Source organism: Pseudoalteromonas sp. BMB (assembly GCF_001709235.1).
Classification (GTDB): domain Bacteria; phylum Pseudomonadota; class Gammaproteobacteria; order Enterobacterales; family Alteromonadaceae; genus Pseudoalteromonas; species Pseudoalteromonas maricaloris.
In genome coordinates, this window is the sequence record NZ_MBQA01000057.1 from 115,344 (window position 1) to 173,014 (window position 57,671).

The 57,671-nt window shown below is 44.2% G+C and carries 47 protein-coding genes (2 of these 47 cut by a window edge); 36 read left to right on the forward strand and 11 right to left on the reverse strand.

The genetic code is table 11. The features are described from left to right. The 8 genes from BB427_RS04465 to BB427_RS04500 form a co-directional block, all read left to right on the forward strand. Positions 1 to 2,036, forward strand: partial view of an NAD-glutamate dehydrogenase gene (locus BB427_RS04465; protein ID WP_039495730.1) — the end only. Its footprint begins 2,803 nt before the window's first position; only the last 2,036 of its 4,839 coding nucleotides appear in the window; the start codon falls outside the window, past its left edge; it ends in the stop codon at positions 2,034 to 2,036. A gap of 137 nt (positions 2,037 to 2,173) precedes the next feature. Further along, positions 2,174 to 3,184, forward strand: coding sequence for a quinone-dependent dihydroorotate dehydrogenase (gene pyrD / locus BB427_RS04470; protein WP_069019078.1), 1,011 nt, complete (start codon positions 2,174 to 2,176; stop codon positions 3,182 to 3,184). 121 nt (positions 3,185 to 3,305) lie between these two features. Beyond that, positions 3,306 to 3,833: a cell division protein ZapC domain-containing protein gene (locus BB427_RS04475; protein ID WP_081489945.1), complete on the forward strand. Its 528-nt coding sequence runs from the start codon at positions 3,306 to 3,308 to the stop codon at positions 3,831 to 3,833. Positions 3,834 to 3,923: 90 nt separating this feature from the next. Continuing rightward, positions 3,924 to 4,307: a zf-TFIIB domain-containing protein gene (locus BB427_RS04480; RefSeq protein ID WP_069019079.1), complete on the forward strand. Its 384-nt coding sequence runs from the start codon at positions 3,924 to 3,926 to the stop codon at positions 4,305 to 4,307. Positions 4,308 to 4,399: 92 nt separating this feature from the next. Then, on the forward strand, positions 4,400 to 6,511 hold the full coding sequence (rlmKL, locus tag BB427_RS04485; RefSeq protein ID WP_069019080.1) for a bifunctional 23S rRNA (guanine(2069)-N(7))-methyltransferase RlmK/23S rRNA (guanine(2445)-N(2))-methyltransferase RlmL: 2,112 nt from the start codon (positions 4,400 to 4,402) through the stop codon (positions 6,509 to 6,511). Beyond that, positions 6,504 to 6,734: a glutaredoxin family protein gene (locus tag BB427_RS04490; protein WP_045989052.1), complete on the forward strand. Its 231-nt coding sequence runs from the start codon at positions 6,504 to 6,506 to the stop codon at positions 6,732 to 6,734. Before rlmKL ends, BB427_RS04490 begins: the two co-directional genes overlap by 8 nt. Before the next feature lies 1 nt (position 6,735). After that, complete coding sequence (gene uup, locus BB427_RS04495; protein WP_069019081.1) at positions 6,736 to 8,652, forward strand: ATP-binding cassette ATPase Uup; 1,917 nt, start codon at positions 6,736 to 6,738, stop codon at positions 8,650 to 8,652. Positions 8,653 to 8,660: 8 nt separating this feature from the next. Further along, the gene (locus BB427_RS04500; RefSeq protein ID WP_069019082.1) at positions 8,661 to 10,385 is read left to right on the forward strand and encodes a DUF3466 family protein; all 1,725 of its coding nucleotides are present in this window, start codon (positions 8,661 to 8,663) and stop codon (positions 10,383 to 10,385) included. A 116-nt stretch (positions 10,386 to 10,501) separates the two neighbouring features. Here the strand turns inward: BB427_RS04500 and BB427_RS04505 are convergent, their stop codons facing one another. Beyond that, positions 10,502 to 11,011, reverse strand: a complete 510-nt coding sequence (locus BB427_RS04505) for a DUF2062 domain-containing protein (RefSeq protein WP_010371507.1) — start codon at positions 11,009 to 11,011, stop codon at positions 10,502 to 10,504. Here BB427_RS04505 and BB427_RS04510 point away from each other — a divergent pair, their 5' ends adjacent. The 7 genes from BB427_RS04510 to tcdA all read left to right on the forward strand — a co-directional run bounded on the left by BB427_RS04510 (position 11,012) and on the right by tcdA (position 18,410). After that, positions 11,012 to 13,237 carry a DNA internalization-related competence protein ComEC/Rec2 gene (locus tag BB427_RS04510; RefSeq protein WP_254663584.1) on the forward strand — a complete coding sequence of 742 codons (2,226 nt, stop codon included), beginning with the start codon at positions 11,012 to 11,014 and terminating at the stop codon, positions 13,235 to 13,237. A 62-nt stretch (positions 13,238 to 13,299) separates the two neighbouring features. Next, entirely contained in the window at positions 13,300 to 15,039 is a 1,740-nt protein-coding gene (gene msbA, locus BB427_RS04515) for a lipid A export permease/ATP-binding protein MsbA (protein WP_010371498.1), read from the forward strand. Further along, positions 15,040 to 16,023 (forward strand): tetraacyldisaccharide 4'-kinase, encoded by a 984-nt coding sequence (gene lpxK / locus BB427_RS04520; protein WP_069019084.1) that lies wholly within the window; start codon positions 15,040 to 15,042, stop codon positions 16,021 to 16,023. Then, the gene (locus BB427_RS04525; RefSeq protein ID WP_010371492.1) at positions 16,013 to 16,210 is read left to right on the forward strand and encodes a Trm112 family protein; all 198 of its coding nucleotides are present in this window, start codon (positions 16,013 to 16,015) and stop codon (positions 16,208 to 16,210) included. Before lpxK ends, BB427_RS04525 begins: the two co-directional genes overlap by 11 nt. Continuing rightward, on the forward strand, positions 16,198 to 16,959 hold the full coding sequence (gene kdsB / locus BB427_RS04530) for a 3-deoxy-manno-octulosonate cytidylyltransferase (RefSeq protein ID WP_069019085.1): 762 nt from the start codon (positions 16,198 to 16,200) through the stop codon (positions 16,957 to 16,959). Before BB427_RS04525 ends, kdsB begins: the two co-directional genes overlap by 13 nt. Next, positions 16,946 to 17,611 carry a TIGR01621 family pseudouridine synthase gene (locus BB427_RS04535; protein WP_069019086.1) on the forward strand — a complete coding sequence of 222 codons (666 nt, stop codon included), beginning with the start codon at positions 16,946 to 16,948 and terminating at the stop codon, positions 17,609 to 17,611. The genes kdsB and BB427_RS04535 overlap by 14 nt, the downstream gene beginning before the upstream one ends. 1 nt (position 17,612) lies before the next feature. Further along, on the forward strand, positions 17,613 to 18,410 hold the full coding sequence (gene tcdA / locus BB427_RS04540) for a tRNA cyclic N6-threonylcarbamoyladenosine(37) synthase TcdA (protein ID WP_069019087.1): 798 nt from the start codon (positions 17,613 to 17,615) through the stop codon (positions 18,408 to 18,410). A 29-nt stretch (positions 18,411 to 18,439) separates the two neighbouring features. Here the strand turns inward: tcdA and BB427_RS04545 are convergent, their stop codons facing one another. The 3 genes from BB427_RS04545 to BB427_RS04555 form a co-directional block, all read right to left on the reverse strand. Then, entirely contained in the window at positions 18,440 to 18,847 is a 408-nt protein-coding gene (locus BB427_RS04545; RefSeq protein ID WP_069019088.1) for a SufE family protein, read from the reverse strand. Between the two features lie 4 nt (positions 18,848 to 18,851). Continuing rightward, a complete protein-coding gene (locus tag BB427_RS04550) occupies positions 18,852 to 20,063 on the reverse strand; it encodes an aminotransferase class V-fold PLP-dependent enzyme (protein ID WP_069019089.1) in 1,212 nt (403 codons plus the stop codon). A 102-nt stretch (positions 20,064 to 20,165) separates the two neighbouring features. Further along, positions 20,166 to 21,452 (reverse strand): citrate synthase, encoded by a 1,287-nt coding sequence (locus BB427_RS04555; protein WP_010371472.1) that lies wholly within the window; start codon positions 21,450 to 21,452, stop codon positions 20,166 to 20,168. A gap of 416 nt (positions 21,453 to 21,868) precedes the next feature. Here BB427_RS04555 and sdhC point away from each other — a divergent pair, with 416 nt between their 5' ends. The 9 genes from sdhC to BB427_RS04600 all read left to right on the forward strand — a co-directional run bounded on the left by sdhC (position 21,869) and on the right by BB427_RS04600 (position 32,360). After that, positions 21,869 to 22,246 carry a succinate dehydrogenase, cytochrome b556 subunit gene (sdhC, locus tag BB427_RS04560; protein ID WP_125252744.1) on the forward strand — a complete coding sequence of 126 codons (378 nt, stop codon included), beginning with the start codon at positions 21,869 to 21,871 and terminating at the stop codon, positions 22,244 to 22,246. After that, entirely contained in the window at positions 22,237 to 22,584 is a 348-nt protein-coding gene (gene sdhD / locus BB427_RS04565; protein WP_010371467.1) for a succinate dehydrogenase, hydrophobic membrane anchor protein, read from the forward strand. Before sdhC ends, sdhD begins: the two co-directional genes overlap by 10 nt. Beyond that, positions 22,585 to 24,357 (forward strand): succinate dehydrogenase flavoprotein subunit, encoded by a 1,773-nt coding sequence (gene sdhA / locus BB427_RS04570; protein ID WP_010371464.1) that lies wholly within the window; start codon positions 22,585 to 22,587, stop codon positions 24,355 to 24,357. A 10-nt stretch (positions 24,358 to 24,367) separates the two neighbouring features. Beyond that, positions 24,368 to 25,087 carry a succinate dehydrogenase iron-sulfur subunit gene (locus BB427_RS04575; RefSeq protein WP_010371461.1) on the forward strand — a complete coding sequence of 240 codons (720 nt, stop codon included), beginning with the start codon at positions 24,368 to 24,370 and terminating at the stop codon, positions 25,085 to 25,087. Positions 25,088 to 25,171: 84 nt separating this feature from the next. Beyond that, the gene (gene sucA / locus BB427_RS04580; RefSeq protein ID WP_010371459.1) at positions 25,172 to 27,985 is read left to right on the forward strand and encodes a 2-oxoglutarate dehydrogenase E1 component; all 2,814 of its coding nucleotides are present in this window, start codon (positions 25,172 to 25,174) and stop codon (positions 27,983 to 27,985) included. A gap of 10 nt (positions 27,986 to 27,995) precedes the next feature. Further along, on the forward strand, positions 27,996 to 29,489 hold the full coding sequence (odhB, locus tag BB427_RS04585) for a 2-oxoglutarate dehydrogenase complex dihydrolipoyllysine-residue succinyltransferase (protein WP_045989062.1): 1,494 nt from the start codon (positions 27,996 to 27,998) through the stop codon (positions 29,487 to 29,489). Positions 29,490 to 29,662: 173 nt separating this feature from the next. Next, positions 29,663 to 30,829, forward strand: a complete 1,167-nt coding sequence (sucC, locus tag BB427_RS04590; RefSeq protein WP_010371452.1) for an ADP-forming succinate--CoA ligase subunit beta — start codon at positions 29,663 to 29,665, stop codon at positions 30,827 to 30,829. Further along, complete coding sequence (sucD, locus tag BB427_RS04595; protein ID WP_010371451.1) at positions 30,829 to 31,701, forward strand: succinate--CoA ligase subunit alpha; 873 nt, start codon at positions 30,829 to 30,831, stop codon at positions 31,699 to 31,701. The genes sucC and sucD overlap by 1 nt, the downstream gene beginning before the upstream one ends. Positions 31,702 to 31,742: 41 nt before the next feature. Continuing rightward, on the forward strand, positions 31,743 to 32,360 hold the full coding sequence (locus BB427_RS04600) for a Crp/Fnr family transcriptional regulator (protein ID WP_254663581.1): 618 nt from the start codon (positions 31,743 to 31,745) through the stop codon (positions 32,358 to 32,360). A gap of 1 nt (position 32,361) precedes the next feature. Here BB427_RS04600 and BB427_RS04605 read toward each other — a convergent pair whose 3' ends face one another. The 3 genes from BB427_RS04605 to BB427_RS04615 all read right to left on the reverse strand — a co-directional run bounded on the left by BB427_RS04605 (position 32,362) and on the right by BB427_RS04615 (position 35,255). Further along, positions 32,362 to 32,673: an antibiotic biosynthesis monooxygenase family protein gene (locus BB427_RS04605; protein WP_010604654.1), complete on the reverse strand. Its 312-nt coding sequence runs from the start codon at positions 32,671 to 32,673 to the stop codon at positions 32,362 to 32,364. Between the two features lie 119 nt (positions 32,674 to 32,792). Beyond that, positions 32,793 to 34,004, reverse strand: coding sequence for a M24 family metallopeptidase (locus BB427_RS04610; protein ID WP_069019090.1), 1,212 nt, complete (start codon positions 34,002 to 34,004; stop codon positions 32,793 to 32,795). 15 nt (positions 34,005 to 34,019) lie between these two features. Further along, positions 34,020 to 35,255, reverse strand: a complete 1,236-nt coding sequence (locus tag BB427_RS04615) for an NAD(P)/FAD-dependent oxidoreductase (protein ID WP_069019091.1) — start codon at positions 35,253 to 35,255, stop codon at positions 34,020 to 34,022. A 228-nt stretch (positions 35,256 to 35,483) separates the two neighbouring features. Here BB427_RS04615 and BB427_RS04620 point away from each other — a divergent pair, with 228 nt between their 5' ends. The 12 genes from BB427_RS04620 (at position 35,484) to BB427_RS04675 (ending at position 50,599) form a co-directional block, all read left to right on the forward strand. Further along, a complete protein-coding gene (locus BB427_RS04620; protein ID WP_069019092.1) occupies positions 35,484 to 36,398 on the forward strand; it encodes a dihydrodipicolinate synthase family protein in 915 nt (304 codons plus the stop codon). Between the two features lie 4 nt (positions 36,399 to 36,402). Then, the gene (locus BB427_RS04625; RefSeq protein WP_069019093.1) at positions 36,403 to 37,404 is read left to right on the forward strand and encodes a 4-hydroxyproline epimerase; all 1,002 of its coding nucleotides are present in this window, start codon (positions 36,403 to 36,405) and stop codon (positions 37,402 to 37,404) included. 84 nt (positions 37,405 to 37,488) lie between these two features. Beyond that, positions 37,489 to 38,985, forward strand: a complete 1,497-nt coding sequence (locus BB427_RS04630) for an aldehyde dehydrogenase (NADP(+)) (protein ID WP_069019094.1) — start codon at positions 37,489 to 37,491, stop codon at positions 38,983 to 38,985. 139 nt (positions 38,986 to 39,124) lie between these two features. Continuing rightward, the gene (locus BB427_RS04635; RefSeq protein WP_039495756.1) at positions 39,125 to 39,790 is read left to right on the forward strand and encodes a GntR family transcriptional regulator; all 666 of its coding nucleotides are present in this window, start codon (positions 39,125 to 39,127) and stop codon (positions 39,788 to 39,790) included. A 273-nt stretch (positions 39,791 to 40,063) separates the two neighbouring features. After that, the gene (locus tag BB427_RS04640; protein ID WP_069019095.1) at positions 40,064 to 41,959 is read left to right on the forward strand and encodes a propionyl-CoA synthetase; all 1,896 of its coding nucleotides are present in this window, start codon (positions 40,064 to 40,066) and stop codon (positions 41,957 to 41,959) included. A 458-nt stretch (positions 41,960 to 42,417) separates the two neighbouring features. After that, a complete protein-coding gene (locus tag BB427_RS04645) occupies positions 42,418 to 43,686 on the forward strand; it encodes an efflux RND transporter periplasmic adaptor subunit (RefSeq protein WP_069019096.1) in 1,269 nt (422 codons plus the stop codon). A gap of 41 nt (positions 43,687 to 43,727) precedes the next feature. After that, positions 43,728 to 44,423, forward strand: a complete 696-nt coding sequence (locus BB427_RS04650) for an ABC transporter ATP-binding protein (RefSeq protein WP_010604884.1) — start codon at positions 43,728 to 43,730, stop codon at positions 44,421 to 44,423. Between the two features lie 9 nt (positions 44,424 to 44,432). Next, positions 44,433 to 45,794 carry an ABC transporter permease gene (locus BB427_RS04655; RefSeq protein WP_069019097.1) on the forward strand — a complete coding sequence of 454 codons (1,362 nt, stop codon included), beginning with the start codon at positions 44,433 to 44,435 and terminating at the stop codon, positions 45,792 to 45,794. A gap of 2 nt (positions 45,795 to 45,796) precedes the next feature. Beyond that, positions 45,797 to 47,017, forward strand: a complete 1,221-nt coding sequence (locus BB427_RS04660) for an ABC transporter permease (RefSeq protein ID WP_069019098.1) — start codon at positions 45,797 to 45,799, stop codon at positions 47,015 to 47,017. A gap of 60 nt (positions 47,018 to 47,077) precedes the next feature. After that, positions 47,078 to 48,397 carry a sigma-54-dependent transcriptional regulator gene (locus tag BB427_RS04665; protein WP_069019099.1) on the forward strand — a complete coding sequence of 440 codons (1,320 nt, stop codon included), beginning with the start codon at positions 47,078 to 47,080 and terminating at the stop codon, positions 48,395 to 48,397. Beyond that, the gene (locus BB427_RS04670) at positions 48,394 to 49,731 is read left to right on the forward strand and encodes a sensor histidine kinase (protein ID WP_069019100.1); all 1,338 of its coding nucleotides are present in this window, start codon (positions 48,394 to 48,396) and stop codon (positions 49,729 to 49,731) included. The genes BB427_RS04665 and BB427_RS04670 overlap by 4 nt, the downstream gene beginning before the upstream one ends. Before the next feature lie 421 nt (positions 49,732 to 50,152). After that, positions 50,153 to 50,599 carry a hypothetical protein gene (locus tag BB427_RS04675; protein ID WP_069019101.1) on the forward strand — a complete coding sequence of 149 codons (447 nt, stop codon included), beginning with the start codon at positions 50,153 to 50,155 and terminating at the stop codon, positions 50,597 to 50,599. Between the two features lie 58 nt (positions 50,600 to 50,657). On the opposite strand, the gene BB427_RS04680 is transcribed toward BB427_RS04675, so the two are convergent. The 4 genes from BB427_RS04680 to BB427_RS04695 all read right to left on the reverse strand — a co-directional run. Continuing rightward, entirely contained in the window at positions 50,658 to 52,100 is a 1,443-nt protein-coding gene (locus tag BB427_RS04680) for a catalase (protein ID WP_069019102.1), read from the reverse strand. A 219-nt stretch (positions 52,101 to 52,319) separates the two neighbouring features. Then, the gene (locus BB427_RS04685) at positions 52,320 to 54,251 is read right to left on the reverse strand and encodes a S41 family peptidase (RefSeq protein ID WP_069019103.1); all 1,932 of its coding nucleotides are present in this window, start codon (positions 54,249 to 54,251) and stop codon (positions 52,320 to 52,322) included. Between the two features lie 234 nt (positions 54,252 to 54,485). Beyond that, entirely contained in the window at positions 54,486 to 56,195 is a 1,710-nt protein-coding gene (locus BB427_RS04690) for an AMP-binding protein (RefSeq protein ID WP_069019104.1), read from the reverse strand. A 227-nt stretch (positions 56,196 to 56,422) separates the two neighbouring features. Beyond that, positions 56,423 to 57,671: the end of an efflux RND transporter permease subunit gene (locus tag BB427_RS04695; RefSeq protein ID WP_069019105.1), read on the reverse strand. The gene runs 1,925 nt beyond the window's last position; the window shows 1,249 of its 3,174 coding nt (coding positions 1,926–3,174); its start codon lies off the right edge, out of view — the gene reads right to left on this strand; the stop codon is at positions 56,423 to 56,425.

A 57,671-nucleotide genomic window follows, 5' to 3' on the forward strand; every position in this document is an offset into this window, starting at 1 on the left:
TCGCGTCAGGTGGTTCAGTTGGTTACGACCACAAGAAGATGGGTATTACTGCTAAAGGCGGTTGGGAATCGGTTAAGCGTCACTTCCGTGAAATGGACGTTGACTGTCAAACAACTGATTTCACAGCGGTTGGTATCGGTGACATGGGTGGTGACGTATTTGGTAACGGGATGCTGCTATCTAAGCACATTCGTTTACAAGCGGCATTTAACCACATGCACATCTTTATCGATCCAAACCCAGATGCGGCAAGCTCGTATGTAGAGCGTGAGCGTCTATTTAATCTGCCACGTTCAAGCTGGGAAGATTATAATAAGGATCTAATTTCTGAGGGCGGTGGTATTTTCTCTCGTGCAGCGAAAGCAATTACGCTAAGCGCTGAAATGAAGAAGATGATAGGCACTAAGAAATCGAGCATGACACCAAACGAGTTGATCAAAGCATTGTTGAAGATGCCAGTTGATTTACTGTGGAATGGTGGTATCGGTACTTACATCAAGTCTAAATCTGAAACTGACGCTGAAGTAGGCGACCGTGCAAACGACGCGCTACGTATCAACGGTGGTGAGCTTGGTGCGAAGATCTTTGGTGAAGGTGGTAACTTAGGTGCTACTCAGCTGGGTCGTATCGAATTTGCATCAAACGGCGGTCGTATCAACACTGACTTTATCGACAACGTAGGTGGTGTTGCCTGTTCGGATAATGAAGTTAATATCAAGATCCTACTTAACGGCCTAGTTGCTGAAGGTGAATTGACGAATAAGCAGCGTAACGAATTACTGTATTCAATGACTGATGAAGTATCAGAATTGGTACTGAAAGATTGTTACCGTCAAACGCACACGCTTTCGGTTACTAAGTCTAAAGGTCCAGCGACGCTGAAAGAGAAAGTACGCTTTATCCATGCACTTGAAAAAGACGGCAAGCTAAATCGTGCAATCGAATTCTTACCAACTGATGAAGAGCTAGCAGAGCGTGCGGCGGCAGGTAAAGACCTAACGCGTCCTGAGCTATCTGTATTGGTTTCTTACTCTAAAATGGTATTAAAAGAGACATTGGTTGTTGATGAGATCTCAGAAAATCCATACTACCGTCAGTTGCTAGTGAACTCATTCCCAGCACCGCTGCGCGAGCGCTTCAATGCTGCGATGGATAATCACCCGCTCCGTAAAGAGATCATTGCAACGAAACTTGCAAACAATATCGTTAACGACATGGGTCTAAACTTCATGGTTCGTATGCACGAAGAGACAGGTGCAACGGATGCAGAAATTGCGGTTTGCTACTCAATTGCAAGTGCAATTTTTGAAATGAAGGAAACGTGGTCAGCGATTTCTGCGCTAGATAATAAGATCCCAGCGGCAGTTCAAACGGAAATGCTATATCAATTACGTCGTACGGTTCGCCGTGCAACGCGTTGGTTCTTGCGTCACCGTGACAAGTCTCAAACTATCGAGCAAACCATCGCGTTCTTTGCACCTACATTTAAAGATTTAAGTGCAAATCTACACAACTACATGGTTGCAAATGAAAGCGAGCAGATCGTTGATAAAGCACGTGACCTTGAATCTCAAGGTGTACCAGCTGAGATTGCACTGCGTATCGTGTCACTTTCAAGCTTGTTCTCGGTTATGGACTTAGCGGAAGTTGCACATAGCTCAGGTCGTAAGATCGGTGTTGTGTCTAATACTTACTTCACGCTTGGTGCAAACATGGGTCTACATTGGTTCCTTGACCAAATCACGGCTCAACCTGTTGCAAATCATTGGCAGGCGCTTGCTCGTGCTTCATATCGTGAAGAGCTGGATTGGCAACAGCGTTCGTTGTCAGAGGTTGTGTTAAACAGCTTTGCTGGTGATGACAGTGATATCAATGAACAGATTGAACAGTGGATGGATAAGCAAGCAGGCTTACTACACCGTTGGCAGCAAATGCTAACTGAGTTTAAGACGTCGCAAAGCCATGACTTTGCTAAGTTCTCAGTTGCACTTCGTGAGCTAATGTTACTAAGCCATAACTGCGATACTTCCAAATAATCTAGAAATCGCTACAATACCCCAGCTTTGACTGGGGTATTTTTTTGTCTAAAGCCATTGGCATAATCCATTTAGCTAAAGTTACGCTTGGGTAATTTTAGCTAAGTTGATTACGTTACCAATACTGAGGAGCTACCATGTTTTACGATCTTGCGCGTCGTTTTATGTTTAATAAAGATGCGGAGTGGGCACACGATTTTGCCCTAAACAACCTGCGCCGCTTTGCGAATACGCCAATGAGCCTTGCATGGTCTCAATCAGTTCAAGACAAACCGGTTAATTTTCTAGGGTTAGAGTTTAAAAATCCAGTTGGGTTGGCTGCCGGTCTTGATAAAAATGCCGAGTGTATCGAAGCATTTGCACAAATGGGTTTTGGTTTTATTGAAGTAGGGACTGTCACGCCAAGACCACAAGCGGGTAACGACAAGCCTCGGATCTTTCGTCTACCTGAAGCAAATGCGATTATTAATCGCATGGGATTCAATAACAAGGGCGTTGATTACCTAGTCAACAACGTAAAAGCAGCAAAATACGATGGGATCCTTGGGATCAACATTGGTAAAAATAAAGATACACCGAATGAGCAAGGTAAAGATGACTACATTCACTGTATGAGAAAAGTATTTGAGCATGCCTCATATATCACCGTGAATATCTCTTCACCAAATACACCGGGTCTGAGAGATCTACAATATGGCGAGGCGCTAGATGATCTATTGCAAAGCCTGAAAAATGAACAGATGGATCTGATCGCCAAGCATAACAAGTCAGTGCCTATGTTGGTAAAGATCGCACCAGATGTTGATGGCGTTCAGTTAACCCAGATCGCAGAATCGTTAGTTAATAATCGTATCGATGGTGTTATTGCAACTAATACAACATTAGCCCGTAATGCGGTAGAAAACCTAGAGCACGGTAATGAAGCAGGCGGTTTGTCTGGAAGGCCTGTTCGTGAAAAATCGACGCATGTTGTCAGCGAATTGAAGCGTATTACCGACGGTAAGCTACCAATCATCGGTGTAGGTGGTATTGACAGTGCGGAATCTGCAAAAGAGAAACTTTCAGCTGGTGCAGATTTAGTACAAGTCTACACAGGCTTTATTTATGAAGGGCCAGCGCTTGTTAAAAAGATCGTTTCGTCCTTATAAGGATCGGTCATATAACCAAATGATCCAAAACAAAACGTTATTATAAAAAATTTCATCATTGCGTTTTTCGCGTTATACTCCCACTTACTAGTTGAGCTAATTGGTTGGTGGGAGAGAAGTTTTGCAAGCTTCAAAAGAGTGGCAATGGATCCGCTGCACAGAAAGGAACAGGTTGTTAATTGATTTGGGTGACGAGCTTCAGCTTTGCACGCCTTTTCGTTTGCGCCACCTTACTGAAGACTCAACCGCTAATCCCAATTTTAGTCTCAGCGAAGCTGAATTTTATCAGAGTGTATTTTCCTACCTTTGCGGTTTTGGTGTTTGGAATGAGCCCAGATGCTGCCAAATCGCTTTAAATGCAACTGCGGCAAAATTTCACTTACAACCGATGCAAGCAAAGAGCTGGTTTTTTAAGCCATACTTTGGTGGTGAACCTGTGAGTGAGGCGGTTGTGTGTTTAAATTCCAAGTTAAGCCGCGGCGAGTTTCTAATTATCGAGCATGATGGTCAATCAAGTCTTTGTTTAAGCCTGAACGAGCAATTTATTCTTGATGAGGGAATAGAGCTTGAACAATTTCAAGCGATAAAAGTACTGAACGATCGGTTAGCACCTCTTGTGTTAACACACCGAGTTCATCAAAGCGCATAGCCAAGTTCATCCTATCGTTTTATTGACCAGCAATTATTTCCTATATTAATCTGTACCTAATTTGAGTTGTTTGCTGATCTAGGGAACAGAATGCGCTGCCTCTGCGATAAAACATTAAAACTAACTTATGCCGACGCTGAAGGACATTGCGGTTATCAATGTCAGTCATGCGGTGCCATTTGGCTGCCGCGCAAATTTATTGATTCCATTAAACATACTTATCACTTTAGTTATATCGATTTTATTGCAAAGCGGTCGTTGGTTGAGCGTGACGTTTTACAATTATGCCCTGATGATGGTCATACACTTAAAGACTATACGCTCTTTGAAGCTAGTTTTAGTGAGTGCGGGTGCTGTGGTGGCGTGTGGTTTGAAAAAGGGGAGCTCCATAACTTACTGCAAAATTACCAAAGCAGGAACTCGAACATTAGCGCGCTAGATAAGTTAGATTTTCTGAACTTGCTAAATTTTTAACGTAATTTATCCCCATACAACCAAGCTCAACTAATAACTAACGATAACTTGTGTGTTATACTGCGCCCAGTTGAAATTTAAGGGTATTCAAATTGCAATTTATCGCATTGACATCTATTGGTGTAGAGCAGTTACTGGTTGAAGAATTAACCGAGTTTGGTTTTGAAATAAACAAGCAAACCGTTGGTTCAGTTAAGTTCACAGGCGCTAATCTAGACGTGCAAAAGTTCTGTATGATGACACGATTTGCAACGCGCGTGATGTTGCTTATCGATGACAAACCAGAAGTGAATGACAAAGATTCTCTCTACAAGTTTGTTCGTTTTCAGGCATGGCAAGATTGGTTTAGTCCAAAGCAGACCTTTGCAGTAGAGTTTAATGGTACGAATAATGCGCTTAAAAATACGCAATTCTCTGGTCTGGTGGTTAAGGATGGGATCGTTGACTATTTCAATGACCTGTTTGAACAACGTCCAGATGTTGACAAACAGACACCTGATATTCGCATCATAGCGAAATTATCTAAGCAAGGCTGTGCGCTATATATCGATTTTTCGGGACCTCGCTTATCTGATAGAGGTTATCGTGACAAACAAGGTAAAGCGCCAATTCGTGAACATTTAGCGGCAGCGCTGGTTAAACGTAGCGGCTGGCTTGAAGATACCAATAAGCCGCTTTTTGACCCTTGCTGTGGTTCTGGCACGTTATTGATTGAAGCGGCTTCTATGGCGCTTGGTTTACCGACTAACCTTAATAAAGATTTTGCCTTTAAACGCCTGCCGAGTTTTCGTGAAAGTAAGTTCACCGAGCTTAAAGCACAATTAAATGTACAACCAGAACAAAAGAGCTTATGGCTGATCGGTAGTGATATCGATGAACGTGTGCTGTCAATTGCCGAGCGTAATGCCAAGCGCGCAGGCGTTGAGTCACATATTAAGTTCAAGTTTGAAGATGCCAATCAGCTTAGCCTTGCTGCTAAACGTCCCGGTACTGTGCTGAGCAACTTGCCTTATGGTGAACGTCTAGGTGGTATGGCTGAAATTATTACGCTATATCGCAATATGGGGATCGCCTTTAAAAAGCACTATAAAGACTGGAATTTGGCGTTACTTGCAAGTGAAGAAAGCCTATTAAAAGTGCTAAAACTAGCGCGTAAAAAATCTTATAAATTCAAAAATGGCCCGCTCGACGTGCTGCTTAACTTGTATGAAATGAATGAAATGCAGGTACAGCAAAATAAACAGAGCAGTGGGCTTAATTTTGAAGGCTCGACTGCATTTGGCAACCGTTTGAAGAAAAACCTGCAAGGCTTAAAATCTTGGCTGAAAAAAGAGGACGTTAACGCGTATCGTGTTTATGACGCGGATATTCCTGAGTACAATGTTGCGGTTGATGTATATAACGACAACGCAGTCATCTTTGAATACAAAGCGCCAAAAGAAATTGACGATAGCGTTGCGCAAAAACGTTTGCAAGACGTGATCACACTGACCGCCGAGCAGCTGAATATCGACCCGCTAAACATCGCGGTAAAAGTAAGAAAGCGCCAAAAAGGTCAAGAGCAATACAAGGCCCTGGACAAGCAAAACCGCACTGAGGTAGTAGAAGAGTACGGTGCTAAGTTCAAGGTTAACCTATTTGATTATCTTGATACAGGTCTATTCCTAGACCACCGCTTAGCCCGCAAGTTTATTCAGCAACATTCGAAAGATAAGCGGGTGTTGAATCTATTTGCATACACAGGTAGTGCTTCTGTGCACGCCGCAGTTGGCGGTGCTAAATCTGTTACCACGGTAGATATGTCAAAGACCTATCTAAAATGGGCTGAAGAAAACTTTGAGCTAAATGGTTTGAAGAATCCACGTTTCAGATTTGAGCAAGCGGATTGCTTAAAATGGCTTGAAAGAGCAGTTGGCCAATATGATTTGATATTCTTAGACCCACCAACATTCTCTAACTCTAAACGTATGTCTGACGCATTTGACGTACAAAGAGATCATTTAAAACTATTTGGTTGGGTAAAGAAGATATTAGCTCCGAATGGTGTACTGCTGTTTTCTAACAACAAACGCGGATTTAAAATCGATGAAATAGGACTTGCGGCACTTGGCCTAACCGCTGAGGAATACTCATCACAAACTTTGTCTTTGGATTTTAAGCGTAACAAGCAAATTCACAACAGCTGGTTGATCCGTCATGATTAAATGTACCTTATTCCACACCGATGGTTGTCATCTTTGTGAAGAAGCGTTGGCGATGTTAATTCAATTTTTGCCTGAAGCCGAAATTGAACTAGTCGATATCGTCGATAGTGAAGAGACGATGACGGAATATCAATATAGAATTCCAGTGATTAAAAAAGGCGAGACAGGTCAGGAACTTGGCTGGCCTTTTACTCAACAACAACTACAAGAATTTATAGACTAATATGGATCTCATTCGAATTGCTAAAGCCCAACTGGCTTTTGGTTCACACCCTATACTTGACCAAGCTGATGCCGTTATTGAATCAGGCGAGCGCGTTTGTATTGTGGGCCGAAATGGAGCCGGTAAATCAACGTTACTGAAAGTACTTGATGATCAAGTTCAACTTGATGATGGTGAAATCAACCGTGTTGGTGGATTAAAAGTTTCAAGGCTAGAACAAGACCCACCAAAGGGCGCAAATGGGTCGGTCTTTGATTATGTTGCGAACGGTTTACCTGATGTTGCTGAGCTGCTCATTGAATTTCATGAAGTGAGTGAAAAACTACAAACCAGCCAGTCAGATAAACTGATGACCTCGCTTGAGCGCTTGACTCAGCGATTGGAAAGCGAAGATGCGTGGCGTTTTGAGTCAAGGATCAAGCAAGTGCTTAGCCAGTTGCAATTAGATGCGAATATGCGCCTAGAAGAACTCTCAGGTGGCTGGCTACGCAAAGTCGCGCTGGCCAAGGCGTTGGTGAGCGATCCAGACTTGTTGCTACTCGACGAGCCGACTAACCACCTTGATATGCAAAGTGTTATATGGCTTGAGCAATTTCTGAAAGAGTTTAAAGGGGGGATCGTGTTTATCTCTCACGACCGTGCCTTTATTCGCGCAATGGCGACTCGAATTTTAGATTTAGACCGTGGCAAGTTGGTTTCATACCCTGGAGATTATGCGCAATATCAAGAACAAAAAGCCCATGATTTAAAAGTGGAAGAGCAACAGAATGCCTTGTTTGATAAAAAGCTTGCCGAAGAAGAAACCTGGATAAGACAAGGGATCAAGGCCCGGCGAACCCGTAACGAAGGGCGTGTGCGAGCACTAAAAGCGCTTCGTGTTGAGCGCAAGCAACGCATCGAGCAACAAGGTAAGACAGATTTCAACATCGAGACGGCGGATCGTTCCGGTAAGCTGGTCTTTGAAGCGAAACATTTAGACAAAGCATTCCAAGATAAATGCATTGTGAAGGACTTTTCAACGCTGGTGATGCGTGGTGACCGTATTGGCTTGGTCGGTCCTAATGGAGCAGGTAAAACTACGCTGTTAAAAATGCTTTTTGGTGATATTAAACCTGACGCAGGCAGCGTAAAACAAGGCGTGAATTTGGAAGTTGCGTACTTCGACCAATACCGTGAAAAATTGGATGAAGAAGCAACCGTGCAGGATAATGTCGCAGAAGGTAAGCAAGAAGTGATGATGGGCGGCCGCTCGCGTCATGTGCTTGGCTATCTGCAAGACTTTTTATTTCCGCCAGCGAGAGCTCGAACCCCTGTAAAGGCATTATCAGGCGGTGAAAAAAACCGCTTATTGCTAGCAAAGCTCTTCCTTAAGCCTTCAAATATTATTGTGCTGGACGAGCCGACCAATGACTTGGATATTGAGACGCTTGAGTTACTTGAAGAAATCTTAAACCAATACCAAGGCACGGTGCTAGTCGTCAGCCACGACCGAGAGTTTATCGATAATACCTGTGGCAGTGTTTGGGCATTCGAAGGCGAAGGCCTAGTGACGGAAATTGTTGGCGGCTATAGTGACTTTGAGCTGTATCAGCAAAGACGAGAGCAGCAAAAGAAAGAAGCACAAAAGGTTCATCAAGAAAAGCAGCAACAGGCCGAGACTAAAAAGGCAGCTGCGCCTGCTCGTTCAAATAAGCTGAGTTACAAATTAAAACTTGAATTAGAGTCGTTGCCCAGTAAAGTAGAGGAACTTGAAGAGGCAGTGAACAAACAACAAACACTGGTCAGCGATCCAGACTTCTTTAAACAAGATCAAGAAACGACCCACAAGGCATTGAACCATTTGACTGAGCTAGAGTCGAAGCTGGAAGCCGCGTTTGAACGCTGGGAAGAACTAGAAGCATTACAGAATCAGCAGTAAGGATTAAAATGAAATTTAAACTTTTAGCCGCGAGTGTCGCCGTAGCCCTTTCACAACAGGCGGCCGCTGCCACCTATCAGTTAACTGAATTACCAAGACATGATAATAGCAAATATAGCTACGTGTCGGATGCCAATGAAGCTGGAGACGTGATTGGTCACGCTTCCAATTTATTTGGTGTAAAGATTGATGTGTCGTATATCGACTTCGATGATTCAACACTCAAAAATTATTACGACAGTACAAAAAAGCAGTACGAGCTGATCGAAGAAGAAATCACCTTCACACTAGAAGATATTCAAAACAATGATGCAGCTAATACGAATGCTCAAGCTCATGCATTTATGCTGTCTTATGTCATGAATTCAAGTAGAGTAGCTAGCCAAGAGTATCAAAGAATTGAAAGAGCAATTTCTTTGACATATAACAACAATACCGCAGAAGAGTTTGTGGTATTTGATGAACAATCTCCTGATTACGAAGGACTCACTCGCTCAGTCACTAACTATCTTACAAGCATCGCAGAAGACGGGACAATAGTGGGCTGGGGTTCTGCACCCTTTAAAAAGATAACTTTTACTCCTGAGGGTGAAACAGAAGAAGAAACTTATTTTGTACGTGATTGGCGAAATAAAGGTATTTTAGTTACACCAGCTGGAGAGAAAATTAGGTTAGAGCCTGCCTTTACAGAATATGGTGGCCTTTCTCTTGCCACTGATATCAAACAAACCGCTGATGGCGGCTATATTGTTGTGGGACAAAGTTCAACTTCGTTATCGCAAAGAACAACAGAAAATATAGAAGACAGTTGTGATGGTGTGGATGAGCCAGTCGATGTGTGTATTCAAAGGTTGACCTCGCCATATCATACTCGAGCCTACAAGTGGACGTTTGATAACGATTTTAACTTAGTCAGTGCAACCGATCTTGGGCTTGGTTTTACACCAGATGAAGATGATGATCGAGCCTATTCAAGCTTGGCTTTGGCAACTAATGCGGGCGGCTTAACTGTTGGTGAGTCCCGAGTGCGCCGTCAAAGTAATAATGATTTATTGCCATATGGACAAGCTGTTTATTATAAAGATGGTGAAATTAAGCGCATCAAAGAAGTTGAGAGTTATATCGAATACAGCCAAGCGGTTGATGTAAATAATAATGGGATTATTGTTGGTATGTTTGGTCGTTCATCGAATGGCTCAAGAGATTATGACTCAACAGGTTTTTATTTTAATGAGAATACCGCTGAGTTCAAAGAAATGCCTGCATACTTCGAGGGTTCGGCGACAGCAATCACAGATATCAACAATAATGGCTTTGTTGTAGGTCAAGGTGTTACAGAAAAGAGTGGTTCTAACCGTCGTCGCGAAGCGTTTTTATATGAAATTGGCGCAGAAAAACTAGTGAATATAAACTCACTTCTTCCTTGTAAGAACGATTCTTTCCCTTACACCATTGCAGAAGCTGTGAAGATCACTGATGACAACAAGATATATGCGATTGCGACCAAAACGGTTGAAAGACGCAATACGTTGGGTGAAATTGAGAAGGACAGTAAGGGCGAGACTGAGTATGAGTCGGTAAGTTTACCTGTTCTACTTACCCCAATTTCTGGTGAACCAGAAAACTGTACACCACCTGAGGCAGAAACATATGAGCGTCAATCTGCAAGCTGGTCTTGGCTTAGTTTACTCGCGTTACCACTAGTGGCGCTGAGAAGGCGTCGTAAAGCCTAAATTACAATTTAGACGATAAAAAAGCCCGGAAGGGCTTTTTTTGTGTTTGAAAAGAAATATTCGCAAATTCAATTCGATATTTAATTCAACCGGTACCAATCTTAACTATACTGGTATTAGCCTTGGCCGCGGCTTTGCCACGCTTTATTCACTGAGCGTCGCCATAGGTAATCGATACCGAAAAAGCCGATAATGGCGGCAAGTGTTGCGCAGATCAAAGAGCCGACGATAAATGCAGGCCCAATCGTTGTTAGGCTTTGTGCAAGCCATTCCCAACTCGCCTCAAAATGGAATGGTTGTTGTTCTTGGCCAAGCGCAAATACACCGACTAAGTATGAGCAATAAAATATAGGCGGCATCGTGAGTGGGTTGGTGATCCACACGAGAGCAATAGACAAAGGCAAGTTAACGCGAAATGGAATCGCAAGTGCCGCTGCCAGTACCATTTGAAAAGGAACAGGGATGAATGCGAAAAATAGCCCCACCGAGAATGCGCCACGTGCTGAGCGCCGGTTTAAATGCCAGAGGTTGGCATCATGCAGTAACTTACCAAAGATTTTTAATGATTTCTGTTGTTTGATTTTATTATGATCAGGTAAAAAGCGTTGAATCGTTTTTTTCGCCATTTGCAGCTGCCATCTACTTGGATTCTGATATGTTTTGGAATAATTCTGGGTTGCTTCAGTGCGGTATTTCTTCTCGACAATTGGCGATTAGCCGCAATAAGCATATTCCTCTACTTCATGGGCCGCTATTCTAAGCTTTTTTGTCCTATATTGGCAGGATTTATTTTAGGGATTTCCATTGTTCTTAGTCATTACTTTGTTTTTTATCAGCTAAAAATACCAGAAATTTGGCAATCGCAGCTTGTTACTGCTTCGGGTAAAGTTATTGAGGTTGATAATTCTGTGATTGGTGAAGCGTTAAAGGTACAGCTAGAGCAAGTTGACGGCTACCAGTTTGCGCGTTGGCGTACTGTAAATGCAAAGCTTTATCGTGATTCATCAACGCCTATGTTGACAGTTGGTGACCACATTGAATTTACGGTGAAACTTAAGCGTTATCGTAGCCGAGTTAATATCGGACTTTTTAACGCTGAACTGCATGCGTTTAGAAAACATATGTATTTCAAGGGCAGTATCAAAACAATCAATTTGTTAGTGAAGGACACTACGTGGCGAGATAATTACCGCTTATTCATAGATAAAAAGCTCAATGGGCTCAGCTATGCTTGGCTGTATTATATTTTATTAACAGGCGATACAAGCAAAGTCGACTTCGAAAACAAAAAACAATTTAGAAGTCTTGGTTTGAGCCATCTGTTAGCGATTTCAGGGCTTCATATCGGAATGGTATTTGCCATCGCGTTTTTGCTGATAAAAGTCGTGCTGTATTGTATCCCGGTAATAATCTCCCAAGCAGACAACTTGCATCAGTGGTGTTTAGTTTTTGCGTTACTGTTGTGTTTTGGGTACGTCATTCTCTGCGGCTACAGTGTATCGGCGACTCGAGCTGTGATCATGGCAATGGTATGGGTTGCCTGTTACCTCTTTGCCGTGCGCCTTAAAGCACTTCAGGTGTTAACGGCTGCGTTGACAATCGTCTTGGTGGTAGACCCGTTCTCACTACTCAATCCAGGTTTATATTATTCCTTTTTTGCGGTAGCTATCATCGTAACGTTAGTGAAAAAAGTTGGCCGAGGTTTAGGTGCGAAACTGCTTGCGTTAATTAAGTTGCAGCTTGCGTTATTTATCTGTCTGTTGCCACTCAATCTGTATTTCTTTTCTGGTGCGAGCATCATTTCATTGGCTGCGAATATCATGGTGATCCCGTTGATTTCTGCCGTTGTATTTCCGCTACTACTGCTTCATGTTACTGCGTTGCACGCTATTGGTTGGCAACTTCCACTTCATCTAGTTGATAGTGGGTTAGTGGTTCTGTTTGAGCTGTTGCAAAGCGCTCCACTAACTTGGGTAGATATACCCAGCGTTTCGTACATGTTTCTCATAACCAGCTACTTAAGTGCTTTGCTGCTGTTTTTATTCAGAAATTATTTTGGTTTACTACCGATAGTATTTTTCCTCGTTCAGTATTTGTTTCGAGCCTCTCCGCTATGGCAAATCGATGTCTTTGATGTCGGTCACGGAACCGCTGTGTTAGTTTCTCGTAATAACAAAGGGCTGCTCTATGATGTGGGGGCCAAATATTTTGGCTATTTTTCAATGTTTGAGTTTGTGATCAAACCCTATCTTTTGAATAATCGAATTACGCTACAAGATACCATCATTAGTCATAACGATGGTGACCATAATGGTGGCGTTGACGACCTCGTTGCCTTTGATGGCGGGAAATCGTTACAGCGTTTTCACCCTGCAAGCGCTGCTGATAGCTGTGTGCTTGGAACACATCAATTTCAAGGGCTAGACATATCAGTGATCTGGCCTCAAGAAATGTCGAACAATGACAACAATAATTCTTGTGTAGTTAGTATCTCTGATGGGCAGTTTACACTTTTATTACCAGGAGATATTGAGAAAGTCACTGAAACTAAGTTACTTAACCTCGAAAAAGATGCACTCAAGGCCGATATATTACTGGTTCCACACCATGGTAGTGGCAGCTCTTCGAGCGAGCAGTTTATTCAAGCGGTTGACCCAGATATTGCGATATTTTCTCGTGCCTTTTATTCGCCTTGGAAAATTCCCAATGAGAAAGTGATTGAAAGATACCAAAGAGTAGGGAGCACACTATTGGATACCGCCTTAGATGGCCATATAAAGATCTCAATTTTTGCTCAAGAAATTACAGTTGAACGAGCTCGGGAAGTGGAAAATTACTGGTTTCTCAGATAATCCATTCAGTTTTAACGATTTGAAAGTTACAATAATGCCATATAGAAAAGTAGAGGCTGGCAATGCAACCAACCGACAAGCAGATTTACGCTAGATTATTTAGCTATGTAAAAGACTTTAAACTCGCTGCCATATTTTCAGTAATTGGCATGATAGGGTACGCTGCGATGGACGCTTCGTTCGTTGCGCTAATGGATCCGTTTATCGATGAGGGCCTCACTGCAGGGAATCGCGATGTACTAAAACTGGCTCCCTTTGTTGTCATCGCGTTAGTTATTGGACGCGGTATCTTTAACTATATGGCATCGTATTGCTTGTCTTATGTTGGGTCTCAGGTTGTGCGTGCTTTGCGTCAGCAACTATTTGAACATATGTTGTATCTACCAGTGTCGTTTCATGATCAACATTCTAATGGTGAATTGATATCAAAAATCACTTTTGATACTGAGCAGGTACAGCAAGCCGTCACTAAGGCGCTTCAAGTGCTGATCCGTGAAGGTGCATTTGTATTTTTCTTACTTATCACGATGTTTTATGCAAGTTGGCAGCTATCGCTCATTTTCTTAGTTGTGGTACCAATCGTGGCGGTGATAGTTACTGTGGTGTCTAAGCGTTTTAAGAAAATCTCCAAGAATATTCAAGATGCGATGGGAGAAGTGACGAAAAGCTCTGAGCAAATGATGGCGGGTCATAAAGTTATTCATGGCTTTGGTGGTCAAGATAAAACCATCTCTCACTTTGCTAAAGTTAATAATCATAATCGCCAGCAACGCGTAAAAATGGACGCGACTAAAGCGCTGAGCGTGTCTATCATCCAAATCATAGCGGCGAGCGCAATGGCGGTGATACTCGCGATTGTCGCGATGCCTTCTATGGTAGATAAAATTTCATCGGGCACCTTTGTCACTTTGATCACCTCTATGATGATGATGCTGCGTCCTTTAAAACAACTTGCCAATGTAAATAGTGACCTGCAACGCGGGATCTCTGCGGCGAAAAGTGTGTTTGCGGTGATTGATCTAGAAAAAGAAAAAGACACTGGCACTCAGTCTTTATCTCGTGCTCAAGGTAACCTACAAGTCAAAGACTTAACCTTTACTTATCCATCTAAAAACGATCCGGTAATTGAGTCATTAAACCTTGAAATCAAAGCCGGGCAGAGTATTGCGTTGGTTGGTAGAAGTGGCTCAGGAAAATCAACGATTTCTAATCTATTACCGCGTTACTATGATATTGAAGCGGGCAGTATTGAGTTAGACGGCACGAACATAAATGATTACCAGCTTGCGGATTTACGCGCGCAGTTTTCCATCGTGTCGCAGCAAGTGGTGTTGTTTAATGACACCATTGCAAACAATATAATGTACTCGTTAAAGCAACCCTTATCGCAAGAAGCCCTAGAAAAAGTCGTAAAACAAGCCCACGTCTGGGAATTTGTTAAAGATCTTCCTGAGGGCCTAAATACTGTTGTTGGTGAAAATGGCGTGATGCTTTCTGGCGGACAACGACAACGTATCGCCATCGCGCGTGCTATTGTAAAAGATGCACCTATCCTTATTTTAGATGAAGCCACATCAGCATTAGACACAGAATCTGAGCGTTTGATCCAACAAGCGTTGGAAGAGCTGATGGCTGATAAAACAACCATAGTAATTGCCCATCGGTTATCGACAATCGAGCGTTGTGACTGCATCTATGTGCTAGATAAAGGCAAGATCATCGAACAAGGCAAGCATGCTGAATTGGTCGCGCAGGAAGGGGTTTATCATGCACTTTGCAAAATGCAGTTTGGTGAGCAATAAATGGCATCAAAAATAGAGCAAAGTTGGTATAAAAAACCGGGACTACTAACACTATTATTGCTTCCGCTAAGCCTGTTATTTGGACTTATTAGCTTGGTGAGAAAGGGGCTTTATAAACTCGGTTTTTGCCCCGCGTACCGCTCGCCTGTTCCGGTTATTATTGTCGGTAACATCAGTGTGGGCGGTAATGGCAAAACGCCATTTGTGCTTTGGTTAGTCCCTTTTCTTGAAAAGCTTGGTTTTAAGGTTGGTGTGATCAGTCGAGGCTACGGTGCGAAACCCAGTTCAACCCCGTTTTTGGTCACTGCAGCGACCTCAACGGAAGAGGGCGGTGATGAACCTTGTTTACTCGCCAAACGGTTGAAATGCCCAGTGATGATAGGTGCTGATAGACAAGCTAGTATCGAGAAATTATTGGATAATAGCGATGTAAACATCATCGTCAGCGACGATGGGCTACAGCACTATAAATTGGCACGAGATATTGAGTTTTGTATTGTTGATGCTGAGCGACGCTTTGGGAATGGCTTGTGGATGCCAGCAGGGCCGCTTAGGGAATTACCTAAGCGTATCCATAGTGTCGATCTTGCCATATATAATGGTGGATGCGAGAGTTATTCATACACGTTAGAGGCGGTTGGGTTTTTTCGTGTGACAGATGATAGTCCAGCATCCAATATAGAAATGGCTGGCGCTTCAGTCTGTGCTATCGGCAATCCAGCGCGATTTGAAAATACGCTACGAGATAGAGGGATTGTTCTGAGTGAAAGTCTACATTTTGCGGACCATCATCCATACCAAGCGTCCGACTTCTCGCAAATTGAAAACGGCGCTATTTTTATGACAGAGAAAGATGCGGTAAAGTGTCGCACATTTGCAAAAGATAATTGGTATTACCTCAAAGTAGATGCCAAACCTACATCAGCGCTTGAAAAAGCGGTATTAAATTTACTTAAAAAGAAAGAGATTTATCATGGCCTTTGATACCAAATTACTAGAAATAATTGCCTGCCCAGTATGTAAAGGCAAATTAAGATATGACAAAGAAAACAAAGAGTTGATCAGCACAGCAGCCAAGCTAGCGTATCCAATTAAAGATGATATTCCTGTGTTATTGGAAAACGAAGCGCGCGAGCTGAGCAGCGATGAGGTTGAGCAGTGGAATTCGTAGTCGTTATTCCGGCGCGTTATGCTTCAAGCCGGTTGCCTGGTAAACCGCTTGCTGATATCGGCGGCAAACCAATGATCCAGCGTGTTTACGAACAGGCTATTCAATCTGGCGCTGCAGCGGTTTATATCGCAACCGATCACAGTGCGGTATTTGAGGCAGCACAAGGCTTCACTGATAACGTGCTCATGACGCGTGAAGATCACCAATCTGGTACTGAGCGACTCGCCGAAGTTGTTGAACAACTGGGGCTGAACGAACAAACCTTGGTGGTCAATGTACAAGGTGATGAGCCACTGCTAGAGCCTGATAACATAGCACAAGTGGCAGCACTACTGCATCATTCTGATGCACCGATGGCGACTCTATGCGTTGATGTAGAAGATGTAGAAGAGGTGTTAAACCCGCATGCTGTGAAAGTGGTGTCTGATATTCAAGACAACGCACTGTATTTCTCTCGCTCGTCTATTCCGTTTCAGCGTGACAGCATGTTAACGCTCGACAAAAATAGCATTCCAGTGAGCCATTTTAAACGTCATGTTGGCATATATGCCTATCGTGCGGGCTTTATTCAAACCTATTTATCGCTAAGTGTTTCACCGCTAGAAGTGCAAGAGTCACTAGAGCAGCTACGTGTGCTGTATCATGGATACAAAATTAAGGTCGCGAAAGCGGCTAAGCCGGTGCATGCAGGAGTAGATACTCCCGAAGATTTGGCACGAGTTCAAGAGATACTGAATGGAAAAGTTTAAGCTCATTGCAGACGAGGCAGACTATGTAGTTGCATACAAACCTCAAGGTGTGAGCTTCCATAGTGAGGACGGTGCAGGTTTTGTTGCCTTACTCACGGAGCAACTAGGTTATCCCTTATTTGCGGTTCACCGCCTCGATAAAGTCACATCGGGACTCATCCTTTTAGCGAAGTCTAGCGAGGCTGCAAAGCAGCTGACGAGCCTGTTTTCCACCCGGAAAATAGACAAATTTTACCTGGCGTTAGTTAGTGCTAAACCGAAGAAAAAGCAAGGCTGGATAAAAGGTGATATGGCTAAGTCGCGTAGAGGCACCTATAAACTGGTTAAAACTAAGCTAAATCCTGCGGTGACTCGATTTTATTCATGCTCTGTTGCGACCAACCTACGCGCTTGTATCGTTAAACCGTTTAGCGGTAAAACACACCAAATTCGGGTGGCACTAAAAAGCATCGGTGCGCCAATTTTAGGTGATTTAGCCTATAGTGGAGAGCCTGCAGATAGAACGTATCTTCACGCATTTTGCCTTGAATTTGAGTGGCAAGGTAACCATCAACACTATCAAGCGGCGCCTGAAGATGATGGTGCATTTGGCCATTTATTGGCACATGAAATCTTTGCAAGTTGGCAAAATCCAAGTCAATTAGAGTGGTAACATGACTGATTCGAATAGAGAACTGAGATTTGGCGGCATTGGTCGGTTATACGGTAACGCCGAGTTAGCAGCATTAAGTAAAGCACACTTTTGTGTCATTGGTATTGGTGGCGTTGGCAGTTGGGCTGTAGAAGCGCTAGTGAGAACGGGTATAGGTAAAATAACGCTTATCGATATGGACGATATTTGTGTAACCAACATTAACCGTCAGTTACATGCTCATAGCGAAAGTATCGGGATGCAAAAGATTGAAGCAATGCGAGATCGCTGTCTTGCGATTAACCCAGATTGTGAAGTTACCCTGATCGATGATTTTCTGATGTTAGATAACATTAGAAACTACATTCAAGGCTTTGATTATGTTATCGACTGTATCGACGCGGTTAAAGAGAAAGCGGCGCTAATCGCGCATTGTAAGCGCAATAAAATACCGGTGATCATCACAGGTGGTGCCGGTGGTCAAACCGATCCGAGTCAGATCCAATATGGGGATGTGGCAAAGACGACCCATGATCCGCTGCTGGCAAAAGTACGTTATATTCTCAGAAAACAATACAACTTTAGCGATAATCCAAAACGTAAATTTGGCGTCGATTGCGTGTATTCCACAGAGCAGCTCGTCTATCCAAGTACCGATGGCACCGTGTGCAAAGCAAAGCAACAAGCTGAAGGTGGGAAAAACATGGACTGCGCGACCGGGTTTGGCTCTGCAACTATGGTAACTGGGAGTTTTGGGTTTTTTGCGGCGTCCAAAGCAATACGTAAGTACCTAGATAAACAAAGCAAAAGCAGCGAATAAGTGTGCTCGTTTGAGCACCTTATATCACGTTATTTTAATATCTCCGCCTGCACTTGGATCTGTTCAACAATCGCACGTATACCATTACCTCTAGATGGGCTTAGGTGAGCAATTAATCCAAGCGACTCAAACAGTTCATAAGCATTAAACTGGTTTGCTTGTTCTGGCGTTTTACCTGCGTACGCTGCAATGATGATTGCAAGTAATCCTTTGACAATACGCGTATCTGAGTCAGCAATAAGTACGAGCTGCTGCGCGCTTTCATCTAAGTCCAGATAGAGCCAAACTTTACTGTCACAGCCTGACACTAACGCTGAGTCGACTTTCAGTGCATCAGGAAGAGTTGGAAGTTGTTTACCTAGCAGCATAATTTCACGATACTTGGCTTGCCAGCCATGACTTTCAGATAATTTTTTTGTGATATGTTCAATATTCATAAGTTCAATCTAATAATTCTATTGTGGCACTTAACGCATTAATAAAATGCTCAATATCGTCTTGGTTATTATAAAAAGCCAAACTTGCACGTACTGTTCCATTAACCTTGAGCATTTTCATTAGCGGCTGAGTACAATGGTGTCCGCTTCTGACTGCTACGCCGTATGTATTGAGTAGTGTGGCAAGATCGTAGTGGTGTTCGTTTTTATAGTTAAAACTGACGACGCCAACATTGTTTTGTGTATCGCCATAAACCGTGATGCCTTCAATCTGTCTTAGCTTTGCTAAAAGGGAGTGATAGAGCGCTTGCTCATAACGTTGAAGTGCACTGGGATCAATCTCGTTTACATAATCTATCGCTGCGGCAAATCCGATAACGCCAGAAATATTGGGAGTGCCGGGCTCAAACTTGCTAGGTGCCTCTCTATAACTGGATCGCTCGAAACTCACTTCTTTTATCATTTCGCCGCCGGTTTTGTATACGGGGAGCGCATTTAGTTGCTGGTATTTACCATAAAGTCCGCCGACACCTGTTGGTCCAAGCGCTTTATGAGCTGAAAAAACATAAAAGTCGCATTCCAGCGCCTTTAGATCAGGTCTCAAATGCAGTAAAGACTGTGCGCCGTCGATAACCGTGATGGTACCTAAGGCCTTGCAAACCGAAATGAGCGACTCAATTGGATGAATATTCCCAAGTGCGTTTGAAACATGGCCCATTGCTAACACATCAGGTTTATGCTGCTTTAACATCGCAATAGCGCCTTGCTCATCGAGGACGCCGTCTAACATAGGTAACACCAGCAAAGTTGCGCCTGTACGTTGACAAGCTTCTTGCCAAGGCACTATGTTAGCGTGATGTTCAAAGGGACTGATGGCAATGACGCTGTCTGAATTTAAGCGTGCACTCAGGCCATGAGCCACCAAGTTTAGTGATTCAGTTGCGCCGCTGGTCCATACGATTTCTCGTGTTTCAACATTTAAAAAATTGGCAATTGTTTCTCGGGCACTTTCGTAGCGAACAGTGGCGTTTTCACTAAGCGTGTGTAAACCTCTATGTACGTTTGAATTCTCATCTTGATAAAAAGTTTTTATGACATCAATGACTTTGTTCGGTTTTTGCGCAGTTGCAGCAGAGTCAAGATAGCAAAGCGGCTGTCCATCAAGTTGTTTGTTCAAAATTGGAAAGTCGTTGCGCAGAGATTGGATGTCAGTCATAACGTACCTGAGTTAATTGAGCAGCGCGATTCTAACGAATACGCGGCGATATTAAAACAAAAAAGGCCGCATTAAGCGGCCTTTTCAAACACAATAACGAGATTATCTGTCGTTTTGTGTTTTGTAGTCGCGAGACGTGTAGCCTTTGTAAAGCTGACGCGGACGACCAATTTTGTGTCCTGGTTGAGAAAGCATTTCGTTCCAGTGTGAAATCCAGCCCACAGTACGAGACATCGCGAAGATAACCGTAAACATGCTTGTTGGAATACCGATTGCTTTAAGAATGATACCAGAATAGAAGTCTACATTCGGGTATAGTTTCTTCTCAATGAAGTAAGGGTCTTCTAGGGCGATCTGTTCAAGTTTCATTGCTACGTCAAGCAGTGGATCTTGAATGTTTAGCTCTTTAAGTACTTCGTGGCACGTTTGACGCATTACTGTCGCGCGTGGGTCAAAGTTTTTATAAACGCGGTGACCAAAGCCCATTAGACGGAACGGATCGTTCTTATCTTTTGCTTTTGCAACGTACTCGTCAATACGATCAACAGAACCAATTTCTTCAAGCATAGTTAAACATGCTTCGTTTGCGCCGCCGTGTGCAGGGCCCCAAAGTGATGCAATACCTGCCGCGATACACGCGTAAGGGTTTGCACCTGAAGAGCCAGCAAGACGAACTGTTGAAGTTGACGCGTTTTGCTCGTGATCTGCGTGAAGCATGAAAATACGATCCATTGCTTTAGCAAGTACAGGGCTGACGTTGTAGTCTTCAGCTGGCACAGAGAACATCATGTGAAGGAAGTTTTCTGCGTAGCTCAAGTCGTTACGTGGATATACGAACGGTTGGCCAACGTTATACTTGTACGCCATTGCAGCAATCGTTGGTAGCTTTGCTACTAATTTGATTGCACAACGCATGCGCTGATCTTCATCAGAGATATCCAAATCTGAATGGTAGAACGAAGATAACGCTCCAACTACACCACATAGCATTGCCATAGGGTGCGCATCGACACGGAAACCTTGGAAAAACGCAGCAATTTTCTCGTGCATCATTGTGTTGCGAGTGATCTCATCTGAGAACTCAGCTAGTTGTTCTTCGCTTGGTAATTCACCGTTTAATAGTAGGTAGCAAAGTTCAATATAGTTAGAATTTTCAGCAAGTTGCTCAATTGGATAACCGCGATGAAGCAGTACACCTTTGGCACCGTCAATGTAAGTGATAGACGAGTCACAAGAGGCAGTCGACATAAATCCTGGGTCATACGTAAATAGGCCGTGAGCACCTAAAGAACGAACGTCAACTACGTCTTGTCCAGCTGTACCTTCGTAAATTGGTAACTCAATCGGATCGTGACCATCAATATGGACTGTGGCTTTTTTATCTGCCATCTATTTGTCTCCTATTTAATAACAATATTCTGATTGTTATGTTGTGATACTAATGTTAAGCAAATTCAGATCATTCTAACTTATAACCTAGGTTAAAAGTCAATTTTTCTGTGATTTATGCATAAATGTATAATAAATATTCTACGACGATTAAATATTAGACCATTCGCTAATTCGCAAGCGTCTCTATCTAAACAAGAATTGTAAAAGGGCGCATAGCCTTATATACTGTCAACGGTTTTATACCGTATCGTCTGTGGGTAAACCTATTTTTACATCAATTTTTACACTCGAGTGAACTTTTTGGTGTCCTAATTGGTTTATCTAGAGTGTGCCACCTACATTTGCAATATGTAGGTGGGTTTCATAAAAACAAGTAGATGAGCTCCTTTGTGGGCAAAGATGGGCAAGTAACTGTGAAAAAGCAAAGACCTGTAAATCTAGATCTTACGACTATATCTATGCCGCCAACGGCTAAAGCGTCGATTCTTCACCGTGTCACCGGTGTCGCTTTCTTCTTCGCTTTGACCTTTGTGATTTGGGCTTGGTCTGAATCCCTTTCTTCTCCTGAAGGCTTCGAGTTTGTAAAAGAACTGATGTCTGGCTTTATCGCGAAATTCATCGCGTGGGGCACCCTAACTGTATTGTCTTACCACATCATCGGTGGTATCCGTCACATGATCCAGGATATGGGACATTGGGAAGAATTAGAATCAGGCAACAATAGCGCGAAGATTGCACTAGCACTTTGGGTTATCGTAGCAATTTTGGCTGGAGTATGGATATGGTCTTAAATCAAGCGACTCTAAAGCGTGATGGCGTACAAGACTACGTGTCACTTCGTACAACTGCGTTAATTATCCTAGCTTACGCGGTATTCATCGTAGGCTATCTTCTAATTACTCCTGAACTGACTTATGAAGCTTGGTCAGGGTTGTTCTCAAACTTAGCTGTGAAAGCAGCAACGATGATCACACTAGTATGCATCATGGTACATACACGCATCGGTTTGTGGCAGGTTCTAACTGACTACGTTAAGAACTCAACAACTCGCACTATTCTTGGCTTTGTATTAAACCTTATGGCTTTAGCTTACGTAGCTATTGGTCTGTTTGTTCTGTGGGGTGTTTAAGTGAAATATAACGTACGTGAATTTGACGCAGTTGTAGTAGGCGCAGGCGGTGCGGGTATGCGCGCGGCACTTGCTATCTCGGAATCAGGCAAAACTTGTGCTCTTATTTCAAAAGTTTTCCCAACTCGTTCTCATACAGTATCAGCACAAGGTGGTATCACCGTTGCGCTAGGTAACTCTCACGAGGACAACTGGGAATGGCACATGTACGATACGGTTAAAGGTTCTGATTACATCGGTGACCAAGACGCTATCGAGTACATGTGTAAAACAGGTCCAGAAGCTATCACTGAACTTGAGAACATGGGTCTACCTTTTTCTCGTTTTGAGAACGGTCGCGTATATCAGCGTCCTTTCGGTGGTCAGTCGAAAAACTTTGGTGGCGAGCAAGCTGCACGTACAGCAGCCGCAGCGGACCGTACTGGTCACGCGTTGCTACACTGCCTATATCAGCAAAACGTTAAAAACAAAACAAACGTTTTCTCTGAGTGGTATGCACTAGACCTAGTAAAAAATGACAATGGCGATGTAGTGGGTGTCACCGCAATCGACATCGAGTCAGGTGAAATCACTTATTTCAAATCAAAAGCAGTTGTTCTTGCAACTGGTGGTGCGGGTCGTATTTTCGCATCAACAACGAACGCGCACATCAATACGGGTGACGGCGTTGGTATGGCGGTTCGTGCTGGCATTTCAATGCAAGACATGGAAATGTGGCAGTTCCACCCGACAGGTATCGCAGGTGCGGGTGTACTAGTAACAGAAGGTTGTCGTGGTGAAGGTGGTTACCTTCTAAATAAAGATGGCGAGCGCTTCATGGAGCGTTATGCGCCAAACGCGAAAGACTTAGCGTCACGTGACGTTGTTGCACGTTCAATGATGACTGAGATCCGTGAAGGTCGTGGTTGTGATGGTCCTTGGGGTCCGCACATCAAGCTGAAGCTTGACCACTTAGGTGCTGAGACACTTAACTTACGTCTTCCAGGCGTTTGTGATCTTGCGAAGACATTCGCACACGTAGATCCAGCAGAAGAGCCAATTCCAGTAATCCCAACTTGTCACTACATGATGGGTGGTGTACCAACTAACGTTAATGGTCAAGTGCTAAACGTAGACGGTCAAGGTAACGAAAAGATCGTTGAAGGTCTATTCGCAGTAGGTGAGATTGCGTGTGTATCTGTACACGGTGCAAACCGTCTAGGTGGTAACTCACTGCTTGACCTTGTCGTATTCGGTCGTGCGGCGGGTAACTTCCTTGGTACTTACTTGAAAGATGCTGAAATCGCTAAAGAAGCAAGCAACGATAACGTAGACGCAGCACTTGCGCGTACTAACCGTTGGGAAACTTCTGCGAAAGGTCAGGGTGAAGATCCTGTACAAATCAAGAAAGATCTACAACGTTGTATGCAGCTTAACTTCTCGGTATTCCGTGAAGGTGATGCAATGGCTGAAGGTCTTAAAGAACTTAAAGAAATTCGTGAGCGTCTACAGTACGCACGTCTTGACGATAAGTCTGCTGAATTCAACACGCAACGTATTGAGTGTCTAGAGTTAGATAACTTGATGGAAACAGCGTACTCGACGGCGGTTGCTGCGAACTTCCGTACGGAAAGCCGTGGTGCACACTCTCGCTTCGATTACCCAGAGCGTGATGATGAAAACTGGTTGTGTCACTCGATTTACAACCCAGAGTCTGAGTCTATGAGTAAGCGTGAAGTTAACTACGCGCCTAAGACTCGTGAAGCATTCCCACCGAAAGCACGTACATACTAGGAGCTAAGCGATGGCAACTTTAGAATTATCTGTTTATCGTTATAATCCTGATGAAGATGCGGCGCCACGCATGCAAGACTATTCTCTAGAAGTAGAGGAAGGTCGTGACATGATGGTGTTAGATGCTCTTATGCAGTTAAAAGAGCAAGACCCATCTTTATCTTTCCGTCGTTCATGCCGTGAAGGGGTATGTGGTTCTGACGGTATTAATATGAATGGTAAAAACGGCCTTGCATGTATTACTCCAATTTCTGCTTTGCAGAACGGTGGTAAAGGCAAGATCGTCATTCGTCCATTACCAGGTCTTCCGGTGATCCGTGACTTAGTAATCGACATGAGCCAGTTCTATACGCAATACGAGAAGGTTAAGCCATTCTTGATCAACGACAAGCCAACTGGTGGTGAAGAACGTCTTCAGTCAATTGAAGAACGTGAAAAGCTAGATGGCCTGTACGAATGCATTCTTTGTGCATGTTGTTCAACGTCTTGTCCTTCTTTCTGGTGGAACCCAGACAAGTTCATCGGTCCTGCGGGTCTTCTACATGCTTATCGTTTCTTGGCTGATAGCCGTGATACAGCGACAGAAGAACGTCTTGCTGGTCTTGATGATGCGTTCAGCGTATTCCGCTGTCACAGTATTATGAACTGTGTTAGCGTATGTCCAAAAGGCCTTAATCCTACTAAGGCAATTGGACAAATTAAATCAATGTTGTTAAACCGTTCGGTATAACACATACTACTAGCTAAGATGGCAAGCAAAAGCTTGCCATCTTGTTTTCGTTTGAGTTTCTGCGCTAGATAAAAGGGCTAATAGATGCACGAAGGTGTGATGAAGGCATGGCTAGAATCTTCGCATTTGTACGGCGGTAACGTTGCGTACGTAGAAGATCTATATGAGGCGTATCTAGATGATGCAGCTTCAGTGCCAGAAGAGTGGCGAGAGGTGTTTGATCAACTACCTAAAGTTGATGGAGTGGATGTTGACACTAAACATTCAGAAGTAAGAGCGCAATTTGCGGAGCTTGCTAAAAACAAACACAGAGAAGTCGTGGTTTCCGCAGAGGGTTCTGCTGATGCCAAGCAAGTTAAAGTTCTGCAGTTAATTAATGCATTCCGTTTCAGAGGTCATCAGAACGCAAACCTAGATCCTTTAGGGATTTGGGATAGAGAACGTGTTCGCGATCTTGACCCTGCTTTTCATGATTTAACCGATGCAGACTTAGATAAAGAATTTAACGTTGGCTCTTTTGCTTGTGGCAAAGAGACAATGAAACTCAAAGACTTGTACGCTGCGCTTAAAGCGACATACTGTGGCTCTATCGGTGCTGAGTACATGCACATCACGTCTACCGAAGAAAAACGTTGGTTACAACAGCGTTTGGAATCGTCCTTCTCGAAGCCACAATTCGACAAAGAAACCAAACTAAGAATCTACAAAGGTCTAACTGCTGCAGACGGCTTAGAAAAGTACTTGGGCGCAAAATTCCCAGGCGCTAAGCGTTTCTCTCTAGAAGGCGGTGACTCACTTGTGCCTATGCTGAAAGAGCTTATTCACCGTGCTGGTGAAAGCGGTCAGCAAGAAGCCGTAATTGGTATGGCCCACCGTGGTCGTCTAAACGTACTAGTGAATGTATTGGGTAAAAACCCACAAGAACTATTTGACGAGTTCGCTGGTAAATATGGCGAGCACGCAGGTTCTGGTGACGTTAAATACCATATGGGTTTCTCTTCTGACTTCGGTACGAAGGGCGGCAATGTTCATATGGCATTGGCATTTAACCCATCTCACCTTGAAATCGTAAACCCAGTAGTAATGGGTTCGGTACGTGCTCGTCTTGACCGTTTGAATTGCCAAAGTGGTTCTAAAGCATTACCAATCACAATTCACGGTGATTCTGCAATCGCAGGTCAAGGTGTCGTTCAAGAAACGTTTAACTTATCGCAAACACGTGCATACGGCGTTGGCGGTTCGATCCGTATTGTAGTTAATAACCAAGTTGGTTTCACTACGTCAAAACGCGAAGATACTCGTTCGACTGAATACTGTACTGATATCGCTAAAATGGTTCAGGCACCTATCTTCCACGTGAACGCAGATGATCCTGAAGCCGTTGCTTTTGTTACACAAGTTGCACTTGATTTCCGTAACAAGTTTAAACGTGATGTGGTGATTGACTTAGTATGTTACCGTCGTCACGGCCACAACGAAGCTGATGAGCCAAATGCAACGCAACCGCTGATGTATCAGAAGATCAAAAAGCACCCTGTACCTCGCCAATTGTATGCTGATCAACTTGTACGCGAAGGTGTGATTTCTGAAGACGATGCGAAACAAATTGCTGACGATTACCGAAATGGTCTTGATAAAGGCGTTTGTGTCGTAGAAGAAATTCAAAAAGAAACCAAACACTCATCAGATTGGTCTAAGTATGTTGGTCACGATTGGGACACGCCGTATGAGCCAAAAGTTGCGCTAGATAAACTCAAAGCGCTTGGCGAAAAGATTGCGAGCTACCCAGAGGCTCATAAAGCACAATCACGCGTTAAAAAGATTTACGATGACCGTAAACTTATGGCGCAAGGCGAGAAAATGCTTGATTGGGGTATGGCTGAGACATTGGCTTACGCGACCTTGGTTGATGAAGGCACTGATATTCGTCTTACCGGTCAGGATTCTGGTCGAGGTACATTCTTCCACCGTCATGCCGTAGTACATAATCAAAAAGACGCGTCTACTTATCTTCCGCTGCAAAACATTCGTGAAGGCCAAGGCCTGTTCGAAGTGTACGATTCAGTACTTTCGGAAGAAGCGGTACTTGCATTCGAATATGGTTACGCGACAGCAGAGCCAACGTCATTGGTACTGTGGGAAGCGCAATTTGGTGACTTCGCCAACGGTGCTCAAGTCGTATTCGACCAATTCCTAAGTTCAGGTGAGCAGAAGTGGGGTCGTTTATGTGGTCTAACACTACTTCTTCCTCATGGCTATGAAGGTCAAGGTCCAGAGCACAGTTCTTCGCGTTTAGAGCGTTATTTACAGCTTTGTGCTGACCACAATATGCAAGTATGTGTGCCGTCAACACCAGCGCAAGTATACGCAATGCTACGTCGTCAATCGGTTCGTCCACTACGTCGTCCTCTGATTGTAATGACGCCTAAGTCGCTATTACGTCATCCATTAGCTGTTTCTAGCCTAGAAGAGCTATCCGAAGGCGTATTCAATAACATGATCGATGAGATTGATGATATCAATCCTGAAAACGTTGAGCGTGTTGTGTTCTGTAGCGGTAAGGTTTATTACGAACTACTGCAAGAACGTCGTAAGCAAGAGCTTAACAACGTGGCTATCGTTCGTGTTGAACAGCTATATCCATTCCCTCACAAAGAGATGGATGAGATCATGGCTCGCTACCAGCACGTAAAAGATTTTGTTTGGTGTCAAGAAGAACCACAAAACCAAGGTGCTTGGTACTGTTCACAGCATCATTTCTGGGAAGCTATCCCAGCTGGCGCAAATCTGACTTATGCAGGCCGTAAGGCTTCAGCTGCACCAGCATGTGGATACATGTCTACACATACTAAAGAACAAAACGCGTTAATTGCTGACGCTTTAACAATTAAGAAATAAGGAATAAGAGATGACAACCGAAATTAAGGTTCCTGTTCTTCCTGAGTCTGTTGCCGATGCAACGGTTGCTACATGGCATGTAAGCGTTGGCGATAAAGTGACTCGTGATCAAAACTTAGTTGACATCGAAACGGATAAGGTCGTTTTAGAAGTTGTAGCGCCAGAAGATGGTGTTATCGTTGCAATTTCTGAAGAGGAAGGCGCAACCGTTCTTGGCGAACAAGTTATTGCACAACTAGGTGCTGCTGATGAAGCAGCGGCGCCTGCTCAATCAAATGAAAAACCAGCAGCGTCAGAATCGGCGCCAGCAGCAGAAGGTAAAGAAGTGGACATTAAAGTACCTGTACTTCCTGAGTCAGTAGCAGACGCTACTATCGCAACTTGGCACGTTCAACCAGGTGAAGCGGTTAGCCGCGACCAGAACCTAGTTGATATTGAAACAGATAAAGTGGTTCTTGAAGTTGTTGCACCTGAAGACGGTGTGATGGGTGAGCACATCCACGCTGAAGGTGAGACAGTACTAGGTGATCAAGTTATCGGTAAAATCGTTGCCGGTGGCGCACCAGCTGCATCATCAAGTGCGAAGAAAGAAGAAGCACCAGCTGCTGCTTCTGACGAAAACTCAGATGTACTAACACCATCTGTTCGTCGTCTTATTGCAGAGAAAGGCCTTGATGCTGCCAAGATCAAAGGTTCTGGTAAAGGCGGTCGCATTACTAAAGAAGACGTGGATGCTTTCCTTAAAGCACCAGCAAAATCAGAGTCTAAGCCTGCGGCTTCTGCACCAGCTGCCCCGGTAGGTGAGCGTACTCAAAAACGTGTACCTATGACTCGTCTACGTAAGACAATCGCTAACCGCTTATTAGAAGCGAAGAACTCAACAGCAATGCTGACGACGTTCAACGAAGTAAACATGAAGCCAATCATGGATCTTCGTAAGCAGTACCAAGAGGTATTTGAGAAGCGCCACGGTATTCGTTTAGGTTTCATGTCTTTCTACGTGAAAGCGGTAACTGAAGCACTTAAGCGTTTCCCTGAAGTTAACGCGTCAATCGACGGTGACGATATCGTTTACCACAACTACTTTGACATCAGCATCGCGGTATCAACACCTCGTGGTCTAGTGACTCCAGTACTACGTGATTGTGATAAGCTTTCTGTTGCTGAAATCGAGAAGAATATTCGTGAATTGGCTATTAAAGGTCGTGATGGCAAACTAACTGTTGACGATATGACTGGCGGTAACTTCACTATTACCAATGGTGGTGTATTCGGTTCACTGCTATCTACGCCTATCATCAACTTGCCACAGTCTTCAATCTTGGGCATGCACAAAATCCAAGAACGTCCTATGGCAGTAAACGGTAAAGTTGAAATTTTACCTATGATGTACCTAGCACTATCTTATGACCACCGTCAAATCGATGGTAAAGAGTCAGTTGGTTTCCTAGTAACAATTAAAGAGTTGCTTGAAGATCCAACACGTCTACTACTAGACGTATAATATTTGTTTAAAGAATAAGCTGTATGCTCGCATACAGCTTTTTTTTTGCGCCTTTGGTCTAAGTGGGGTTTTCATCAGAAGCCTTGGGATCTATACTATGTGCGCAATTTGGGATAGCTGACTATTTGCATAAATATTCAGCTTTTTTAGTATAAAAAATTGGATAAAGCATCATGAATTTGCATGAGTATCAGGCAAAACAACTTTTTGCCGAATATGGTTTACCTGTATCAGAAGGCTTTGCTTGTGATACACCTCAAGAAGCAGTTGAAGCTGCTGGTAAAATCGGTGGAGACAAGTGGGTTGTTAAGTGTCAAGTACACGCTGGCGGCCGTGGTAAAGCTGGCGGTGTTAAACTTGCAGACAGCAAAGACGAAATCCGCGCATTCGCTGAAAACTGGTTAGGTAAAAACCTAGTTACTTACCAAACAGACGAGAAAGGTCAGCCTGTTGCTAAAATCTTAGTAGAAAGCTGCACTGATATTGCAAATGAACTATACCTAGGTGCTGTTGTTGACCGTGGTTCACGTAAAATCGTGTTCATGGCATCAACTGAAGGTGGTGTAGAAATTGAACAAGTTGCAGAAGAAACGCCTGAACTAATTCATAAAGCTGAGATCGACCCACTAGTAGGTCCTCAAGCTTACCAAGGTCGTGAGCTAGCGTTCAAACTAGGTTTGAACCCAACTCAAGTTAAGCAATTCACTAAGATCTTCATGGGTCTAGCGCAAATGTTTATCAACCACGACTTTGCTCTACTAGAGATCAACCCTCTAGTTATCACAGACGCTGGTAACCTACACTGCCTAGACGGCAAAATCGGTGTAGACGGCAACGCATTGTTCCGCCAGCCTAAGATCCGTGAATTCCACGATCCTTCACAAGAAGACGCTCGTGAAGCACACGCAGCAAGCTTTGAACTTAACTATGTAGCTCTAGACGGTAACGTTGGTTGTATGGTTAACGGTGCAGGCCTTGCGATGGGTACTATGGACATCGTAAACCTACACGGCGGCAAGCCAGCTAACTTCCTAGACGTTGGTGGCGGCGCGACTAAAGAGCGTGTATCTGAAGCATTCAAGATCATCCTTTCTGACGACAATGTTAAAGCAGTATTAGTTAACATCTTCGGTGGTATCGTACGTTGTGACATGATCGCTGAAGGTATTATCGGTGCGGTTAAAGAAGTTGGCGTAAACGTACCAGTAGTTGTACGTCTTGAAGGTACTAACGCTGAAGCTGGTCGTGAAGTACTAGCTAACTCTGGCCTTGACATCATTGCAGCTGAGTCACTAACTGACGCTGCTGAGAAAGTAGTTGCTGCTGCGGAGGGCAAATAATGTCTGTACTAATTAACAAAGATACTAAAGTAATCTGTCAAGGTTTCACTGGTGGTCAGGGTACTTTCCACTCTGAGCAAGCTATCCAGTACGGTACGCAAATGGTTGGTGGTGTTTCTCCTGGTAAAGGTGGCACAACTCACCTAGGTCTACCTGTATTTAACACAGTACGTGAAGCGGTAGAGTCAACTGGTGCAACTGCATCTGTTATCTACGTACCAGCTGCGTTCTGTAAAGACGCTATCCTTGAAGCGATCAGCGCAGGTATCGAACTAATCGTATGTATCACTGAAGGCATCCCTACACTAGATATGGTTGATGTTAAAGTGAAGCTAGAAGAAACTGGCGTTCGCATGATTGGTCCTAACTGCCCAGGTGTTATCACTCCAGGTGAAACTAAGATCGGTATTATGCCAGGTCACATCCACTTACCTGGTAAAGTAGGTATCGTGTCACGTTCTGGTACTTTGACTTACGAAGCAGTTAAGCAAACAACTGACGCTGGCTTCGGTCAATCTACTTGTGTTGGTATCGGTGGTGACCCAATCCCAGGCACTAACTTCATCGACGTACTAGAGATGTTCCAAAACGATCCGCAAACTGAAGCTATCGTAATGATCGGTGAGATCGGCGGTACAGCTGAAGAAGAAGCGGCTGAGTACATCAAGCACAACGTAACTAAGCCTGTTGTTTCTTACATCGCAGGTGTTACAGCTCCTCCAGGTAAGCGTATGGGTCACGCTGGTGCAATTATCGCAGGCGGTAAAGGTACAGCTGACGAGAAATTCGCAGCACTTGAAGCCGCGGGTGTTAAAACAGTTCGCTCTCTTGCAGAAATCGGTTCTGCACTAAAAGAGAAAGCGGGTTGGTAAGTTAATACCACACGTTAAAAAGGCTCCTCAAGGAGCCTTTTTTGATCTCGCTATACCAATTGCATGAGGGGATTATGCCTTTTCATAAACTCGGTCAGCTTTGTGAAGTCACAAAAAATGAATTATTAACACTTACTCAGCAAAACCCAACGTTCGACACTAAGCGCTGCAGCCGCAATGAAATATTATTACGACAAGGGCAAGTGCAACGTCATGGCTTCTTTATCCACTCTGGCAAGCTTGTCTCATCGGTTGTAAATGAAACAGGGGAGCTAAGGCATAAGGAGTTTTATTTTGCAGGTGAACTTTGTATTTTATTTGCTGAATGGATCCAAAAATCTCCCAGCTTCTATCAAATCTCTGCACTGGATGATGCGAAGATAGTACTCGTTCCGTTAGCCGAATTAGAACAGGCTAACCTTCGTGCACTTAAATTAAAATTATTAGAACAGCAGTTGCTATTCAAAGAAGCAAAAGAAGCTTTTCTATTACTAAATACGCTGGAGCAAAGATATTGTTTTTTGCGTGACGAACGTCCGCATTGGGTTAATGGTTTAGCCAATTATGATCTGGCTAATTATTTGGGCGTAACGCCTCAAGGGCTATCACGCCTAAAGTCGCGAGTGAACAAAGCACGAGCGACTACAACTAAGCGCTAGCTCAAAGACTATATTCACGCTCTACCTTAGCAATACGAGTTGTATAGCTTTGATACCATTTTTTATTGCCGTTTTTTTGTGCCTCAATATGCTCAGCATTGGCTTTCCATGCTTTGATTGATTCTAGGTCGCGCCAATAAGAAACGGTGATCCCAACCTCTTCACGCGCAGATTCTAATCCTAAAAACCCGGGTTGAAGCTGAGCAAGCTCGACCATTCGCGAAGCGGTTTGGGCGTAGCCCTCGTCGTCTTCATTTTTAATATTGGTAAAAATTACGGCGTAATAGGGTGGTGGTGGAGTAGTTGCTATCATAAGTTGAAGCGCAGTAGATTGAAGATATTAAGTTTATACCAATTAACCTGTGCTCCAATCAATCACGATAAATGATGAGTTGCTTATCAGAGCATCTCATCATGTAGCCATCGCTAAGGTTATTCAACCCCAAAAGGATTGTCTATGCTATGTGCAGGTTCAGTAAACCAACGTGGACCATCGTCGGTCATATAGAAATGGTCTTCCAAGCGAATGCCAAATTCGTCAGGAATAACCAGCATAGGCTCGTTTGAAAAGCACATTCCAGCTGCAAGCGGTTCAGGGTTGTCTTTGACTAAATAAGGCCATTCGTGGATATCTAAGCCGATCCCATGCCCAGTGCGATGTGGGCAACCTGGTAGTTGATAATCAGGACCGAGCCCATTGCTAGCAATATACTCTCTCGCGGCCTTATCAACAGCGCCACAGGGCGCACCAATTTTGGCTGCATTAAATGCTGCAATTTGCGCTTGCTTCTCGATTTGCCAAACGGACTTTTGCTTTTCACTGGGGTCGCCAAAAACATAAGTACGGGTGATATCACTAAGATAGCCGTGTAACTTACAACCTGTGTCGACGAGAACCACATCGCCTTTTTTCAGCGTTTGTGGATTTTTTACACCATGTGGGAATGACGACGCCACACCAAATAGCACAATACAAAAATAATTACCCGGCGCCCCCACTTTTTTGTGCGCTTCATTAATAAAGGCTTCAACCTCAGTTGTGGTGATCCCGTCATACAGCATAGATGCCGTTGCTTTATGTACGGCAAGTGTCATGTCCATTGCACGTTGAATAAGGGCAATTTCATTGGCCGATTTATGCATTCTACAATGCGCGGTTACTGCCTTTGCATTGATAAGCGAAAGCTCAGGTGCCGCGAGTCTGATCCCATCAGCAACAAAAAACGCAGTGCTTTCGTCAATGGCGAGCGTGCCTGTGCTATCAATATTGAGTGTGTTAAGTACGTTTGCGACGAGCTGGTAAGGAGATTCTTCTTCTTGCCAAGCATGAATAGGGCCTTCAATCAGCCAATAATCCTTAATAGAGCCAATTTCAAAAAACGGGACGATAAACTGAACTTGTCCATTGGCGGGTAAAATAGCACCGACCAAACGCTCACTGGCGTACCATTGTAAACCAGTAAAGTATTTTAAATTTGTACCAGCATTTAAATAGAGTGCATCAATGTTGTTCTGCTGCATATATTGTTGAGCTTTCTCTATTCTTGCTAAATACTCGCTTTCGCCAATTGGCGCTACGCCTTTGGTCATATCTTCTAAGTTATCTAGCGCCTGTTGCGCGCTCTGGTATGCAATACCTTTCATTTTCGTGATCCTTAGCTAATTAAATCGAGCAATACTAAAGGGAGTAAGATCGATGTCGTTGGGCTTGTTGTCAATAAGATCTGCGATACATTCACTTGAAATTGCGGCTTGGGTCAGTCCTAAGTGCTGATGACCCAGTGCAAAATAAAGGTTGTGATGATTTGGCGCTTGTCCGATGACAGGTAAATAATCTGGGAGTGAGGGACGGCAGCCAACCCACAAGTTATCATTTTGCTGTGGCAGCGATGAGTTTAACAATATACTTGCATGATGCAATAATGCGCGAGCACGGCTGTAGTTGGGTTTACTCTCCAGTGCAGCAAATTCTACCGTTCCGGCCAGTCGCAAACCTTGTGACATAGGCGTCATGATAAACCCTCGCTCACTTGATGCGACAGGTCGTGTAAGCGTATTATTCACTGCCAACATGTTGTGATAACCACGCTCGGCAATCATGGGCAGTGAGTAACCTAATGACGCACAGAGCGCTTTACTTGCAGCACCCGTTGCCACAACTACTTTGTTAAAGGTCATCTTGTGGTTATTCGAGTTGAGTGTGTAGCCATGCTCTGTGTGGGTAATATTGTCGATCGAGCCTTGTTGGAATGCTCCCCCTAGCTCCATAAAGTGCTCATATAACGTCAAACAGAGAGCGTAGGGATCTGTGCTATGCGCGACTTTATCAAAATACAGTGCCGAGGTAATGGTACTTGATAGGCTCGGCTCCATTTCTCGGGCTTGAACACCTGTAAGTAAGCTCACTGAGATGTCTTGTTCTGCGTATTTTTTATAGCTTTGACGCGCAGAGCTTTCGTCACTTTCAAATACCAGTAAACTGCCGTTGCTAGATATAAGTGTATGATATTTATCACCAAGTAAACGCTGGTATGCGGGTAGTGCGCGTTCATTTAAACTTCTAAGTGCGATTGTACCTTTGTGGAAACAGCTACTTTTCATTTGCTTTAAGAATTGTACAAACCAAGGAATATTTTTGAGCAAAGAGGTGGTCTCAATTCGCAAAGGCCCCACCGGATTGACTAACATGCCAGGTACTTTTGTGAGTAAAGCTGCGTCTGCCATGGGGAATACCTGCTCTGTGGCAAAATGCCCCGCGTTACCCTTAGAGCACCCCTCTGCGGGCTGATTTTTATCGAACAAGGTAACAGCGTGGCCTCGTCGAGCTAATTGCAGTGCGGTGGTGATCCCAATGATCCCTGCGCCTATCACTGCAATTTTATTATTACTTTCCACAATTTACCTCACCATCCTAAATTGTATTTCCACATAGACATCAATCAGGCCTCGTTTAAATACCTACAAGAAAAAATTTACCACTTATAAATCATAAGATTACAGATATTTAGGCCAGTCATTTGAGTTGATGGCTAAAAAATCTCTCTTTTGAATATTGATTATTGTATACAATATACCTATGATGGCAAGCACAATAACTAAACAACCTAATGAAAGGCGAGAACCATGAACGTAAATTGGCAGGGTGTATATCCAGCAGTAACCACTCAATTCCATGATGATGAAAGCATCAACTTTGATACTACCAAAGAGATGATAGATAACCTGATTAACGAAGGGGTTCATGGCATCATAGTATTAGGCACCGTCGGTGAAAATTGCTCACTCACGGCTGACGAGAAACGCCAAGTGTTAAAAGCTGCAACAGAAGTGGTAGGTGATAGAGTGCCACTACTTAGTGGCGTGGCTGAAACCACAACTGCGCTTGCTGTCGAGTTTGCCAAGGATGCAGAAGCGCTCGGCATAGATGGACTGATGGTATTGCCGGGGATGGTTTACCGCTCAACCGAGCGCGAAGCGATCCATCATTACCAACAGGTTGCGCGAAGCACGGCATTACCGATTATGATTTACAACAATCCGGTGACCTACGGTGTCGATGTGTCTATTGAAGGCATGAAAACCTTAGCTGAGGAGTCCAATATTGTTTCTGTAAAAGAAGCAACGGAAGATACCCGTCGTATTAGCGAGCTGTTTAGCGCATTTGGCGATCGCTACGTGGTATTTGGTGGTGTTGATGATATCGCACTGGAAAGCCTGATGCTTGGTGCGACAGGTTGGATCTCGGGATTGACCAATGTATTCCCACGCGAGTCAGTGGCTATTTATAAACTTGCTGAACAAGGTCGCTATGAGGAAGCGCGCGCGCTGTGGCGTTGGTTTTTACCTTTGCTACGCTTAGATACTATTCCGACACTGGTGCAGTGCATCAAATATGCAGAACATTTGGCTGGACGTGGTAGTGAAGTGACTCGTTCTCCAAGATTGCCACTCACCCAAGAACAAAAGGCTTACGTGAGTCGTTTGTACGATGAAGCGATGGCAAATCGAATTGACTTAAGCCAATATAACTTGGACTAAGCGTATGATTTTAGGTACCTACTATTGTATAGATGGCCATACTTGTGGCAATCCCGTGCGCTTGGTCACAAGCGGTCATCCAACGCTTTTGGGCGAGAGCATGAGTGAAAAGCGCCAACATTTTTTACGTGACTACGATTGGATAAGGCGCGCACTGATGTTTGAGCCCAGAGGCCATGACATGATGTCGGGTGCCTTTTTATATCCACCGACCACTGCTGATGGGGATGTGGCAATCCTATTTATCGAAACCTCTGGGTGCTTGCCTATGTGTGGACACGGCACCATCGGGACAGTCACTTTTGGCCTTGAAAGCGGCCTTATTACTCCAAAAGAACAGGGGGTACTCAAGCTTGACACCCCTGCGGGGCGCGTGAATGCCTATTATGAGATGAAAGCAGGTAAAGTGACTTGGGTAAAGCTCTACAATGTGCCGGCATTTTTGGCTTACCAAACGGTGCCTGTCCATGTTGATGGGCTAGGGGAGCTCATCGTTGATATTGCCTATGGTGGTAACTTTTACATTATTGTTGAGCCTCAAAGTCTATTTGCTGGTGTGGATCAAAGTTGCGCCGCGGAATTACTGGCGTGGAGCCCTAAAGTGCGCGCGGCAGTTAACGCGCAAATAAACCCAATTCATCCTGAAGACTCTACCGTGTGTGGCGCCTCCCATGTGTTATGGACAGGCAAGCCGCAACATCCAGATAGTCATGCGGCCAACGCAGTATTTTATGGCGATAAGGCGATTGATAGGTCGCCTTGTGGTACCGGCACAAGTGCACGAATGGCACAGCTATTTGCAAAAGGACTGCTAAAAGATAGCGATACCTTTGTTCACGAGAGCATCATAGGCAGCCAATTTATCGGTAAGGTCGAAGGCACAACTGAAGTCGCGGGAAAAGCCGCAATTCTGCCAAGTATTCAAGGCTGGGCACGTCAAACGGGGAGTAATTGTATCACTGTAGATGACGAAGATCCGTATGCATTTGGTTTTCAAGTGCTCTAGGGCCTGTTGACCTTTGCTGCAAAAACAAACTTGAAAGATCAATAGGTCCTAGCCATTAAGACTGAAAGAAAACAGGAGCTAACAATGAATTTATCAGGAAAGAGCTACATCAACGGTGCGTGGCAAGCCGCACAAACGGCAACAACGTTTTGCGCGTTTTGCCCGGCAACCAATGAACCGTTAACGCAAGCATTTTTTAACGCCAGTGAAGCACAAGTAGAAGAAGCCGTTAATGCAGCAGAGCAGGCTTTTAAGGCTTATCGTAAAACCTCGATGACTGCTAGAGCCGAATTTTTAGAGACCATAGCCCAAGAAATTCTCGCCTTAGGTGATGAGCTGATCACTACTACGATGGCAGAAACTAACCTACCAAGGCCAAGACTCGAGGGCGAGCGTGGCCGCACGGTAAACCAATTAAACGCATTTGCTGCAGCGCTGAGAGATAACCTAGCTGAGCTTTGCCTGACTAAGGAAGAGCAAGCAGACACAAATCGCACGCCGGTGCCTAAGCCAAAAACACAGCTTAAGCATATTCCTATTGGTGTTGTTGCGGTGTTTGGCGCGTCAAACTTCCCGTATGCCTTCTCTACGCTCGGGGGCGATACCGCAGCTGCGTTAGCCGCCGGCTGTCCTGTGGTATATAAAGGTCACCCAGCACATCCAGCAACGTGTGAACTAATGACTAAGGCCATCGCCACAGCAATAAGCAAGTGCGATATGCCAAGCGGGGTGTTTTCAATGCTGCAAGCGAAAGCATACGATGTCGCGCATTGGCTGGTGAAAGCCGAGCCTATCAAAGCGGTTGGATTTACAGGCTCCTTTGGCGTTGCAAAGGCATTGCAAGACACTATCGCGAAGCGCAATGAACCTATCCCGCTTTATGGTGAGCTTGGCAGCGTAAACCCGCAAATTGTCTTACCTGAAAAGGTACAGTTGCAAGGCGCAGAGCTTGGTGCACAATTTGTCCAGTCCTTACTTATGGGTAATGGCCAATTTTGCACTAGCCCCGGTATTTGGTTGGTGCCAAGCAATCATTCACAAACATTTATCGAGACGGCTAAACAAAATATTAGCGCAGCGCCTTCAGATACTCTATTGACTTCGGGCATTTTAAAAGCCTATCAAAACAGCATCGCGGCGCTAAAAGCACACCCTCAGGTAACCTTATTAAGCGCTGGTGAGCTAGCACAGCCGTTTCACGCAAGCGCCCACTTGTTCCTAACGGATAGCGAAAGCTTTGCGACCGATGCAAGGCTTAAAGAAGAAGTCTTTGGGCCAAGTGCTTTAGTGGTGAGCTATGACAACTTAGCGCAGCTTGAAGACTTAATCGCAGACTTAGATGGGCAGCTCACCGCCAGTATTCATGGCACTGAGTCTGACCTACATCAAGCCGAAGATATTATAGAGGCGTTACAATACCGCGTAGGTCGATTGATTTACGGGCAAATGCCCACGGGCGTTGAAGTGTGCGCCACCATGAACCACGGTGGGCCGTTTCCGTCATCAACCGATGTACGTTCAACATCGGTAGGGTTAGAAGCGCTCAAACGATTCGTAAGACCAATTTGTATACAAAGTTAAGCAAACCAAGCCCATAGTACTGCTATGGGCTTATTTATTCAGACATAATTCGCACATCAAACTTATATACTCGACAAACATGCAATTTGAACTCAGATACGTTTATAATGAGTTCATAAAACAATAATTACTAAATACTATGGCGATTGTACATAAAACTCGAACTCAATTAGTTGCTGAAGCAATTCGTGAAAAAATCCTCACTGGCGAAATCAAAGCGGGCGAGCCGCTGAGGCAAGCCGCGCTGGCAGATGAGTTAAATGTAAGCCGTATTCCTGTTAGAGAAGCACTCCTACAACTAGAAGCCGAAGGCTTAGTTAACTTTGAAGCGCACAAAGGTGCGACGGTCACGCGCTTAAGTGCCGAGCAAATCGATGAAATATTTGATCTACGGGCATTGTTAGAAGCTGAGCTGTTACGCCACTCAATCGACAAGTTAACTGCACGAGACCTGCTAGAAGCCGAAGCCATTTTAGCCGAGCTTGAAGAAGCCACCGCCGCTGGTGATACACAACTGGCAACTGGTAAGCTTAATGCCGAATTTCACAGCAAACTCTACAGCAAAGCGCAGCGCCCACAAACTCGCGAACTGGTGGATGTGTACAGTAAAAACTCCGAGCGCTATGTGCGCATGCACATCCTACTTGCCGGCGGCATAAAAACCGCACCAGAGGAACACCGCCAGCTATTAGAACTATGCCGCGATAAAAATACCAAAGGGGCCTGTGACTTTTTGAAAAAACATATCACCGGCGCAAAGGATGATATTAAAGCGCTGCTGCTAAAGCTTGAAAGCGAGCAGTAGGTAAATTTGGTTGTATAGGCCCTAGTGGATTTCTGAATAATAGTCATATCTATTCTCATGGCTATTGTTCAGGACGCTGTGATTACATATATATCAAATTAGAAGAACAAGTGCTCATTAACACCCGTACTCGAGGCTGCTCCTTACCCAAACATAATCATATCTAATGCCCCAACCTTGATCCACATCATCCTCGCAAGACTAAAGTCTCATCAAAACTTGGCGGTTTTTTATCTATCTTTACTAAGTTCCAGCGAAACTGAGTAACTTATTATGACAACAACAACCTATCAACAGGCATATCAAACATTTTCCCAAGACCCAGAGGCATTTTGGCTTAAAGAAGCGGCACAACTTGATTGGCATACGCCACCAAAAATCGGACATAACCAAGACCAAGAGGGGCTGAGTCATTGGTTTAGTGATGGTTTGATGAATACTAGTTATTTGGCACTCGACCATCACGTACACCAAGGCCGAGGCGAGCAAACTGCATTAATTTATGACTCGCCGGTGACGAATACCAAACGCAAAATTAGCTATGGCGAGTTGCTCTCTCAAGTGAGCCATTTTGCGGCTGGCTTAAATCAACTTGGTGTAAGCGTAGGGGATAGGGTCGTAATTTATATGCCCATGGTGCCAGAGGCGGTCGTTGCCATGCTTGCTTGTGCGCGCGTGGGTGCTATTCATTCCGTGGTGTTTGGCGGTTTTGCACCTCATGAGCTTGCGGTGAGAATAGATGATGCGAAACCAAAGCTAGTGATCAGTGCTTCTTGCGGAATTGAAATAGGCCGCACCATTGAATACAAACCTATGCTGGACGAGGCGCTTTCGTTGGCAAAACATCAAGTGAAGCATTGCATTGTGTTACAGCGTGAGGCATACCAAGCACAGATGTCATCGCCAAGAGACCTAGATTGGGCTGTGGTGGCAAACACGCCTGAATCCTTTGATGCCGTGCCGTTACCAAGCACGCATCCGCTTTATATTTTGTATACCTCTGGCACCACAGGCACGCCTAAAGGAGTAGTGCGAGAGCAGGGCGGTCACGCTGTGGCATTAAACTACAGTATGAAAACCGTTTACGGCATGGAGCCCGGAGAAGTGTTTTGGGCAGCATCCGACATTGGTTGGGTTGTGGGGCATTCTTATATTGTCTATGGCCCACTGATTTATGGTTGTACCAGCGTGTTATACGAAGGAAAACCGATTAAAACTCCAGATGCAGGGGCATTTTGGCGAGTGGTTGAAGAATACCAAGTGACAGCACTTTTTAGTGCACCGACGGCATTTCGTGCCATTAAAAAAGAAGATCCGAGCGCAGCGCTTTTGGCTAATTACAACACCAGCAGTCTAAAAACGCTATTTTTAGCTGGTGAACGACTCGACCCTGCCACCTACGACTGGTTACAGTCCACTACAAAGCTGCCGGTGGTCGACCACTGGTGGCAAACGGAAACGGGCTGGGCAATTGCATCTAACCCAGTTGGGATTGAATTGATGCCTACAAAGGCGGGCAGTGCCACAGTTCCTACACCGGGCTATCAAGTCGAGATCCTTGATGTGGACGGCAGTCCATGCGAGGCCAATCAACAAGGTGTTGTTGCGGTGAAATTACCACTCCCTCCCGGTTGTTTAACCACTATTTGGAATAACACGGCGCGCTTTAAAGGCAGTTACTTATCACAATACCCCGGCTATTATCTATCTGGTGACGGCGGCTATTTTGATGAAGACGGCTACCTGTTTATTATGGGACGCACCGATGACGTAATAAACGTAGCCGGGCATAGACTGTCAACCGGTGAAATGGAAGAAATCGTTGCTGGTCACAATGCAATTGCAGAATGCGCCGTATTCGCCGGTAAAGACGAGTTAAAAGGTCAAGTACCCATTGCCATGGTGGTATTGAAAGATGGCGTAAACACTACTGAGTCGGCAATTGCCGAGGAGATAAGAAGCCTGATCCGCGAAAAAATCGGCGCGATTGCCTGCCTTAAAACCATTAAAGTGGTTGCGCGTTTACCCAAAACCCGTTCGGGTAAAATTCTCAGAAAGAACCTACGCCAGCTGGTAGACGGAGAAGACATTATCGTGCCATCTACCATTGACGACCCCGCCATTATTGAAGAGCTAAAGCAATTGTGGGATATGAGCCAGCACCAATAGTTTTTGTGTGTTAGCAGGTTACCCCTAACGCTAAACGCGCATCAACATTAGTTAGGAGCGGGTTCATCCCGCGATCTTTTGAGTGCGGTTACCTCAAAACTCTGATATCGCGATAAATCACGACCTACCAGTTTTAGTCACGATCTATCTGTGTTGCTGAGCTATTAGGGTAAACCTTGTGCTAAACGCGTAGCAATATTAGGTGGGAGCGGGTTCATCCCGCGATCTTTTGGAGTGTGGTTCCTTCTAAAATCTGATGTCGTGATAAGTCACGACCTACCTGTTTTAGTTACGTCCTGCTATTGTCCGCAAACTGTCCGGTGTCCGTCCAATCCCCTTAAATAAAGCCGTTTAATCTCATAAATACCATATAAAACAATAATATAAATTATGGCATGCTACTTGTAATTAGTTATTCATGATAATCGCGGACACTCACTTGTCCGCAAGGAGGTAGCATGATTAAAGATACAAGTGCGCAAGACAAACAAATCGCAAAAAAGCGAACCATAAAAAAGCCTGTGATTGCGTTATTGGCTGTTGGTATCACCTTAGGCGGATTAACCAGTGCTTGGCCAAGCATTAACACGATTTTATCTGCAGAACAGACGGTATCGCGGGAGCAAGTACGTCTCGCCACGGTAGTGAGAGGTGATATCAGCGAAGATATTCGTGTTGAAGGGCGTACGCTCGCTGCGAATAATCCAGACTTATACGCCATCGCATCGGGCACAGTAACGCTAAACGTTAAACCCGGTGATGCCATCAAAGCTGGGCAATCGTTGCTTAGTATAGATAGCCCTGAACTAACCAATCGTTTACTACAAGAAGAGGCCACGTTCGAACGTTTACAAACGGAAGTTGAGCGCCAACGGATCTCGATTAAACAGCAGCTACTCGATACCGAACAACGCATGGAAATGGCGAAAGTAGACTTAGAAGCGGCAGAGCGGGAAATGGCGCGCTCAAAACAAAGCATCGAAAAGCAAATTATCTCAAAACTAGAGCTTGAGCAGTCAATGGTTGAACTTAAGCGTGCGCAACTACAAGAGCGGCATGCCATCGAGTCGCTAAAGCTTGAGCAAGAGCGACTTGCGTTTGAGCTAAAAAGTAGCGAACTGAGCCTAACCAGACAACAGCATATTTTAGAAGAAGTGCAGCGTCAGGTAGCGGCACTTAACATTATATCGCCGTTGTCGGGTATTGTTGGTACGGTGCATGTCCAGCAAAAGCAGTTTGTACAGCGAGATGCGGCGCTAATATCCTTGGTTGACCTTTCAGAGCTTGAGGTTGAAGCGCAAATACCAGAAATTTACGCCGACAATTTGGGGGTAGGCATGGCCGCTGAAGTATTTATCAATCAATACCAATATCATGCAAAACTGGTCGCTATCTCTCCTGAAATTGAAGCTGGCCGTGTCAGTGCGCGAGTACGTTTTGATGAACAACCAAGTGGTCTTCGCCAAAACCAAAAGGTATCTACAAGAATTATTCTGTCGCAAAAGCAAGACGTGCTCAAAGTAAGGCGTGGTGCATTTGTTGAAACTGGCGCAGGGCGTTTTACCTATGCGGTTGTCGGTGAGCAGGCTGATCAAACACACATTCAGCTCGGTGTAAAAAGTATTTCTGAAGTTGAGGTTATCGAGGGCCTGAGTGAAGGACAAGAAATCGTGATCTCAAGTTTAGAACCGTTCAATAACAAAGCGCGAGTGTTACTCGGGAAGTAGCCCCATCTTGCGCATCGAATAAGAATGAGAAGGAATAGACAATGTTAAAAATGAATGAAGTAAGCAAAATCTATCGCACAGATCTGATTGAGACCCATGCGCTCAGTAATGTTAATTTAACCATTGAAGAAGGGGAATTTATTGCGGTCACAGGCCCGTCAGGATCAGGCAAAACGACCTTTTTGAACATTGCCGGTTTGTTAGAGCGTTTTGAGCGCGGTGACTACTTTCTAGATGGTGAAAACGTTGCCAATCTTAACGATAAAAAGCTGTCACAGCTAAGAAACGAAAAAATTGGCTTTATCTTCCAAGGCTTTAATCTTATCAGCGACTTATCTTTATATGACAACGTTGAAGTCCCCCTTATTTTTAGGGGAATAAAAGCCAGCGAGCGTAAAAAGCGCATTGAAGAAGCGCTTGAACTCGTTGGGCTTGCAAGCCGAATGAAACATCATCCTGCACAACTAAGTGGTGGGCAACAGCAGCGTGTGGCTATTGCCAGAGCGCTTGCAGGAAAACCTAGATTCCTACTTGCGGATGAGCCTACGGGTAACTTAGATAGCTTAATGGCAAGACAAGTGATGGATTTATTACAAGAAGTGAATCAGGCGGGCACCACATTGATTATGGTAACCCATGACAATGAGCTGGCTCGAAGAGCTGGTCGTAATATCCAAATTCTTGATGGTGAGCTAACCGACATCACTAAATCTCAGCTAACCGAACTGGCAGTGTAGGAGCAAGTAATGAAAGAGCTAATACTATTAGCTTGGCAGGGATTAAAGCAAAAACCCAAGCTAAGCGTACTGATGGTGATCAACCTTGCAGTTGGGATCACCTTGATGTTGACGATGTCAGCCATTGTAAAACAAAGCAGCAGCGAGGTGATTGGTCATAAGGGAGATTACTTGTACACCGCGGGTCTGAATTTTTTTGATGGCGACCAAGACGTTGTCGATTTTAACCAATTTCCTCGCTGGACATATCAAGATGCAGAGGCGCTTAAGCAAGCGGATTTACCATACGAGCATCTATCATTTAACTACACCACAGAGTTTATTGTGGGGCTGGCGGATAACTCAATTAGGCCTATTAGTGTAGAAGCTTCTGGTACAGATAGAGATATGTTTAGTGTACTAGATGCGCCGTTTATCCACGGAGCTTCTTGGAGTGAACAAAGCCAACAAGCTGGTGAAGCGGTCGCTGTGATCAGTAAAAACGCTAACGACCATCTTTTTGGTGGGGCGAATTCTGTCGGGCAGTTTATTCAAGTTCAAGGCGAACAAATACAAGTCGTGGGCGTGGTTGATTTAAGTAATTATAAACGTCGTTTCCAAGATTTGAGCTTTAGTAATAATTACAATCACGATGCTTTTATCCCGCTAAATTATGCCTATGCGCAAAACTTTCCACGAACGGGGCAAGTATCGTGTAGAACCGACGATTTATACACCGCAACCAACCCACGCAGCGGCAATATCGACATGCTGAAAAGTGCTGAATGTGGTTATTTGACGGTTTGGTTCCAGTACCAAAAAGATATGGGGGCGGCGCATCTTGCTGAACTAAAAACTTGGTTGAATAACTATATTGCAAATCAGCAAGCGGTAGGCCGTTTTCAACATAATAATCTCACCGATTTTTATAGCATGGGCGAGCTCTATATTTTGATCCAGCGCTTTATGGCGTGGGAAGCCATTTACTTAACGTTTTCGTATTTACTATTTGGCATTTGTTTAGTGAATACAGTAGGCATTCTGCTGGCTAAATTCCAAGCCAATCGCAAACTTATTTCTCTTTACCGAGCGCTTGGTGCAAATCGGGGAGTGATTATGAGAATTCACTTTTTAGAGATTTTGATGCTCACAGTTGCCTCTGTGGTGCTTGGTTTTGTACTAGCATTTGCAGGACTCGAGTTGATGTTCCATTTGCGTATGTATCAGACGGATTATATGGCATTTGCTGAGCAAGTCCGTCAAATCTATCAGTTTGATGGTGAGCTGGCACTTTTGACCACCATAGGCATTTTCTTGGCGGTTGGGATATCTGGACTATATCCGGTATACCGTAGTAGCCGTGTATCACCAGCTGCAGAGTTAAGGGGGTAAGTATGGCGATTAAACATATTTTAAAACTGATCTTAAAACAAAAAAGTATTGCGCTGTTAATCATTCTACAAATCGCGATCACCGTGATGATAGTCAGCAATACCGTGTTTATCAGCTACGCAACGCTGCAAAACTGGCTAATTCCTTCAAAGTTGGAAGAGCAACAAATTCTCAATGTAACGACGCGTGTGTTTGATACCTCGGTAGACGTGCAGTCACTTATAGAAAAGGATATTCAAGCGATAGAAAATGTGCCGGGGGTCGTTGCCGCATCTTATGCTGGTAGAGAGCTGGTATTAAACAGCTTAGGCCCTGGATGGACTATTTTTAAAAATACTCAACCAGAAACGGATTACAGCGTGTTCGGCTACTTAGGCTTGGATGAAAAAGGGGTAGATGTACTTGGGCTTGAACTCGTTGAGGGGCGTAGATTTTATGCCAGCGAATTTATCAAAGGTGATGAGGCAACAAAAAATGCAGGCGTTATTATGATAAGTGACGACCTTGCCACGTCCTTATTTGGTGATGACTCAGCTCTTGGACAGACGGTGTATATTTCAAGGCAGCGCATTCCACATCAAGTAGTTGGTGTTTATAAAGGTAAAATGCTTGGAGAAGGCGCAACATACAATCAACAACCCTACAATTCAGGGGTTGTACCTGAAGTCATTTGGGGTAACCGTCAACGGGCAAATTATTTAGTCAGAGTTGAAAAAGGCGTGTCTGAGCGAGTGCTAGAAGAAGTTGAAACGGCACTTTATCACACCAACGGGCGAATGGTTGAGCGAGTAGAGTTTGTTGCCAGAGCAAAAAAACGTTTGTGGGATGGCCGTAGCACTTTTGCACTCACCATGGCAGGCATAAGCATCATCGCATGTGTGGTCACCGCGCTTGGTATTGTCGCACTTGTCAGCTTTTCTGTTAGCCTAAGAAAGAAAGATCATGGTGTACTTCGTGCGTTAGGTGCATCTAAAGGTAAAGTGATGTGGTCTTTAATTAAAGAAAATACAATTTTAGTCTTTATCGGTTTAGTGCTAGGCTTTGGTCTCTCGATTTTGCTTTACTATTTTTTGATGAATAATGTTCGCGTGCAAAGTGTGGTAGAGATCCCGTTATTGGTTGGGGTAGCTATTTTTACTTGGCTTGTGAGTACATTGGCGGTGTACCTGCCTGCCAAAGAAGCTGCGAAAGTGTCGCCGGCACAAGTAACGAAATCCAGTTAAGAATAAAAACAACAAAGCCCCGAAAGGGGCTAAATCTACAAATTAGGATAAAAAGCGTTCATGAGTGTATTGGTAATTGACGATAATCCGGATGTAATTCAAGCCATTAAAGTCCTTTTGTTGCTCAATGATATTCCGTGTGAAGGTGTTACCTCTCCGCAGCTGGGCCTAGAGAAGGTTCGTAGCAAACAGTTCGACTTAGTTATTCAAGATATGAATTTTACCCGAGACACCACCAGCGGCGCGGAAGGTAAAGCCCTGTATAAAGCCATTCGAGATTTAGAGCCAGACTTACCCATCATCTTACTGACCGCTTGGACGAATCTTGAAATGGCGGTGGAGCTTATTAAAGATGGTGCAGCAGACTACTTAGCTAAACCTTGGAAAGATCATAAACTCGTCACTTCAGTGAAAAACTTGCTCGAAATGCGAGAACTACAAGAGCAAGTAAGTAGCGCTGCTAATCAGCGCAATGCCAGATTACAAAAGCTAAAAGCGCAATACGACCTGTGTGGTGTGGTGGTTGCCGATCCGGCCATGTTGAGCTTGCTTGAAATGGCGACTCAGGTTGCGCACTCCGACGCGCCAATTCTGATCACAGGACCAAACGGCGCTGGTAAAGAGAAAATTGCAGAGATCGTGCAAGCCAATAGCAGCTATAAACATAAACCCTTTATTAAAGTGAATGCGGGGGCTATTCCGGCGGACCTAATTGAGGCCGAGTTATTTGGGGTTGAAAGTGGTGCTTATACAGGCGCACAAAAATCGAGGGCTGGGCGCTTTGAAGCGGCCGATGGTGGCACTTTGTTTTTGGATGAAATCGGCAACTTGTCTTTGACAGGGCAACAAAAATTGCTAAGGGTTTTACAAAGTGGTGAGTTTGAACGCGTTGGCAGCACGGTCACGAAAAGGGTAAATGTTAGGGTGATCAGTGCCACCAACAGTAATTTACCAGAGGCCATTCGCGCAGGTAGTTTTAGAGAAGACTTGTATTATCGGATCAATATGATTGAGCTTAAACTGCCGCCGCTATCTGAGCGAAAAGAAGATATTGCCGTGTTAGTGGATCACTTTTTGCCGAGCAATAAGAGTTTGAGTAACACGGCAATGAAGCAGTTAAAGCACCACACATGGCCTGGAAATGTCAGGGAGCTTGAAAACACCATAGGCCGTGCTGTGTTGCTGAGCCCCGGGCAAGAAATTGAGTGTGAGCATTTAGCAATTCAAATACCACAACATGAAGAGCCGCTTGAATATACACAAGCAGATATCGAAGCTGCATTAGACAGTGCTGATGGCGTAGTCAGTAAAGCCGCAAGAAAGCTTGGATTAAGTCGGCAAGCACTATACCGGAGAATGGAGAAGTTTGGTTTAAAATGACGGTGTCTCTTCAAGCAGCGGTGTCTGCATGCCTATTTGTATCACTATTGGTGTTTGCGGCTATTTTATGGCTGGCAGCTTCATTTGCCATACCATTTACTCTGTCAATTCCGGTGGGGCTGCTTGTTGCAGCGGTAGTAGGCGTTGTCGGTATCAGTTACTTTTTCTCTCGCCAACAGCGGATCATAGATTGCTTAACGGACGGGATCCGCAGTTTTAAAGATCAAGACTTCTCAGTTCAAATTACACATTTTGAAAGCATAGAAATGTCTGATCTAATTCTGGAATATAATCGTTTATCGACAACACTAAAAAAGCAGCGCCACGCCACCAGCCAAAGGGAGTTACTACTCGATACTATTTTGCAGGTGTCACCGGTGTCGATTTTACTGTTAAATCAGTTTGATCAGGTTGTATATGCCAACGACAAAGCCGGCAAGTTACTCAATAACAACAAGTCGTTAAGTGGCCTAGTGCTTCATCATGCCATCGCAAATGCAGACCCAAAGCTGCAAACTATTTTGCTACAAAAAGAGTCTGGGTTTGTGACCTTTCAAGCCAATGATGAAAAGCAAAGCTATTACTTTTCAAGGCAGAGCATAACACTCAACCACCAGCCGCACGTGTTGCTTATGTGTCAAAATCTATCAAGCGAAATGAGCCGTCAAGAAGTAGGGCTTTGGAAAAATGCGATCCGTCTTATCAGTCATGAACTCAATAATTCATTAGCGCCTATTTCTTCACTGACTAATTCTGCAAATACAATTGTTGAGCGCAGTGCTGAAGAGCAAAACCACGCCCTTATTCAACTGTTGCCCGAAATGCTTTCGACTATCAATCGCCGCACCGAGAACTTGAGTGAGTTTGTCGCTAAATATAGCGAGTTTGCGAGATTACCAGCGCCTAATATTACAGGGCAACCCTTGCAGCCCTTACTTGATACCGTTAGTAAGCTTTATGACTTTACTTTGCTGGCACCACTCCCTGTAGAGTGCGCTTTTTTTGATCCCATACAGGTAGAGCAGGTGTTGATTAATTTAGTTAAAAACGCCCATGAATCAGGGTCTAAGATAGATGAAATAGGTGTTAAGTTGCTGGTTGATTATCAACGCCTGATAATCGTGGTTGTTGACAGAGGTGTAGGAATGGAAGAAGAAAAGCTAGCAAACGCAGTACTACCATTCTTTTCTACTAAACCCAGTGGCACAGGCATAGGGCTAAGTATTTGTAATGAAGTCGCCATTGCCCACGGTGGACAACTTAAGCTATTTAATCGCGAGAAAGGCGGTCTAATGGTGCAGTTTGATCTGCCCCTCGTTGTGCCTAAAGCATAGCGTTGTTATTGCACTAACCCATATCGGGTGGGCGCAGATCCCCCCCAGCGCTTTTTGATTCCGCATTTCGGGTAGGTGCGGGTTCACCCCGCGATCTTTTTGGTTTAAATACCGCACCTTAAGCGGGGGAAATCTTATTGTCGTGATAAATCACGACCTACAAATAACAAGCTTCACAAATTTATTTTATTGACCTCATTTTTTGCTAAGCCCATATCTGGTGGGAGCGGGTTCATCCCGCGATCTTTTTGGTTTTAATGCCATATCTTAGGCTGCGGAAATCCTTTGTCGTGATAAATCACGACCTACAAATAACAAGCTTCACAAATTTATTTTGTTAGCCTCATTTTCTGCTAAACGCATATCTATCGACAGGCAAAGGCAGAGCAGCGATACTCAAGCAAATTGAAAATATAGGGAAATGAACTTGAACGCGCAAACTCAAACGACCAACCACTTTTTACTCTTCGCGGGTGTGTGTACAGCCATTGCGGCAGTGGCGCACATTGGCTGCATCATCTTTGGTGCATCTTGGTATCGATTTTTTGGTGCTGGTGAGGAAATGGCTACTATGGCCGAACAGGGGCTTATTTATCCTCACCTTATCACTGCCGTTATCGCTACGATTTTACTGCTCTGGTCATGCTATGCGTTTTCAGGGGCGAAACGGATCCGACAATTACCTATGCTTAAAATCGCCCTGTGTGTAATAAGTGCAATCTTTTTAATAAGGGGAATTGGGTTTGTTTTTATCATGCCAACGATCCCAGATAACAGCATGACGTTTTGGCTGGTGAGTTCCTCAATTTGTTTGGTAATAGGAGGGGCTTACGCGCTTGGAACCAAAAAGGCATGGTCACAAATCTAGCAGCATTAAAAGCTAGCACTTCAGGTGCTAGCTTTTTGTTCAGACTAGGCAGTTAACCTTATTCATTCAGTGCTGTTCTAACACCGGCTTCAAGCTCTTCGTGAACAGATTTAAATAACCCAAGTTGGCGTTCAATGATATGTTCAGGTACACCCGCCATAGCGCGTGCTATGTTGCCGTACAAGCGCTGCTTTTGGGCATCATCAAATAGGCGATATAGAGCACGAGGCTGTGAAAAATCATCATTGTCTTTGCGGTGGTCGTATCTATCCGACATTCCCTCAAGCTCAAAAGCAGGGAGTTTATACTCAGGGCTCTCTTTTGGGCCTCCCATCGAATTAGGCTCGTAGTAAGCATCTTCGTTACCACCGGGTTCATTGTTAAAGAACCGCATTGCACCGTCTTTGTGGTAATGATGCACTGGGCATTTTGGGCGATTAACAGGTAATGCCTCATAATGCGTGCCGAGTCTGTAGCGGTGAGCATCAGCATAGGAGAAAATGCGTGCTTGCAACATTTTATCGGGAGAAAATCCAATTCCAGACACCACGTTAGACGGACTAAATGCAGCTTGTTCTATCTCTGCAAAATAATTGTCTGGTACGCGATTTAATTCGAGTGTGCCAACATCAATGAGTGGAAAGTCGCCATGCGGCCAGACTTTGGTTAAATCAAACGGATTGTGTTGGAACTGTTTTGCTTGTGCTTCAGTCATCACCTGAATTTTCATATCCCATTTCGGATAATTTCCGCGCTCTATGGCCTCAAGCAAGTCCTCTTGAAAGCTCTCCCTGCTTTCGCCAATTACTGATTTTGACTCTTCATCGGTATGATGCTGGTGGCCTTGTTGGGTTTTCATATGAAACTTCACCCAAACTCTTTGGTTCTCTTCGTTAATCAAACTAAAGGTATGTGAGCCATAGCCGTTCATGTGCCTTACATCCGTTGGCAAGCCACGGTCAGACATTAAAATCAATACTTGATGCAGGCTTTCTGGCGACAATGACCAAAAATCCCATTGCGCGGTGTTGGAACGCAGGTTAGTTTTAGGGTGACGCTTTTGGGTGTGAATAAAATCTGGGAATTTATACGGATCACGGACAAAAAATACGGGGGTATTATTACCAACCAAATCCCAGTTTCCTTCTTCAGTGTAAAACTTTATCGAGAAACCTCTTACGTCACGCTCCGCATCGGCAGCCCCTTTTTCACCGGCTACTGTTGAAAAGCGCATCAGAATGTCGGTTTGCTTACCAACTTCAGCAAATAGCTTTGCCTTGGTATATCGGCTTATATCGTTTGTTACCGTAAATGTTCCAAACGCACCCCATCCTTTAGCATGCACGGTACGCTCTGGAATACGTTCTCTATTTTGATGCGCCAGTTTTTCGATTAACTGGTAGTCCTCAACCAATAATGGGCCTCGAGGACCTGCGGTCAAACTATTTTGATTATCGGCGATTGGATTACCAGCAGTGGTGGTTAATGGACACTTGGTCATTGCTCGTTTCCTTCATATAAAATTTAGAAACTAACAGCAATAAATGAACCAAAATAAAAGTGAAATAAAAACAATCTGTTATAAATGTTGTCGGCGGGGGATGTGAGTTTTACTGAGCAAAGTTTTCAGAGTGATGTAAGCGCTACGTGAATTATACAGACTGTTGAAATGCAGCGGTTTCATCCGCTGCATATTTAGAAATTAATGGTAGCTAAAGTTTTAGAAAAACCTCGTTGAATTCCATAAACGTGTTTTACCACTATCTAACCCAACAAACTGCACTGTACCAGTCGTTACGTTACTTGGTAATGTATAGCTAATCGTTTTAGCTTGAGTACCATACGCAAATGCAGAAATACGTTTTACTTTAGTGCCATCAATGTATACATCTACGTATTCTGTGTTGGTTACATCAAAATTATACACTCCGTTAGTTTCAGCAACCGATGCAAATCTATCTGAATTAAATGCTACCGTTGCACGCGCTGTGGGTTTTGCGAGTAACTTACGAGCGATCGTATTGAAATCTTGAGTATCACCATCGAATATGTCTTCAACGTTATAACTGACAACTTCATTGGCAACACAGCCGTAGTCCTCAATGAGCGCATTGATGTGATGACCTTGACGTACAGACTGACGCCACGACACCCGCATACTTTGATCATAAGGTAGCGCTTGATATGGTGCACCCACGTACTGTACAAATAAACCATGCTCAATTACGTTTGCGCCACCTGCACCAGTACGTTCGTGCTGTCCAAATACGGTTGCAATACCGTTATCTTGCATACCACATGTGAACATATCACCTGCAGAGTAGGTGTTAGCGTTTGCCCAAACCCCCACGTTACCATAATATGCCTGACCAATCTGGTTTGCTGCATCTTTTGTCATGAATGAGGTTGCAGCAGAGTATTGTTCATTGGTGCCTTGTACGTCAGCCAATACTTGGTGCCAATTATCACTTAGGTAAGTACCGAACAGGGAATTATTTAGAATATGGTGGTTCTCAGGTGTGTTGATAAAACGTACATGAGACGGAGTAACACGTTTTGGTGTAAACAGTTGTAGTAAATAGTCGTTATATAGAATATTACCACCTGGGTTGCTTCTAACATCAATAATAAGTGCTTTCGTGTCACTTAGCTGGTTATCTAAGATATCTATGATGGCAACAAGGGCAGTATTAGTTCCATTTTTAGGTGAAAAAGAGGCAATCTTAATATAGCCGACTGACTCGCCGTCTACTTGTACTTTATTCCATGTCACCGTCGGTTCAGCAGTAGCATTGGCTGCTAGGGCAAAAGCACTATCTTGTGCTGCAGCTTCTAACTCTTTAAATGTAGCAAATTCATAGTTAATACTTTGTGTAAACTGCGCTGCATTCTCCTCTGTATTTGCTTGCGTAGTCGGATTTCCGTTATAGACCAACCAAGGCAAGTTAACACTATATATTTCGCCCGTTTCGTAAGATTCCAAAGTAAGCGTTAGCGCGTCATTTTGTGGCGGCATCTGTTTATTATGTGATTTGATAGTCAAGTTGTTTAACGCACCAACAAACCCGCCATCTGGATTAGCCCCACCGCCTTGGAATAGTGTGTTGTTTACCACATCTGTTACTGCTTGGCCGTTGTATGCAATGACTTTATCGCCTAGAGAAACCGTTGATGTATCTGGTGCAAGTACGGTGTAGTTTTGCCAGATACGGTTTACGCGTACTTCCTTGCTGCCATCTGTATTGACGGTTTGTGCAAAATGAACTGGCACAAAAGAAACAAAGTTTTTCATTGGTGCCGGGTAGTTATAGTCCAAATGAAAATCTCGCTGAGATAAGAAGATCTTTTGCAGCTGCTGATGAAATTGAGAAGAACTTAGATTTCCCATGTTATTGATTAAGTCGTCTACTGCAACGACTGGGTCTAAGTGTCCGGCCGGAGAAAGTCCGTAGTACAGGTTTTTGGCATATTTATTGACGTATAAACCGTCAAGTAATAGTTTTGCTTGCTCAGCTACAAGCGCTTTTTGTTCATAACTATAATCTTGAATACTAATTTGGTCGCGTGTGTCTTCAAGATAGGATATTTGTGCCATTGCACCCGTTGTAAAGCTTAATGCCAGAAGGCTGGCAACTGTTGATAATTTAAACATATTGTTATTGTCCTGTATATGGAAACAAAACTGTTTTATATCTTTTGGGTACAAAAGTCGATAGGTGTTAAACAAAATGATAATAATTCATTGCTTTTATGTGTGTTGATTAAACCGAACTTCCTACTCTTTGTAGGCTAACTAAGGAGAGTATTGGGAGAATTGAGTTTTAGAGGATTATTTGATTTGCCACGCAACACTCATTTGCGTGGCATCAAGGATGTCGAACGCAAATTAGGCTGTTTGATGTAACTCTTGCTCCATTTGATCTCTCATTTTAAATTTTTGGAGCTTACCCGTTACCGTCATCGGATAGGCATCAACCAATTTGATGTATTTTGGCACTTTGAAATAGGCGAGTTTATCTTTTAAAAATACACGAATATCTTCTTCCGAAATATAGTGCCCGGGCTTAAGTTGCACCCAAACACATACTTCCTCACCATATTTTTCGTCTTTGATCCCAAATACAGCGGCGTCTTGAATATCATGATGATGATAAAGCACTTCCTCAATTTCTCTGGGGTAAATATTCTCGCCACCGCGAATGATCATGTCTTTTATGCGGCCGACGATGCTAACGAACCCTTCGTCGTCCATTACCCCTAAATCGCCAGAGTGTAACCAGCCGTCGTCATCTATGGTCGCCGCCGTTTTTTCTGGGTCTTGCCAATAGCCTTTCATTACACAATATCCTCGGGCACATACTTCACCAGGCGTACCAATTGGGGCAATATGTCCTAGCTCGTCAATAATTTTGACCTCGGTATGTGGCATAGCACGACCAACAGTCTGCACGCGTTTTTCTACAGGCGAATCGATTTCGGTAATATTATTGATTGGGCTGCACTCGGTTTGCCCGTAACCAATGAGTACATCGGTCATATGCATTTGGGTTTGTACTTGGCGCATGACCTTTTCTGGGCAGGTGGAACCCGCCATCACCCCAGTGCGCAGCGAAGATAAATCAAACTGCGTAAAGTCTGAGTGTTCTAATTGTGCGATAAACATTGTTGGTACACCGTGAAGCCCGGTGCATTTTTCTCGTTCAACAACTTCTAAGGTAACAAGCGGATCAAAGCTATCGTTAGGGAATACGGCGCACGCACCTTTACTAATACAAACGAGATTACCGAGTACCATACCAAAACAATGATAAAGCGGCACGGGAATACAAAGCTTGTCTTGCTCTGTGAGCTTCATAGCATTGGCGACGAGTAATCCGTTATTGAGGATATTACTGTGGGTGAGGGTGGCGCCTTTTGGATTGCCAGTCGTACCTGAAGTAAATTGAATATTGATAGCGTCACAGGCATTTAGGTTGGCTGCAATCGCATTTGCCTCAAGATAGTGGGCATCATTAGCTTTAGATAACAAGGTGCTGAAATTCATTAGACCCGGTTCAATATCCTCGTCAATCAGCACTATCTGTTTGAGTGAGGGAAGGCGCTGTGAAGATAATTCGCCAAACATGCAGTCGTAGGATTCTGGTGCCAGCTCTCTAATCATGTCAACGTAATGGCTATGTTTAAAAGACTTCGCCATAACTAACATCTTACACTCAACGTTGTTTAGCACGTATTCAAGTTCGCTTGGGCGATAGGCGGGGTTAATGCACACCATAATTGCGCCAATTTTAGCAGTTGCGAATTGCACTAGACTCCATTCAAGGTTGTTCGGAGACCAAATCCCAACTCTATCCCCTGGTTGGATGCCTACAGCTAAAAGGCTTGCGGCAAGTTGATTTATTTTTGCCAGATACTCACGATAATTTAAGCGAACTGATTGATGAGAGACAACAATGGCTTCTCTTTCTGGATAATTGTCGACAATATTTTCTAGATATTGCCCTATGGTGAGTTGAGTGAGCGGTGCTACTTGGGGGCCTTTGAAGTAACTCTTTGTAAGTGCACCTGCTTTTATTAATTGGCTCTCTGTCGTCATATCTTGTCCTTGCTGTTGATCTCTAGTTTTTATCATTATGCTTTATCAGTGATAACCTAATTGTCGACAAAATCAAGTGCAATTGGACGAAAAGCATGAAATTACGACTAATGGCTAGTGATAAAGTGTGTAATGGCAAGGTAGTGGAAAGGTGGTAGTAGCTTTATCAGACATATAAAAAACGCCCGAAAATTCAGGCGTTTTGTGGTTTAACTTAAGGGATGTTATTAAGCTAATCCTTCATCTGTATCGACATGCTCATCTTTATGATGCTTCGCGATTTCATCTGAAAGTTCTTGCTTAGAACGCTTCTCTGACATCTGTCTTGCCATTAGCCAGTAAAAGAACAGTGGCAAGAAGAATACTGCGAGGAAGGTAGCCGAGAGCATACCACCCATTACGCCAGTACCCACACTGTGTCTTGCTCCTGCGCCAGCTCCAGAACTCATAACCAGTGGAACTACGCCAAGTATGAAAGCAAGTGAAGTCATGATAATAGGTCTAAAACGCAGTCTCGCCGCTTCAAGGGCTGCGGTTGCTGGACTCCATCCTTCTTGATACTTCATTAGCGCGTACTCGACAATAAGGATGGCATTTTTACTGGCGAGGCCAAGTAGGGTAACCAAACCGATTTGGAAGTAAACGTCGTTGGTTAGCCCAGCAATCCAGATTGAGACCAAGGCACCGAAAGTACCAAACGGTAGCGCTAACATAACCGAGAATGGCAATGACCAGCGCTCATAAAGTGCTGCGAGGATCAAAAATACCATAATCACGGCCATGCCGAGTGCAATACCGGTTGTGCCAGAGTTTTGCTTTTCTTGGAACGCGGAACCCGTCCACTCGTAAGTCATATCTGGTGGTAGCACTTTGTTGGCGATACGCTCAAACTCCGCGATAGCTTGACCTGAGCTGTAGCCAGGTGCTGCTTCGCCCATTAACTTAACTGCAGATAAGTTATTGTAACGATTCATGGTTTCCGGACCGCGACTATACTCAACATCCGTAAATGCAGAAATTGGTACCATTTCGCCACGATTGTTTTTCACATAAATGCGGCCTACATCTTCCGGTGTCATTCTAAACTCGGCTTCAGCGGACATAATCACCTGCCATGCACGGCCAAACTTATTGAAGTCGTTGACGTAGTAATTACCTAAATTTGCTGCAAGTGCGTTAAACGCAGAATTGATATTAACCCCCATGGCACGCGCTTGTTCACGATCCATATGTACCTTTAGCTGCGGTGCATCAGGACGCCATAGCGTTTGAATGCCTGTAAGGATTGGGCTCTTCTGCGCCTCGGCCATGATCATCTGCATACCTTGCTTCAATTTAGCGGGATCAGAGCCGCCTTTATTTTGCAAGAAGACTTCAAATCCGCCTGTTGTACCCAAGCCGAAAATTGGCGGTGGGTTAAACGCCAGCACTAATGCTTCGTTAATATGCGCGGTTTTCATAAATAGCTCACCAACA

What these genes read in the sequence shown, in the direction of transcription:
- BB427_RS04680 (WP_069019102.1), bottom strand. Translation starts at nt 52,100, where the DNA reads ATGACCAAGTGTCCATTAACCACCACTGCTGGTAATCCAATCGCCGAT.
- lpxK (WP_069019084.1), top strand. Translation starts at nt 15,040, where the DNA reads ATGGCATCAAAAATAGAGCAAAGTTGGTATAAAAAACCGGGACTACTA.
- uup (WP_069019081.1), top strand. Translation starts at nt 6,736, where the DNA reads ATGGATCTCATTCGAATTGCTAAAGCCCAACTGGCTTTTGGTTCACAC.
- BB427_RS04505 (WP_010371507.1), bottom strand. Translation starts at nt 11,011, where the DNA reads ATGGCGAAAAAAACGATTCAACGCTTTTTACCTGATCATAATAAAATC.
- BB427_RS04575 (WP_010371461.1), top strand. Translation starts at nt 24,368, where the DNA reads ATGGCAACTTTAGAATTATCTGTTTATCGTTATAATCCTGATGAAGAT.
- BB427_RS04535 (WP_069019086.1), top strand. Translation starts at nt 16,946, where the DNA reads ATGGAAAAGTTTAAGCTCATTGCAGACGAGGCAGACTATGTAGTTGCA.
- BB427_RS04490 (WP_045989052.1), top strand. Translation starts at nt 6,504, where the DNA reads ATGATTAAATGTACCTTATTCCACACCGATGGTTGTCATCTTTGTGAA.
- BB427_RS04550 (WP_069019089.1), bottom strand. Translation starts at nt 20,063, where the DNA reads ATGACTGACATCCAATCTCTGCGCAACGACTTTCCAATTTTGAACAAA.
- BB427_RS04605 (WP_010604654.1), bottom strand. Translation starts at nt 32,673, where the DNA reads ATGATAGCAACTACTCCACCACCACCCTATTACGCCGTAATTTTTACC.
- BB427_RS04630 (WP_069019094.1), top strand. Translation starts at nt 37,489, where the DNA reads ATGAATTTATCAGGAAAGAGCTACATCAACGGTGCGTGGCAAGCCGCA.
- BB427_RS04675 (WP_069019101.1), top strand. Translation starts at nt 50,153, where the DNA reads ATGAACTTGAACGCGCAAACTCAAACGACCAACCACTTTTTACTCTTC.
- odhB (WP_045989062.1), top strand. Translation starts at nt 27,996, where the DNA reads ATGACAACCGAAATTAAGGTTCCTGTTCTTCCTGAGTCTGTTGCCGAT.
- BB427_RS04635 (WP_039495756.1), top strand. Translation starts at nt 39,125, where the DNA reads ATGGCGATTGTACATAAAACTCGAACTCAATTAGTTGCTGAAGCAATT.
- sucA (WP_010371459.1), top strand. Translation starts at nt 25,172, where the DNA reads ATGCACGAAGGTGTGATGAAGGCATGGCTAGAATCTTCGCATTTGTAC.
- BB427_RS04650 (WP_010604884.1), top strand. Translation starts at nt 43,728, where the DNA reads ATGTTAAAAATGAATGAAGTAAGCAAAATCTATCGCACAGATCTGATT.
- BB427_RS04525 (WP_010371492.1), top strand. Translation starts at nt 16,013, where the DNA reads ATGGCCTTTGATACCAAATTACTAGAAATAATTGCCTGCCCAGTATGT.
- BB427_RS04685 (WP_069019103.1), bottom strand. Translation starts at nt 54,251, where the DNA reads ATGTTTAAATTATCAACAGTTGCCAGCCTTCTGGCATTAAGCTTTACA.
- msbA (WP_010371498.1), top strand. Translation starts at nt 13,300, where the DNA reads ATGCAACCAACCGACAAGCAGATTTACGCTAGATTATTTAGCTATGTA.
- BB427_RS04640 (WP_069019095.1), top strand. Translation starts at nt 40,064, where the DNA reads ATGACAACAACAACCTATCAACAGGCATATCAAACATTTTCCCAAGAC.
- BB427_RS04665 (WP_069019099.1), top strand. Translation starts at nt 47,078, where the DNA reads ATGAGTGTATTGGTAATTGACGATAATCCGGATGTAATTCAAGCCATT.
- BB427_RS04555 (WP_010371472.1), bottom strand. Translation starts at nt 21,452, where the DNA reads ATGGCAGATAAAAAAGCCACAGTCCATATTGATGGTCACGATCCGATT.
- BB427_RS04625 (WP_069019093.1), top strand. Translation starts at nt 36,403, where the DNA reads ATGATTTTAGGTACCTACTATTGTATAGATGGCCATACTTGTGGCAAT.
- BB427_RS04545 (WP_069019088.1), bottom strand. Translation starts at nt 18,847, where the DNA reads ATGAATATTGAACATATCACAAAAAAATTATCTGAAAGTCATGGCTGG.
- BB427_RS04670 (WP_069019100.1), top strand. Translation starts at nt 48,394, where the DNA reads ATGACGGTGTCTCTTCAAGCAGCGGTGTCTGCATGCCTATTTGTATCA.
- BB427_RS04480 (WP_069019079.1), top strand. Translation starts at nt 3,924, where the DNA reads ATGCGCTGCCTCTGCGATAAAACATTAAAACTAACTTATGCCGACGCT.
- BB427_RS04655 (WP_069019097.1), top strand. Translation starts at nt 44,433, where the DNA reads ATGAAAGAGCTAATACTATTAGCTTGGCAGGGATTAAAGCAAAAACCC.
- tcdA (WP_069019087.1), top strand. Translation starts at nt 17,613, where the DNA reads ATGACTGATTCGAATAGAGAACTGAGATTTGGCGGCATTGGTCGGTTA.
- BB427_RS04690 (WP_069019104.1), bottom strand. Translation starts at nt 56,195, where the DNA reads ATGACGACAGAGAGCCAATTAATAAAAGCAGGTGCACTTACAAAGAGT.
- pyrD (WP_069019078.1), top strand. Translation starts at nt 2,174, where the DNA reads ATGTTTTACGATCTTGCGCGTCGTTTTATGTTTAATAAAGATGCGGAG.
- sucD (WP_010371451.1), top strand. Translation starts at nt 30,829, where the DNA reads ATGTCTGTACTAATTAACAAAGATACTAAAGTAATCTGTCAAGGTTTC.
- BB427_RS04660 (WP_069019098.1), top strand. Translation starts at nt 45,797, where the DNA reads ATGGCGATTAAACATATTTTAAAACTGATCTTAAAACAAAAAAGTATT.
- BB427_RS04610 (WP_069019090.1), bottom strand. Translation starts at nt 34,004, where the DNA reads ATGAAAGGTATTGCATACCAGAGCGCGCAACAGGCGCTAGATAACTTA.
- BB427_RS04645 (WP_069019096.1), top strand. Translation starts at nt 42,418, where the DNA reads ATGATTAAAGATACAAGTGCGCAAGACAAACAAATCGCAAAAAAGCGA.
- BB427_RS04500 (WP_069019082.1), top strand. Translation starts at nt 8,661, where the DNA reads ATGAAATTTAAACTTTTAGCCGCGAGTGTCGCCGTAGCCCTTTCACAA.
- BB427_RS04620 (WP_069019092.1), top strand. Translation starts at nt 35,484, where the DNA reads ATGAACGTAAATTGGCAGGGTGTATATCCAGCAGTAACCACTCAATTC.
- sdhD (WP_010371467.1), top strand. Translation starts at nt 22,237, where the DNA reads ATGGTCTTAAATCAAGCGACTCTAAAGCGTGATGGCGTACAAGACTAC.
- sucC (WP_010371452.1), top strand. Translation starts at nt 29,663, where the DNA reads ATGAATTTGCATGAGTATCAGGCAAAACAACTTTTTGCCGAATATGGT.